This is a genomic window from Streptomyces sp. NPDC059785, from assembly GCF_042732375.1.
GTDB lineage: Bacteria > Actinomycetota > Actinomycetes > Streptomycetales > Streptomycetaceae > Streptomyces.
In genome coordinates, this window is the sequence record NZ_JBHWHV010000022.1 from 75,357 (window position 1) to 117,231 (window position 41,875).

The 41,875-nt window shown below is 72.8% G+C and carries 36 protein-coding genes (1 of these 36 running past the window's edge); 16 read left to right on the top strand and 20 right to left on the bottom strand.

Annotated elements, in window-relative coordinates; translation table 11 throughout:
* On the bottom strand, positions 1 to 748 hold the 5' portion of the coding sequence (locus ACFV6E_RS18595) for a radical SAM protein (protein ID WP_385160270.1). It extends 293 nt beyond the left edge of the window; the window shows 748 of its 1,041 coding nt (coding positions 1-748); it begins with the start codon at positions 746 to 748; its stop codon lies beyond the left edge, outside the window.
* 146 nt (positions 749 to 894) lie between these two features.
* Here ACFV6E_RS18595 and ACFV6E_RS18600 point away from each other — a divergent pair, with 146 nt between their 5' ends.
* On the top strand, positions 895 to 1,464 hold the full coding sequence (locus ACFV6E_RS18600; protein WP_385462836.1) for a BTAD domain-containing putative transcriptional regulator: 570 nt from the start codon (positions 895 to 897) through the stop codon (positions 1,462 to 1,464).
* A 111-nt stretch (positions 1,465 to 1,575) separates the two neighbouring features.
* Here ACFV6E_RS18600 and ACFV6E_RS18605 read toward each other — a convergent pair whose 3' ends face one another.
* The 7 genes from ACFV6E_RS18605 to ACFV6E_RS18635 form a co-directional block, all read right to left on the bottom strand.
* Complete coding sequence (locus ACFV6E_RS18605) at positions 1,576 to 2,790, bottom strand: endonuclease/exonuclease/phosphatase family protein (RefSeq protein ID WP_385462838.1); 1,215 nt, start codon at positions 2,788 to 2,790, stop codon at positions 1,576 to 1,578.
* Positions 2,787 to 3,791 carry a glycosyltransferase family 2 protein gene (locus ACFV6E_RS18610; protein WP_385160276.1) on the bottom strand — a complete coding sequence of 335 codons (1,005 nt, stop codon included), beginning with the start codon at positions 3,789 to 3,791 and terminating at the stop codon, positions 2,787 to 2,789. The genes ACFV6E_RS18605 and ACFV6E_RS18610 overlap by 4 nt, the downstream gene beginning before the upstream one ends.
* Before the next feature lie 61 nt (positions 3,792 to 3,852).
* Positions 3,853 to 4,767, bottom strand: a complete 915-nt coding sequence (locus ACFV6E_RS18615; protein ID WP_385160278.1) for a UbiA prenyltransferase family protein — start codon at positions 4,765 to 4,767, stop codon at positions 3,853 to 3,855.
* A gap of 10 nt (positions 4,768 to 4,777) precedes the next feature.
* Positions 4,778 to 5,800, bottom strand: coding sequence for an NAD-dependent epimerase/dehydratase family protein (locus ACFV6E_RS18620; protein ID WP_385160280.1), 1,023 nt, complete (start codon positions 5,798 to 5,800; stop codon positions 4,778 to 4,780).
* Positions 5,794 to 7,194, bottom strand: coding sequence for an aspartate aminotransferase family protein (locus ACFV6E_RS18625; RefSeq protein WP_385462841.1), 1,401 nt, complete (start codon positions 7,192 to 7,194; stop codon positions 5,794 to 5,796). The genes ACFV6E_RS18620 and ACFV6E_RS18625 overlap by 7 nt, the downstream gene beginning before the upstream one ends.
* A complete protein-coding gene (locus ACFV6E_RS18630; RefSeq protein WP_385160284.1) occupies positions 7,181 to 8,167 on the bottom strand; it encodes a lysylphosphatidylglycerol synthase domain-containing protein in 987 nt (328 codons plus the stop codon). Before ACFV6E_RS18630 ends, ACFV6E_RS18625 begins: the two co-directional genes overlap by 14 nt.
* Complete coding sequence (locus ACFV6E_RS18635) at positions 8,164 to 9,141, bottom strand: glycosyltransferase family 2 protein (RefSeq protein WP_385462844.1); 978 nt, start codon at positions 9,139 to 9,141, stop codon at positions 8,164 to 8,166. Before ACFV6E_RS18635 ends, ACFV6E_RS18630 begins: the two co-directional genes overlap by 4 nt.
* 144 nt (positions 9,142 to 9,285) lie before the next feature.
* Here ACFV6E_RS18635 and ACFV6E_RS18640 point away from each other — a divergent pair, with 144 nt between their 5' ends.
* Both ACFV6E_RS18640 and ACFV6E_RS18645 read left to right on the top strand, forming a co-directional pair.
* Positions 9,286 to 9,582 (top strand): hypothetical protein, encoded by a 297-nt coding sequence (locus ACFV6E_RS18640; protein WP_385462847.1) that lies wholly within the window; start codon positions 9,286 to 9,288, stop codon positions 9,580 to 9,582.
* Complete coding sequence (locus ACFV6E_RS18645) at positions 9,579 to 10,736, top strand: endonuclease/exonuclease/phosphatase family protein (protein ID WP_385462850.1); 1,158 nt, start codon at positions 9,579 to 9,581, stop codon at positions 10,734 to 10,736. The genes ACFV6E_RS18640 and ACFV6E_RS18645 overlap by 4 nt, the downstream gene beginning before the upstream one ends.
* A 111-nt stretch (positions 10,737 to 10,847) precedes the next feature.
* On the opposite strand, the gene ACFV6E_RS18650 is transcribed toward ACFV6E_RS18645, so the two are convergent.
* From ACFV6E_RS18650 to ACFV6E_RS18660, 3 genes are all read right to left on the bottom strand, one after another.
* Complete coding sequence (locus tag ACFV6E_RS18650; protein WP_385160292.1) at positions 10,848 to 11,786, bottom strand: aldo/keto reductase; 939 nt, start codon at positions 11,784 to 11,786, stop codon at positions 10,848 to 10,850.
* 73 nt (positions 11,787 to 11,859) lie between these two features.
* A complete protein-coding gene (locus ACFV6E_RS18655) occupies positions 11,860 to 13,422 on the bottom strand; it encodes an MFS transporter (protein WP_385462871.1) in 1,563 nt (520 codons plus the stop codon).
* Positions 13,423 to 13,435: 13 nt separating this feature from the next.
* A complete protein-coding gene (locus ACFV6E_RS18660) occupies positions 13,436 to 14,197 on the bottom strand; it encodes a GntR family transcriptional regulator (protein WP_385160294.1) in 762 nt (253 codons plus the stop codon).
* A 435-nt stretch (positions 14,198 to 14,632) separates the two neighbouring features.
* On the opposite strand from ACFV6E_RS18660, the gene ACFV6E_RS18665 reads away from it, so the two are divergent.
* The 4 genes from ACFV6E_RS18665 to ACFV6E_RS18680 all read left to right on the top strand — a co-directional run bounded on the left by ACFV6E_RS18665 (position 14,633) and on the right by ACFV6E_RS18680 (position 19,297).
* On the top strand, positions 14,633 to 15,895 hold the full coding sequence (locus tag ACFV6E_RS18665) for an extracellular solute-binding protein (protein ID WP_385160296.1): 1,263 nt from the start codon (positions 14,633 to 14,635) through the stop codon (positions 15,893 to 15,895).
* 83 nt (positions 15,896 to 15,978) lie between these two features.
* On the top strand, positions 15,979 to 16,977 hold the full coding sequence (locus tag ACFV6E_RS18670; RefSeq protein WP_385160298.1) for a carbohydrate ABC transporter permease: 999 nt from the start codon (positions 15,979 to 15,981) through the stop codon (positions 16,975 to 16,977).
* Positions 16,974 to 17,804 carry a carbohydrate ABC transporter permease gene (locus ACFV6E_RS18675; protein WP_385160300.1) on the top strand — a complete coding sequence of 277 codons (831 nt, stop codon included), beginning with the start codon at positions 16,974 to 16,976 and terminating at the stop codon, positions 17,802 to 17,804. Before ACFV6E_RS18670 ends, ACFV6E_RS18675 begins: the two co-directional genes overlap by 4 nt.
* Before the next feature lie 5 nt (positions 17,805 to 17,809).
* Positions 17,810 to 19,297: a glycoside hydrolase family 3 protein gene (locus tag ACFV6E_RS18680; RefSeq protein ID WP_385160302.1), complete on the top strand. Its 1,488-nt coding sequence runs from the start codon at positions 17,810 to 17,812 to the stop codon at positions 19,295 to 19,297.
* A 260-nt stretch (positions 19,298 to 19,557) separates the two neighbouring features.
* Here the strand turns inward: ACFV6E_RS18680 and ACFV6E_RS18685 are convergent, their stop codons facing one another.
* The 4 genes from ACFV6E_RS18685 to lnt all read right to left on the bottom strand — a co-directional run bounded on the left by ACFV6E_RS18685 (position 19,558) and on the right by lnt (position 24,707).
* Positions 19,558 to 21,567 carry a helix-turn-helix domain-containing protein gene (locus ACFV6E_RS18685; RefSeq protein ID WP_385160304.1) on the bottom strand — a complete coding sequence of 670 codons (2,010 nt, stop codon included), beginning with the start codon at positions 21,565 to 21,567 and terminating at the stop codon, positions 19,558 to 19,560.
* A 123-nt stretch (positions 21,568 to 21,690) separates the two neighbouring features.
* Entirely contained in the window at positions 21,691 to 22,491 is an 801-nt protein-coding gene (locus ACFV6E_RS18690) for a 3-hydroxybutyrate dehydrogenase (protein ID WP_385160306.1), read from the bottom strand.
* 60 nt (positions 22,492 to 22,551) lie between these two features.
* Positions 22,552 to 23,025, bottom strand: coding sequence for an NUDIX domain-containing protein (locus ACFV6E_RS18695; RefSeq protein ID WP_385160308.1), 474 nt, complete (start codon positions 23,023 to 23,025; stop codon positions 22,552 to 22,554).
* Between the two features lie 44 nt (positions 23,026 to 23,069).
* Positions 23,070 to 24,707 carry an apolipoprotein N-acyltransferase gene (lnt, locus tag ACFV6E_RS18700; protein WP_385160310.1) on the bottom strand — a complete coding sequence of 546 codons (1,638 nt, stop codon included), beginning with the start codon at positions 24,705 to 24,707 and terminating at the stop codon, positions 23,070 to 23,072.
* 289 nt (positions 24,708 to 24,996) lie between these two features.
* Here lnt and ACFV6E_RS18705 point away from each other — a divergent pair, with 289 nt between their 5' ends.
* Positions 24,997 to 25,995 carry an O-antigen ligase family protein gene (locus ACFV6E_RS18705; RefSeq protein ID WP_385160312.1) on the top strand — a complete coding sequence of 333 codons (999 nt, stop codon included), beginning with the start codon at positions 24,997 to 24,999 and terminating at the stop codon, positions 25,993 to 25,995.
* A gap of 198 nt (positions 25,996 to 26,193) precedes the next feature.
* Here the strand turns inward: ACFV6E_RS18705 and ACFV6E_RS18710 are convergent, their stop codons facing one another.
* Both ACFV6E_RS18710 and ACFV6E_RS18715 read right to left on the bottom strand, forming a co-directional pair.
* The gene (locus ACFV6E_RS18710; protein WP_385160314.1) at positions 26,194 to 26,751 is read right to left on the bottom strand and encodes a hypothetical protein; all 558 of its coding nucleotides are present in this window, start codon (positions 26,749 to 26,751) and stop codon (positions 26,194 to 26,196) included.
* Positions 26,752 to 26,843: 92 nt separating this feature from the next.
* Positions 26,844 to 27,629: a glutamate racemase gene (locus tag ACFV6E_RS18715; RefSeq protein ID WP_385160316.1), complete on the bottom strand. Its 786-nt coding sequence runs from the start codon at positions 27,627 to 27,629 to the stop codon at positions 26,844 to 26,846.
* Positions 27,630 to 27,687: 58 nt separating this feature from the next.
* Between ACFV6E_RS18715 and ACFV6E_RS18720 the strand changes: the two genes are divergently transcribed.
* Complete coding sequence (locus ACFV6E_RS18720) at positions 27,688 to 28,866, top strand: glycosyltransferase (protein WP_385462853.1); 1,179 nt, start codon at positions 27,688 to 27,690, stop codon at positions 28,864 to 28,866.
* Positions 28,867 to 28,885: 19 nt separating this feature from the next.
* On the opposite strand, the gene ACFV6E_RS18725 is transcribed toward ACFV6E_RS18720, so the two are convergent.
* Positions 28,886 to 30,214: a TerD family protein gene (locus tag ACFV6E_RS18725; RefSeq protein ID WP_385160320.1), complete on the bottom strand. Its 1,329-nt coding sequence runs from the start codon at positions 30,212 to 30,214 to the stop codon at positions 28,886 to 28,888.
* A 298-nt stretch (positions 30,215 to 30,512) separates the two neighbouring features.
* On the opposite strand from ACFV6E_RS18725, the gene ACFV6E_RS18730 reads away from it, so the two are divergent.
* From ACFV6E_RS18730 to ACFV6E_RS18745, 4 genes are all read left to right on the top strand, one after another.
* Complete coding sequence (locus ACFV6E_RS18730; RefSeq protein ID WP_385160322.1) at positions 30,513 to 30,956, top strand: DUF6643 family protein; 444 nt, start codon at positions 30,513 to 30,515, stop codon at positions 30,954 to 30,956.
* A gap of 57 nt (positions 30,957 to 31,013) precedes the next feature.
* Positions 31,014 to 31,841, top strand: coding sequence for an MOSC domain-containing protein (locus ACFV6E_RS18735; RefSeq protein ID WP_385160324.1), 828 nt, complete (start codon positions 31,014 to 31,016; stop codon positions 31,839 to 31,841).
* Positions 31,842 to 32,105: 264 nt separating this feature from the next.
* The gene (locus tag ACFV6E_RS18740; RefSeq protein ID WP_385160326.1) at positions 32,106 to 32,711 is read left to right on the top strand and encodes a hypothetical protein; all 606 of its coding nucleotides are present in this window, start codon (positions 32,106 to 32,108) and stop codon (positions 32,709 to 32,711) included.
* Between the two features lie 246 nt (positions 32,712 to 32,957).
* Complete coding sequence (locus ACFV6E_RS18745) at positions 32,958 to 35,393, top strand: right-handed parallel beta-helix repeat-containing protein (RefSeq protein ID WP_385160328.1); 2,436 nt, start codon at positions 32,958 to 32,960, stop codon at positions 35,391 to 35,393.
* On the opposite strand, the gene ACFV6E_RS18750 is transcribed toward ACFV6E_RS18745, so the two are convergent.
* Complete coding sequence (locus ACFV6E_RS18750; protein ID WP_385160330.1) at positions 35,363 to 37,792, bottom strand: hypothetical protein; 2,430 nt, start codon at positions 37,790 to 37,792, stop codon at positions 35,363 to 35,365. The genes ACFV6E_RS18745 and ACFV6E_RS18750 overlap by 31 nt on opposite strands.
* Before the next feature lie 318 nt (positions 37,793 to 38,110).
* Between ACFV6E_RS18750 and ACFV6E_RS18755 the strand changes: the two genes are divergently transcribed.
* The gene (locus tag ACFV6E_RS18755; RefSeq protein WP_385160332.1) at positions 38,111 to 38,941 is read left to right on the top strand and encodes a DeoR/GlpR family DNA-binding transcription regulator; all 831 of its coding nucleotides are present in this window, start codon (positions 38,111 to 38,113) and stop codon (positions 38,939 to 38,941) included.
* Positions 38,942 to 39,163: 222 nt separating this feature from the next.
* On the opposite strand, the gene ACFV6E_RS18760 is transcribed toward ACFV6E_RS18755, so the two are convergent.
* Entirely contained in the window at positions 39,164 to 40,288 is a 1,125-nt protein-coding gene (locus tag ACFV6E_RS18760; protein WP_385160334.1) for a PLP-dependent cysteine synthase family protein, read from the bottom strand.
* 327 nt (positions 40,289 to 40,615) lie between these two features.
* Here ACFV6E_RS18760 and ACFV6E_RS18765 point away from each other — a divergent pair, with 327 nt between their 5' ends.
* Positions 40,616 to 40,939 carry a hypothetical protein gene (locus tag ACFV6E_RS18765; protein WP_385160336.1) on the top strand — a complete coding sequence of 108 codons (324 nt, stop codon included), beginning with the start codon at positions 40,616 to 40,618 and terminating at the stop codon, positions 40,937 to 40,939.
* 185 nt (positions 40,940 to 41,124) lie between these two features.
* Entirely contained in the window at positions 41,125 to 41,643 is a 519-nt protein-coding gene (locus tag ACFV6E_RS18770) for an ATP-binding protein (protein ID WP_385160338.1), read from the top strand.
* Positions 41,644 to 41,875: the final 232 nt, after the last annotated feature.

A 41,875-nucleotide genomic window follows, 5' to 3' on the forward strand; every position in this document is an offset into this window, starting at 1 on the left:
CGAACCTGCTGTAGTGGCAGCGCTCGAAGTCCCCCTCCACGGCCTCCACCTGGTCCATGGGCCCCCGGTCGAGCTTGGGGACGGACACCTCGTAGTCCTCGGTGGAGAACTCCTTCGCCTGCTTCAGGGCGTCCGCGATCTCGGGCATGACCGTCTCGATGGTCCGGTGGCCGAGTGCGCTGTAGAACTCCGGCTCGAACCGGACGTAGTGCGCGCCGGATTCCAGGCCGATGCGGGCGGCGTCGAGGATCTCGTGGTGGTTCTGCTGGGTGATCACGAAGTTGAAGCCGATCCGGAAGTCCGGGGCGAGCGCCGCCTCGCGCAGCTTGCCCACCACCCCGACGAACGACGAGAAGGTGTGTTCCCGGTCCCGGGTGATGGCGTTGTACGTGGTCTCGGTGCCGGCGTTGAGGCCGACGCGGACCCAGGTGTGTGTCGCGGCGACGGCCTCGGCGACGGCGGGCCTGCCGAGCCGGGAGCCGTTGGTGATCAGGCCGAGGCGCAGTCCGGCCGCGTGCCCGGCGCGGGCGATGTCGGCGTAGCCGGGGTGGACGGTGCACTCGCCGCTGCCGCAGAACGTGACGGCCCGGCCGTCGTTCGCGGCGAACTCCTGGAGCAGCAGGACTGCCTTCGCGGTGGGGATGGAGTCCTTGAACGAGAACAGGTCGTAGAACTGGTCCTCGTTCGGGGAGTGGAAGTTGCAGAAGTGGCACCGCTGGTTGCACGCGCCCATGATCCCGATTCGCATATGAATCGGTTTGAAATCCTCCCCGGCCACGAACCGGCGCAATAGATCTCCGTGCGCCATCACTTTCTGCGGGGAGTGTGCCTGGTCCAGGCTGACCTTCCCCGCCCGCGAGTGCCCGTACCCAGATTCGTATCTGCATTTCCTCCATGCGCCGGTGCTTCGCGGCCGCCGGTGCCTCCGACCACCTCATCGAGACCCATCCCCAGGGTTATCGTCTCTGCCTGGACGACACCCAGCTGGACGCCGCGGTCTTCGACAGCGAGGTGCGCCGCGCGCGCCGGCTGACCGAAGCGGGTCTGCACGAGCACGCGGTGTCCGCGCTCCGCCAGGCGCTCGGGCTGTGGACGGGACCCGCCCTCGCCGGCCTGACGAGCAGCGGCCCCGTGGAGTCCGGTGCGCGCCGCCTCGAGGAGGACCGGCTGCGCGCCCTGGAGGAGCGCGTCCGGCTCGAACTCGAACTCGGCCGGCACCAGGACGTCATCGGCGAGCTGATGCAACTGGCCGCCGAGCATCCCTACCGTGAGCAACTGCACGGTCAGCTGATGCTCGCGCTCTACCGCTCGCACCGCACGGCCGAGGCCCTCGCGGTCTACCGCCGGATCCGGGCGACGCTCGTGGAGGAGCTCGGCATCGAGCCGAGCCCCGAACTCGGCTCGCTGGAGCAGTCGATCCTGGTGGGCATGGAGAAGGACCACGCCGTCCGCAAGGTCGCCTGAACCGGCCACCGCGTGCGCGCCCCGGCGCGGCGGAGAGGAGGCGGGCCACCGCGGTGGCGCGCCTCTCCCCCGCCCTCGCCCTCGTCCGCGTCCTCGCCGGCGTCCTCGGGCTCACAGCGACAGCCACAGGTCCTGCAACCGGTGTTCGGAGAGCCCGTCCGTGGGCCGGAACTCGTAGCGGTGCAGCTGCACGTCTCCCGCGGTGAAGCTCCAGTCGACCCGCCACAGCGGCAGCGCCCGGTTGAACACGCTGTCCCACTCGAACCCGGCCGGCGCGTCGAACTTCCAGCTCAGCGGCAGGAAGTCGGTATTCGCCCGCAGCGCGTCGTCGGCCCGCTCGCGCAGCCCGTCCAGGTCCCGCATCGAGTCGGTGGAATTGAAGTCCCCCGCGATCACCGCCGGATGCCTGTTGCCGTCCAGGTCCTTCTCCAGACCGTGCAGCTCCTCCTGCCGCCAGTCGAACTTCCGCCGGAAGTAGGAGTCGAAGTCGTAGCCGGAGAACAGGTTCAGGTTGTCGGGCGCCAGCGGCACGGTGATGTGCACGTTGTAGACGCTGAAGATCTTGCCCTTGACCTTCAGGTCGGTGCGCATCACCTTGTCGCGGGCGAAGACCCGGCTGAAGGGGGTGCCGGGGTCGGCGTCGAGGGCGGCGCCGGGTCCGACGGCCGGCTCGGCGACGATCGGGAAGCGAGAGAGCGTGAGCAGTTCGCCGCGGCGCGCGATGTGGTACCCGGGGAACTCGGCCCGCAGCCGCGCGTCGTCGTCGAGGCGGCTGTAGCCGTCCTCGCCGAGCCCCGGCTGCCAGGCGACGTGCTCCTGGAGGGTGTAGACGTCGGCCTTCTGCCGGTGCAGCAGCTCGTAGACCTTGTCGGGGCTCGACGCCTGGCCCCAGTACTGGGTGTTCAGGGAGACCACGTGCAGCGCGCCGGGCGGCACCTCGCCCGGATCGCGCCACAGCGCGGGCCAGTTGAAGCCGGAGCCGGTGATGAGCGCGAGGACCAGCGCGGCCCCGGTGAGCGACGCCGCCCACCGGCGGCGGCGCCCGCAGGCGGCGGCACTCGCCGCGAGCAGGACGGCCGGGACGGCGACCAGGAGCAGCGGCGGGGCCGCGTCCAGCAGGATCGCCCAGTGCCAGCGGCCGCTGGTCAGCCACCGCAGGACCGCGTACAGCAGCCAGATCGCGGCCACCGCGATCAGCGCGCGGCCGTACCAGAGGCGCAGGAGGCGGGCGGTGCGGCGGGCGCGGCTCGAGGCGGGTGCCGGCTCCGGTCGTGTCTTCGGTGCTGCCTCGTCCACCGGGTCCGTGACGGTCTGTTCCGGTGTCATGCGGTCGCCTCCTGCCGGTACATGCGGCGGAAGCGGCCGCTGAACGCCCACTGGAGCAGGCCCGTCGCGAGGCCCGCCACCACCGCCGTGTTCATCAGCAGATGGCAGCCGGTGAAGAAGAGCAGGAAGGCGGGGCCGCGCTCCCTGGCGACGAAGACGTACTGGCCGAGGTCGGCCAGGACGCAGCCGGCGAGGGCCGCCGCCGGGATCAGCGCCGCCACCGGCCACACCGCCGCCAGCGGCAGCGTCACGAGGGTGAGCGCGGCCAGGACGGAGGCCGCCGCGCGCCCGCCGGTCTCCATGCCCTGCATCGCCCGGCCCCGGTCGAGGTAGAACGGCACCCGCAGTCTGCTGCGCAGGAACGCCTTGCGCAGCAGCGAGCGCAGGTCCCGCTCGTCGGAGAGCCGGCCGCGGACCCGGGAGGTGAGCAGCATCGGGTAACGGGCCGCGAGCCGTTCGGCGTGGTCGATCTCCTCGGTCTGGCGCAGCGCCGGGTTGAACCAGCCGGCCTCCAGGAAGGCGGTCCTGCGCACCGCGCCCAGGGCGTAGAAACCGCCGCTGACCAGTCCCTCTGCGCTCTTGCGCCAGTAGTGGTACTGGAGGATGCGGTAGTCGCAGACCGGGCCCTCGGCGAACAGGGGCTCCTTGTCGGGGATGCCGAAGACGGCTCCGTACGCGGAATTCTCCTCGAAGAGCCGCACCGCCTCGGCGACCGCTTCGGGGTGCATGGTCAGATCGGCGTCCAGGAAGAAGACGATATCGCCGTTCGCATGCCGGACGCCGAGGTTGCGGGTGGCGCCGGGGCCACCGTTGCGCTCGGCGCGGACGAGGGTGACGGGGTGGCGGGCGGCCAGCTCGGCGGAGTCGTCGGTGCTGGCGTCGTCGACGACGATCACTTCGAGTTTCGGATGGGTCTGCGCCAGGACGGAGCGCAGGCACAGGTCGACGGTGCGGCGGTCGTTGTACAGCGGGACGACCACCGACACAAGGGGTTCGGCCATTCGGATCCTCGGTCGTTGCGAGTGACGGGACGGGGCGGGACGGGACGGGACGGGGTGACGGTCAGGCGAGCTGGAACGCGAGCAGCAGTGCGGCCCAGACCGAGGAGTTCGTGATCATCACGCGGTCCCGCAGCAGGGCGTGCACGGGGCTGCCGCCCTCGCTGTCCACGACCACGAGCTGGAGGTAGCGGAAGAGCGCGAACAGCGCGCAGGGCGCGGTGAGCAGGGCGCCCGCCTCATAGCCGGACTCGGTGCGCAGGAAGAGCAGGTAGCCGACCATGGTCAGCGCCGCGCACATCACCAGCACCATGTCGAGGAAGTGCGAGGAGTAGCCGACCAGCGCGGGGCGGTGGCCGGTGCCGGAGACGCCCAGTTCGTGCCGGCGCTTGCCCAGGATGAGCAGCAGGCACAGGGTCAGCACGGTCAGCACCAGCCAGCTCGACACCGCCCGGCCGCCGGCCTCGTAGCCGCCGAGCAGCCTGAGGACGAAGCCGGTGGCGACGATGAAGACGTCGAGCAGCGGCAGGTGCTTGAGCCGCCAGCTGTAGGCGGCGTTGACGGTGAGGTAGAGCAGCACCGCCCAGGCGCCCTCGGGGGCGAGCAGCACGAGCAGCGGGACGAGCAGCCCGACCAGGGCGCAGCCGAGCGCGGCGGCGGCCACCATGCCGACCTGTCCGGCAGCCAGCGGCCGGTGGCGCTTGACCGGGTGGCGCCGGTCGCGTTCGACGTCGGCCATGTCGTTGACGACGTACACCAGCGACGAGGCCAGGACGAAGGCGGCGGTGGCGACGGCGACGCGACCCGCGGACGCCGGGTTCCAGGGTGCGCCGAGCAGTGGCAGCGGGACGACGAGGAGGTTCTTGGGCCACTGGCCGGGGCGGATCAGCGCGAGCAGGCCGGCCGCCGGCGTGCCCGTGCGCAGGGGTCTCGGGACTTCGGCGGTGGCGGGTTGCGCCTGTTCGTCCAGGAAGGTCATGGCGCGCTCCTCAGAAGAAGATCTTCGCCGTGGACAGCAGTCCCTGGCGCCACGGGTCCCGGCTGGTGCGCCCGGTGGAGCCCTCGGCGGGGGTCCGGTGGCGGACGGTGGTCCACCACTCGTAGGTGCGCAGGACGGCGTCCTGGTTGGAGTACTTGGGCCGGAAGCCGAGCCGTTCGGCGGCCTTGTCGATGCTGACGTAGGAGTCGTCCATCAGCTTGTGCAGCAGCCGCCCGTACACCGGGGAGAGCCGGGCCCGCTGGAGGACGCTGAGCACGGCGAGCGCGGGCCGGGCGGGCAGGCCGACGACGCGCTTGCCGTGTCCGGCTGCGTCCAGGACGGCCTGGAAGTCCTCGCGGAGGGTGCCGAATTCGGCGGCGGCCAGGTTGTAGGTGTCGTTCGCGACGTCGTCGGGGGCGGTGAGCACGGTGACGACGGCGTCCACGAGGTCGTCGATGGCGAACATCTGGATGCGCACGTCGCCCTTGCCGAGGACGGGGAAGTTGCGGCCCTCCGCCGCCCACTCGAAGAGCATGGAGAACAACCCCATGCGGCCGGGTCCGACGAACGTCTTGGGCCGCAGGACGGGTACGCACATGCCGTCCGCGCGGTACCGCTCGGCGATCTCCTCGGCGGCGGCCTTGGCCCGGCTGTAGGTGTCCACCGGTTCGCGCGGGTACTCCTCGGTGGTCGGCACCACCGACGGCAGTCCGTAGACGGCGGTCGAGGAGATGTGCACGACGCGGGGGGTGCCCGAGGCGCGGGCGGCGGCGAACACGTTCTTGGTGCCGCCGACGATGATGGACCGTATCTGTTCGTCGGGGTAGCTGGGCAGCGCGGCGGCGGCGTGTACGAGGACGTCGGCGCCGTCCAGGGCGCGCCGCATGAGGTCGCGGTCGCGGATGTCGCCGACGAAGTCGACGCCGGGGTCCGGGCGCAGGTCGACGCCGCGTACGTCCAGGCCGTCGGCGCGCAGCCGTTCGGCGAGCCGGCCGCCGAGCATGCCGGCCGCGCCGGTGATGGTGATCACCACTGCGAGCTCACCTTCTGCTTGATGAAACGGGTGACCAGCCGGCCGAGGCCGCGCTCCAGGACGGTGCCGAGCGCGTCGACCACGCGCTCCGCCTCGCCGGGTTCGGTGACCAGGGAGGGCCCGAGGATCAGCGGGTTGCGGCCGTTGAGGGTGTAGTAGGCGAAGATGTCGTGGTCCTCGTAGAGGGCGCTGATCACCGCGCAGGTCACCAGCTTGGCCTTGAAGCGCGGGTCCCTGGCCATGCCGCCGGGCGCCAGCTTCGCGACCAGGTCGAGGATCCTGGGCCCGCCGTCGAGGAAGACGCCCCACAGGGCGCCCGCGCCCGCGACCCTGCCGATCGCGTCGGGATATTCCTTGGCCAGTCGATTGAGTCCTGGTTCGAGGACCGCCTCCAACGCCCGTGCCCGCGCCGGGTAGTCGTCCTCCACGGCGATGTTGATCGCCTCCAGGGCGGTGGCGCACTCCTCGCCGAAGCCGTAGTACGTGGTCGACGTCGAGTTGAGCAGGGAGTCGCCGAGGTTGTCGTACGCCTTGCGGAAGACCGGCTCGCGGGCGACGTACGCGGAGACGGAGGACTTGCCGCCGCCGAAGGACTTGGAGGTGGTGACGACATCGGGAACGAGCCCCGGGTAGCGCATGAAGTGGAACATGCTGCCGGTCTTGCCCCAGCCGGTGTAGATCTCGTCGAAGATCAGCACGATGCCGTGCCGGGTGCACAACTCCCGCAGCCCGCGCAGAAATTGCTCGGAGCACTCCTGGATGGTGGAGGCGCTGAACGGCTCGATGAGGATCGCGTAGACGTCCTTCGGGTGGCGGCCGACGGCCGCGCGCACCGAGTCCAGGTCGCCGTAGGCGAAGGTGTCGATGCCGGGGATCGTCGGGAACGAGAACCCGTTCTGCCCGGTCAGACCGCCCGAGCCGAGCAGCTTGCCGTGGAAGGCGCAGTCCGCGCGCAGCACGGTGCCCCGCTTGCCGGCGTGGTACTTGTACGCCAGCTTGACCGCGCCCTCGACCGCCTCCGCACCGGAGTTGGGCAGGAACGCCATGGACAGGTCGCCGGGCAGCACCTCTGCCAGGTTGTGCCCGAGGGCGGCGAGGTAGGGCGAGAAGTAGGTCTTGTGGACCTCCATCCGGCGCTCCCGGGCGAAGCGTTCGCGCACCGCGAGGATCCGGGGGTGGTTGTGGCCGTGGTTGAGGACGCCGACGCCGCCGGTGACGTCGAGGACGCGGCGGCCGTCCCTGAGCGTCAGATAGGCGCCCTCGGCGTGGTCCACCAGTTCCCGGCCGAAGCCGAAGGACGTCATCAGGGAGACCTGGCTCTTGTTCACGTACGTGCGGTACAGGTCGTGCACCTCTGCGACTTCGAGCCGTTCGGCGTCGTCAAGGGTGTACACGGGTTTCTCCTTTTCCACTGACGGGGTGCGGGGTCGCGGGGAGGCCGGGTGCGGCAGGTGGAGCGGTCACGGCCGGGCCCGGTGCGGCGGTGAACCGGGCACGGGCGAGGACGACGGCCGAGCTGCCCAGCTCGGCCAGGACACAGACGAGCCGGCTGGCGAGGGCGGCGGTGGCGGCCTCGGCGCTCGGCAGTACGGTGGCGAGCGCGGCGGTGATGGTCAGCTCCCGTACGCCCCAGCCGTCCGGGACGATCAGGGCGAGGCTGCTGACGACGGTGGCCAGCGCGAAGGCCCCGACGGCCGCGCCCATCCCGGCCCACGGCTCGGCGCCCAGCGCGAGCACGATGAACCACAGGTGCGCCCCCGAGACCAGCCACGCCGCCACGGCCAGCAGCATCGCCCGCCGGACCGCGCCGTCCGGTGGCGGCTCGACGGGCCTGCGCAGCAGCCGGGCGAGCGCCCCGACCGGCCGGGTCGCGAGCGCCGGGCGCACCACGCAGGCCAGGAAGAGCAGCGCGGGCAGGGTCAGCCAGGGCCACTGGCCGGGCAGCGCGGCGGGGGCGGCGAGCAGGGCGACGCCGGTGCCGGTGAGGATGGTCAGCGCGAGGCTGAGCACGTAGGCCGAGGTCATCTGGGCGCCGGGGACGCCGACAGCCCGGCCGTGCGCCACATGCGTGAGCACGCCCCAGACGCGGCCGGGGATGTACTTGCTGAGCTGCCCGAGGAAGTAAATCTTCGCGGCGTACAGACCCTTGACCGGATGGTCGCCGGGGATCAGCACCCGCCAGGCGTGCACGGCGAGCACGAGACCGGCGACATTGGCCACCACCGCCGCTACGAGCAGCGGCAGGTTCTCCGGCCGGGTGAACTCCCGCAGCGCGGACAGCCCTTCCCCGCGCACGGCGAGGAAGACACCGGCCAGCGCGGCGATCACGATCACCGGGGTGAGCAGCCCCCGCAGCCGGGCGGTCACCGGCCCGGCTCCGTACGGCCGGGCACGGCGCGCCCTGTCGGTGCACCGGCCGCCATGCACAGGGCGCCCAGCGCGGCACCGGACAGCAGGGCGCCGTGGGCGAGCAGATGGACGCCGGTGAAGAACGGTACGAAGGCGGCCGACCGGTGCCGGGCGGCGAACCGCAGCAGCCCGGCGTTGGCGGCGCAGAACGCGAGCAGCGCGAGGACGGGCAGGACCGGGGCGACGACGGCGAAGGGCAGCGCCGCGAAGAACGCGGCCGCGGTCGCGACGGACGCCGGGCTGTTGGCGGTCAGGTTGCCGCGTCCGCCCCGGTGTGCCGAGCGCAGCGCCGGGACCAGCAGCAGCGCCCGCCGGAAGGTCTCGGCGAGCAGGGCGCCGAGGCGGTGCTCCTCGTCGTGCCTGGCCACGATCCGGTCGGTGAGGACGATGGTGAAGTGCGGGGCGATCCGGTCGCTGAGTTCGAGGTCCTCCGAGTCGCGCAGTGTCTCGTCGAAGCCGCCGACCCGCTCGAACACCTCCCTGCGGACGGCCGCCTGGGCGAAGAACGCGGTCTCCACCTCGCCCACGCCGCGCGCCCGCCACCAGTACGCGTGCAGCGTCTTGTAGCGCTCGACCGGGCCGTCGTCGAACAGCGGGTCGGGGGCGATGATCCCGTGCACGCAGCCGCACCGGGGGTCGGCGTCCAGGATCTCCAGCGCGGCGGCCACCGAGTCCGGGCCGAGCGCCTCGTCGGAGTCGAGGAAGAAGAGGACGTCGCCGGTGGCGGCCGCGATACCGGCGTTGCGGGCCGCCGACACACCGCGGTTGGGCGCCAGCCGGATCACCGTGCACGGATAGCCGTGCGCGATCCGCGCCGTCCGGTCGGTGCTGCCGTCGTCCACCACGATCACCTCGTCGGCCGGACGGCTCTGGGCCAGGACGGAGTCGAGACAGGCGGCGAGGGTGCGGGAGGTGTTGTGGGCAGGGATCACTACCGAAACGGAATGCGGCATGCGGGCCAGTTCAGTCGCGCTGCGTATCGACCCGGTATTGATTCCGTATCGGTCCCGGGGACCGCCGCCGGCCCCCCTCGCGGGGTTGCGGACACCGCCGGGGGTGCGGCAAGGTTCAGCCGCGTGTCCACCGAAGATCCGTACGCGAAGCCGTCCGCAGGGCTGTTGGCAGGACTGTTGGAAGGACTGTCCGCGAGGCTGCCGGCAGGGCTGACGTCGGGGCCGCCCAGGGGACTGTCCGCAGGGCTGGCCGCGGGGCCGACCGTCGGGCTGACCGTCGGGCCGTCCGTCGGGCTGACCGTCGGGCCGTCCGTCGGGCTGACCGTCGGGCTGACCGCAGGTCAGTACGCGGAGCTGCCCGTGAAGCTGCCCGTGGAGCTGCCCGTGGAGCCGTACGTACGTGCCCGTGACGGCGTATGACGGCCCCGTCCGAAGCCCGCACCCCGCCCCCGCCCCCTTCCTCCCCCTCTCCCACCACCGTCTCCGAGCCGCCCGCGGCCCGGCGTCGGCGCACGACCGTCGTCTCCTGGCTGCTGCTCGCGCCCACCGTCCTGTGGGCGCTGTACTCGCTGCTCAACTTCCTGCTCAGCGGCCGCTGGTGGCTGTGGCTGCTGCCCGACCTGATCCCGCCGGTCTGCTTCCTCCTCGTGCCGTCGGCGCTGCTCGCGGCCTGCTGTCTGCCGGACGCCCGCCGGCCGCGGCGACGGCTCGCCCCCGTGCTCGTGCTGCTGCTGGTGACGGGCCTGACCCGGGCCGGGCTCAACTGGACCGCGCTGGTGCCCGGCGGCGGTCCCGGACCCGCTCCGGCGGGGGCGCTGAAGGTGTTCTCCTGGAACACGCAGTACTGGGACACCACCGACGACCCCGACGCGTTCTACCGGTACCTCAAGTCGCAGGACGCGGACGTCTACCTCCTCCAGGAGTACCTGTCCTGGGTGGCTGAGCGGCCAGAGCCGGTCGACGAACTGGCCCGTGTCGAGCGGGAGTTCCCCGGCTATCAGGTGGAGATACTCGGCGAGCAGCTCACGCTCTCCCGGTTCCCCGTCCTGGCTGCTCCCGGAGTGGGGCAGGGCAAGAACGTCCGTCCCGGCACCCCGTGGCAGGAGACCTTCGAGCGGGGCAAGGTGCTGCGCACGGACATCGACGTACGGGGCCGGGTGGTGTCGTTCTACAACGTGCACATCCCCGTCCAGCTCGACCTGGAGCGCACCGTGCTGAGCGGCGGTTTCTACCGCGAGACGCGGCGGCGCGACGCGCAGCGGGACAGCCACTACGCGGCGCTGCGGAAGGACGTGGCGGGCAACCCCAACCCGGTGTTCGTCGCGGGGGACTTCAACACCACCCCGGCCATGCGCGACCTGTACGGACTGCGGGACACCCTGCACGACGCGCTGCCCGCCTCGGACACGGTCTGGCCCCGCACGTGGAACAGCAAGGGCGTCGGCCTGTGGCGCCTGGACTGGGCCTTCACCAACGACCTGCTGCGCGTGCACCGTTACGACTTCGTGGACCCGGCGGGCCTGTCCGACCACCGGGCCCAGAGCCTGGTGGTGTCGCTCGGGAAACGGTCGTAGAAGTTCTCAGGACGACGGTGCCCCGGCACCAGGACGACGGTGCCCCGGCACCAGGACGGCGGTGCCCCGGCTCCCGGACACCGCCGCCGCACGGTCACGGTCCGGGTCGGCTCAGCGGCCGGCCTCGTCCAGCCTGCGCCGCTGTTCGTCGCTCAGGGACACCTGGAGCGCGCCCATCGCCTCCTCGACCTGGGCGACCCCGCTGACGCCGACGATCGGCAGGACCGCCGGGTCGTGGTCGAGGAGCCAGGCGAGCACGACCTGGTTCACGGTCGCGTCCAGTTCCCCGGCGATCGCGCGGAGCACCGCGAGCCGCGGCTGCGTGCCCGGGTGGTCGTACGCCGCGGGGATCTCCACGTCGTCGCGGGTGTAGCCGCCGGACAGCAGCGGGCTGTAGGCCCACAGGCGCAGGTCGCCCTCGGCGCGCACGTAGTCGAGGAGTTCGGGGGTGACGTGGACGTGGGCCGAGGACGGCAGCGCCAGGTCGAAGCGGGGCTGGAGGTAGGAGTAGCGGTACTGGAGGTGGGTGTAGCGCGGCCGGTCGCCGGCCAGCGCGCGGGCCCGCTCGGCGCGCCACACGGCGTGGTTGCTCACGCCCAGCTCGCCCGCCTTGCCGTCCCGGACGAGACCGGCGAGCGCGTGCACGGTCTCCTCCAGGGGCACCGACCGGTCCTCGATGTGCGACCAGTACAGCTCGACGTGGTCGGTGCCGAGGCGGCGCAGGCTGTCGTCGAGGGCCGCCCTGACGGTCTTCTCGGAGAGCCCCTCGGCGGCCTCAAGACCGGCGCCGGGAACGGACGGCCGCGCGCCGCACTTGGTGCCGATGATCATCTCGTCGCGCGCGCCGCGGTCCCGCAGCCACCTGCCGAGGACGAGTTCGCTCTCGTCGCCGGTGGCGCCGTCGGCCCAGAACGCGTAGTTGTTCGCCGTGTCCAGGACGGTTCCGCCGAGCTCCCTGAAACGGTCGAGGATCTTCAGCGACGTCTCCTCGGTGACGGTCGTGCCGAAGGGCAACGTGCCGAGGACGATGGTGCGTTGCTGGATGGACATGTGGTGCGGCTCCTCCGGGTGGGGAAGTCGGGCGGTCACGCGTGCCTGTATACCTCCGACCCCCCGCAATGGTCTAGGCCAACTCGTGCTCCCGTACGGGAGTCGTGAGGCGGGAGGCGGTCGGACAGGCGAGGAGGGTGGCCGCCAGGGCCGCCGCGAACGCCGCCGCGAAGGCGGCCGTGTCCGGGCCCGCGGCCCGGTGCAGCACGTTGAACAGCGCCCCGCACAACCCGATGAGCAGCACACTGCACAGGCTGTCGGCCATCTGGAGAGCGGCGGTGTTGGCGCCCTGCCGGCCGGGCGGCGACTGTTCCAGGGTGAGGACGCCGATGCCGGGCAGCAGCAGACCCATGCCGAAGGCCGCGATCGCGAAGCCGGCGGGGGCCGTGACCGCGGGGGCGGTGCGCAGCACCCCGGCGAGGGCGAGCGCGGCGCCCGCGGCGTGCAGCAGCGCGCCGAGCGCTATGACGCGTTCGCGCGGCATGCGCAGCGTCGGCCGGCCCTGGAGCCAGGCGGCCGCGGCCCACGCGAGCGACGCGCCGGTGAGCGAGTACCCGGCGGCGGTGGGCGTCCACGTACGCCCCTTGACCAGGAGCAGCGGCACGTACGACTCGAGCGCGAAGTACGCGCCCCCGGCCACGCCGCGCAGCAGGACCAGGGACGGCAGGCCGCGGCGGGCCCGCAGTGTGCCGGGCGGCAGCAGTCCGCGCACCCCCGCCGCCACGGCGGCCAGCCCGAGCGCGGCGAGCACGGCCGTGTGCGGCGAGGGCCGGGAACCGGCGTACTGGAGCAGCGCGGCGCCCACGGCGACACCGACGGCGGGCACGGTCCCGACCCGGGAGGCCTTGTCCGCCTCGCCATCGGCCCCGACCTGGGATGGCTCGTCCGCCCCACCATCGGCCCCGACCCGAGACAGCCCGTCCGGCGCGTCGCCGGTACCGCTCCGGGGCGCCTCGTCCGGCGCGTCCCCGGCCCCGACCCGGGACGGCCCGTCCCCGCTGCCGTCCCGGGACGGCCCCGCCGCCGCGTCCCCGGCACCCAGTCCCGCCAGCGGGCGGCGCAGCAGGGCCGTCGCGCCGAGGGTGAGCAGTGCGATGCCGTAGAAGACCCAGCGCCAGGAGAGCCGTTCGGTGACCGTGCCGGCGATCGCGGGGCCGATCATCGACGGCAGGATCCAGCAGGCGGTGATCAGGGAGAACATCCGCGGCCGCAGCCCGGCCGGATACCCCTGCCCCACCACGACGTACAGGGCGACGGTCATCGCCCCGCCGCCGAGGCCCTGCGCGAACCGCCCGGCGAGGAACGGCCAGACGGTGGGCGCCGCCCCGGCGAGCAGCGAGCCGACGACGAAGCACAGGCTCCCGGCGAAGAGCGGTGCGGCCGGTCCCCGGCGGTCGGCCCAATTCCCGCCGAGGACGGTGCCGACGAGACTCGCGCTCAAGTAGCCGCCGAACGCGATCGCGTACAGCGCGAGGGCGTCCAGGTCCTGCACCGCGACCGGCATCGCGGTGCCCAGGGCGAGCGCCGCGAAGGCGACGAGCAGGAAGGTCGCGGACACCGCGAGGGTGCGGGCGCGGTGGGCGCGGGAGAAGAGGCCGGGCGCGCCCTGACCGGTGACGGTGCCGTCCGGCGGCATGGACACGGGACGCTCAGTCCGCCGGACGCGTCAGGGTGGCGAGGAACTTGTAGCGCGAGCCGCGGTAGACGGAGCGGACCCACTCCACCGGCCGGCCGTCCGCGTCCCGGGAGTGCCGGGAGAGCAGCAGCATCGGCAGACCCACGTCGGTGCCGAGCAGTCCGGCCTCCCAGGGGTTGGCCAGCGAGGTCTCGATGGTCTCGTCGGCCTCCGCCGGGTGGACGCCGTACTCCTCGGCGAGCGCCGTGTAGAGCGAGGTGTACTTGTCCAGCTTCCGGCGCAGCGCGGGGAAGCGTTCGGCGGACAGGTGGGTCGTCTCGATCGCCATGGGCTCGCCGCTGGCCAGGCGCAGCCGTTCGATGCGCAGCACCCGCCGGCCCGTGTCCACCTCAAGGAGCCGGGAGAGCTGCTCGTCGGCGGGGATGTAGCCGACGCCCAGCATGCGCGAGGTGGGCATGAGTCCCTGGGCCTGCATGTCCTCGGTGTGCGAGGTCAGGTGGAGGGTCCGGTAGACCTTCGGCCGTGCGACGAACGTGCCCTTGCCCTGGATGCGGTCGAGCCGCCCCTCGCCCACGAGTTCCTGTACGGCCTTGCGCAGGGTGGTGCGCGAGGTGCTGAACTCGACGGCGAGCGAGCGCTCCGCCGGCATGGGCGCGCCGGGCGGGCGGTCCTCGGTCATCTCCAGCAACCGCTTCTTGATGCGGTAGTACTTCGGAACGCGCGCGGCACGGCCCGGCACCCCGTCCTCCTGGGCGCTGCTGACGTGGGTGGTCATGACCTGCCTTCCCGGCTCGGTGCCCGCTGCGACCGGCACTTTCCGGCCACGGCCGGCTGCGTCGCGAGCCGCCTTCGTCGCCGGCTCATGTCATCGCGCGGCCGAGGTGGGGGCGCCGCACGCTCGGCGGTCCCGTTATAGCCTCGGCTCCGCATTTTGGTCTAGTCCAACTCCTCAATCACGGCCGTCATCAGGGCAGTTGGCAGAACGGAGCGGCGCCGGCAGAGCCACGGGGCCGCCCGGTGACTATCTGGTAACGGAGGACATCGGGTCGCTGAACGACCCTTGACAGGCCCATAGGTCTAGGCCAAGCTCGCCGTGCTGGTCTACACCATTCGAGGCCGCCGGGTTCCAGCCCCCCGGGCAGTCGTGCGCCGTAATTATCAGGTCACCGCCGAGGGCGTGGGTTAGAGGGCATTCCTGAGGAGGGGTGGCGTGAAGCGCAAGCTGATGGCCGCGATCGGTATCGCGGGCTTGATGGTGTCGGTCGCGGCGTGTGGCGGCGACGGGGACAGCGGGGAAAGCTCTGGGGAGGGCCAGACCCTGGTGGTCTGGACCATGGACGGTTCGGCTCCGAAGGAGTGGACCAAGGACGTACAGGCCGCCTTCGAGAAGCAGACCGGCTCCAAGGTCAAGTTCGAGATCCAGAAGTGGGACGGCATCCAGCAGAAGATCACCACGGCCCTGTCGGAGTCGAACCCGCCGGACGTCATCGAGGTCGGCAACACCCAGACTCCCGCGTACGCGGCCACCGGCGGTCTCGCCGAGCTGGATGACGTGAAGAAGAAGGTCGGCGCCGACTGGACGCCTGCCGTCGCCGAGTCCTCCGTCTACGAGGGCAAGCAGTACGCGGCCCCCTGGTACTTCGCCAACCGCGTCGTCATCTACAACAAGAAGGTCTGGGCCGACGCCGGCATCAAGGACACCCCGAAGACCCGGGACGAGTTCTACAAGGACCTCGAGGCGATCGACAAGAAGACCGACGCCGAGCCGATCTACCTGCCCGGCCAGAACTGGTACTTCTTCGACGGCCTGATCATCGGCCAGGGCGCCGACCTGGTGAAGAAGGACGGCGACAAGTACGTCTCCAACCTCGGCGACCCCAAGGTCGCCGAGGCCATGAACATCTACAAGAAGTACGCCTCCTACTCCAAGGCCCCCAAGGACAAGGACGAGGCGACGCCGCAGCAGGCCGAGGTCTTCGCCAAGGGCAAGACCGGCGCCTTCATCGGCATGGGCTGGGAGGCCGCCACCGCGGTCGCCGCCAACAAGGACATCGAGAAGGACCTCGGCTACTTCACCATCCCCGGTGAGACGGCCGACAAGCCCGAGGGCGTCTTCCTCGGCGGTTCCAACCTCGCTGTCGCCGCGGGCAGCGAGAAGCAGGAGCTCGCCAAGGAGTTCCTGGAGCTCGTCCTCTCCGACAAGTTCGAGGGCGCCCTCGCCAAGGCGAACGGCGTCATCCCGAACAAGACGTCCCTGGAGTCGAACCTCGAGGGCAACGCCGTGGCCGAGGCCGCCGCGCCGGCCGCCGAACAGGGCGGCACCACCCCGCTGATCTCCCAGTGGGCCGCGGTGGAGAACACGCCCAACCCGATCAAGGCCTACATGACCGCGGTGCTGAACGGAAAGACCCCGTCGGCCGCCGCCAAGCAGGTCGAGGCCGACATCAACAAGCGCCTGGCGCAGCAGAACTGATGACGGCCCGGGCCGGGGGCACCGCGAAGGGCCCCCGGCATCGGGCACGCTGATTCGTACGGTCACGGAAGAGACGGCAAGCAATGCCAGTGCAGACCGAAGGCACGGACACGGCCGGGGAGCCCGATGTCCGCAAGGCTGAGGCGCCCTCGCCCCCGCGCACTCAGTCCCCCGGGCCCACGCCCGCACGCGGCCGGCGCGCCGCCGCCCCCTACCTGCTCCTGCTGCCCGCGCTGCTCGCCACGCTGATCCTGCTCGGCTGGCCCCTGGTGAAGAACGGCATGCTGTCGTTCCAGAACCTCAACCCGCGGCAGCTCATCCTCCACCTCACCGAGTGGAACGGCGTCGACAACTACACGGACGCGCTGACCGGCTCCGACTTCTGGCGGGTCGTCGAGCGCACCGTGTTCTTCACCGCGGCCAACGTCGTACTGATCATGGTCATCGGCACCCTGGTCGGGCTGCTGCTCGCCCGGCTCGGCGGCAAGATGCGGCTGCTGCTCCTGCTCGGCCTGGTGCTCGCGTGGGCCATGCCCGTCATCGCGGCGACCACCGTCTACCAGTGGCTGTTCGCCCAGCGCTTCGGCGTCGTCAACTGGGTCCTGGACAAGCTCGGCTGGCACTCCATGGCCGACTACAACTGGCTCGGCTCGCAGTTCTCCACCTTCTCCGTGGTGACCCTGCTGATCGTCTGGCAGTCGATCCCGTTCGTCGCGATCAACCTCTACGCCGCCACGACGACCATCCCCAAGGAGTTGTACGAGGCCGCCTCCCTCGACGGCGCCAGCACCTGGAAGAGCTTCAGTTCGGTGACGTTCCCGTTCCTGCGGCCCTTCCTGTACTCCACGACGTTCCTCGAAGTCATCTGGGTGTTCAAGGCGTTCCCGCAGATCTTCGCGCTCAACGAGGGCGGCCCCGACCGGCTCACCGAGACGCTGCCGATCTACGCGTTCGTCGAAGGCGTGGGCAACCAGCACTACGGCATGGGCGCGGCCATCTCCTTCCTGACGATCCTGGTACTGCTCGTCATCACCTCGTACTACCTGCGCATGGTGCTCAAGCAAGAGGAGGACGAGCTGTGAAGCGCTCACTCTTCGGCCGTATCTGGCCCAACGCGACCGCCGTCATCCTCTTCGCCGGCTTCGCGTTCCCCGTCTACTGGATGTTCGCCACGGCGCTCAAGCCGACCGGCGACATCATCGCCGAGGACCCGGTCTGGTTCCCGACGGACTTCACCTTCGAGCACTTCGACAAGGCGGTGCACGCCGACCACTTCTGGACCCTGGTCGGCAACTCGGTCACCGTCACCGTGTGCGCGGTGCTCATGTCGCTCGTCGTCGCGCTCTTCGCGTCGTTCGCGCTGGCCCGGATGCGGTTCGGCGGGCGCCGCGGCTTCCTCGTGGTCTTCATGCTGGCGCAGATGGCGCCCTGGGAAGTCATGATCATCGCGAACTACATGCTGGTGCGCGACAACGACATGCTTGACAGCCTGGTACCGCTCACCTTCTTCTACATGATGATGGTGCTGCCCTTCACCATCCTGACGCTGCGCGGCTACGTCGCCGCCGTGCCCAAGGAACTGGAGGAGTCGGCGATGGTCGACGGCTGCACCCGCACCCAGGCCTTCGTCAAGGTGATCTTCCCGCTGCTCGCGCCGGGTCTGATGGCCACCTCGCTGTTCGGCTTCATCACCGCCTGGAACGAGTATCCCCTCGTCCTCATCCTCAACAAGAGCATCGAGAAGCAGACGCTGCCGCTGTGGATCTCCCAGTTCCGCACCGCCTTCGGTGACGACTGGGGCGCCACGATGGCCGCCTCCTCGCTGTTCTCGCTCCCCATCCTGATCCTCTTCGTCTTCTTGCAGCGCAAGGCCGTCAGCGGCCTCACCGACGGCGCCGTGAAGGGATGACCCCGATGACAACACTCGCCCCCGGCACCGACACCCTCACGCGCGACGCGCTCGCCGTGCTCCAGCCCGGCTTCGGCGGTACCACCGCTCCCGACTGGGTGCGCCGCCGCCTCGGCGAGGGCCTCGCCTCCGTCGCGCTGTTCGGCCGCAACGTGGTCACCGCCGAGCAGGTCACCGCGCTCACCGCCCAGCTGCACGCGGAGCGCGACGACCTCCTGGTGGCCATCGACGAGGAGAGCGGCGACGTCACCCGGCTCGACGTGCGCACCGGCTCCGCCTTCCCGGGCAACTACGCCCTCGGCGCCGTCGACGACACCGCGCTGACCCGGGACGTCGCCGGCGCCCTGGGCCGCCGCCTCGCCGACTGCGGCGTCAACTTCAACTGGGCGCCGTCGGCCGACGTCAACGCCAACCCCGACAACCCGGTCATCGGCGTACGCTCCTTCGGCGCGGACACGGCTCTGGTGGCACGGCACACCGCCGCCTACGTCGAGGGCCTCCAGTCGCAGGGCGTCGCCGCCAGCACCAAGCACTTCCCCGGGCACGGCGACACCAGCGTCGACTCCCACCACGCGATCCCGCGCATCGACGTCGACCGCGACACGCTGTACGCACGTGAACTGGTCCCGTTCCGGGCGGCGATCGAGGCCGGCACCCGCGCGGTCATGAGCGCGCACATCCTGGTCCCCGCCCTGGACCCGGACCTGCCGGCGACGCTCTCGCCCCGCATCCTGACCGGCCTGCTGCGCGAAGAGCTCGGCTACCAGGGCCTGATCGTCACCGACGGCATGGAGATGCGCGCCATCTCCGGCACCTACGGCCTGGAGCACGGCGTCGTCCTGGCCATCGCGGCCGGTGCCGACGCGATCTGCGTCGGCGGCGGCCTGCACGACGAGGGCACGGTACTGAGCCTGCGCGACGCCCTCGTGGCCGCCGTGCGCTCCGGCGAACTGCCCGAGGAACGGCTCGCCGAGGCCGCCGCCCGGGTCCGTGACCTGGCGGCCTGGACCGCGGCGGCGAAGAGGGCGGGGACGGCGGACGCGGCCGACCCCGGCATCGGACTCGTCGCGGCCCGCCGCGCGGTCACCGTGACCCGTACCGGCCCCGCCGCGCCGGTGACCGGGCCGCTGTACGTGGCCACGTTCAGCCCGGAGGCCAACATCGCCGTCGGGGACGAGACGCCGTGGGGCGTCGGCGCGGAGCTCGAACGGCTGCTGCCCGGCACCGCCACCGGCTCCTTCAGCGGCCCGGCCGCGGGCGCCACCGCACTCGCGGCGGCGGCGGACCGGCGCGTCGTGGCGGTCGTCCGCGACGAACACCGCCACCCCTGGATGCGGTCCGCCCTGGACACCCTGCTCACCGCCCGCCCCGACACCGTCGTGGTGGAAATGGGCGTCCCGCAGTCCTCGCCCCGCGGCGCCCTCCACCTCGCCACCCACGGCGCGGCCCGCGTGTGCGCGGTGGCAGCGGCGGAACGGATCGTGAGCGGCTGAACCGGACGACTCCGACAGAGGCGTGAGTGGACGAGCTTGTCCGCTCACGCCCTTTGTCGTCCTGAGGCATGGCGGCAGCACGCATAACGGCTCCACGAACTATGGTGCTCCACCACATGTGCGCCTGACCTGCCCCTTCCTCGGCAACGGACCCCGCCGCCTCCCCCACGGCGGACGCCCGCACCGTCTGATCCGGTCCGCACCGACCCGTGGACCGGTCCCCGTACGCGCGCCCGTGCGGGGACCGGCGCCGTGCCCGGTCAGCGTCTGGGCGGTGACGCCAACCGGTGCAGTCTGAGGGCCAGTTGTATCTCCAGCGCGCGGGCCGGGGTCTGCCAGTCGTCGCCGAGCAGCCGGCCCACGCGCTCGAGGCGTTGCGCCACCGTGTTCACATGGACGTGCAACTCGTCCTTCGTACGCGCCGGGCTCATCCCGCACGCGAAGTACGCATCGACGGTCCGCAGCAGGTCGGTGCCGCGCCGCTCGTCGTACGCCACCACCGGGCCGATGGTGCGCCCGACGAAGCCGGGGACGTCCCGGTCACCGGCGAGCAGCAGCCCCAGGAAGCCGAAGTCCTCGGCGGCGGCGCCGTCCCCGGCCCGATCGAGGAGGCGCAGGGCGTCGAGACAGCGCTGCGCCTCCGCGTACCCGGCGGCCACGGCGTCCGGGTCCGCCGCCAGGTCCGCGACGGGCGCGGAGGCTCCGACGGTGACCGCCTCGTGGACGGCGGTCCCCAGGTGCCCGGCCGTCCGCCGGGCCAGACCGGTCGCGGTGTCCCCGGGGCCGAGCGGCAGCAGCAGTACGGTGCCGCCGTCGCGGGCTGCGGCCAGGCCCCGCCGGGTGCCCGCGAGGTGGGAGGCGGCGGACCACAGGCGTCTGCGGGCGGCGGCCTCCTGGTCGGCGTCGGCCGCGGCGCCGTCGAGGCGGGCGGCGAGCACCACATGGGTGGCGTCGAGGTCGGCGCCGAACCGGGCCGCCCGGTCGCGCAGCAGCCGCGGATCGCGGTCGCGGGCGTCGAGCAGGTCGTCGAGGAGCTCACCGCGCACCCGCTGTTCGGCCTCGGCGGCCGAGCGTCTGGCGAGCAGCAGCAGTGAGGTGACCATCGCGGCGCGCTCCAGGGTGCGCTGGTCGACGGGGTCGAGCCCGGGGTGGCCGCGCAGCACCAGCGCGCCGAGCAGCTCGCCGCCGGCCGCGACGGCGGCGATCCAGTCGTCGCCGTGCCGCATCGCGTGGCCCTCGGTACGAGACTGCTCCAGGGCGGTGCGCGGGGCGGCGTCGGCCTCGGTGAACTCGACCGTGCCGGCCAGGACCCGGGCGACGGCCGCGGCCACGTCGTGCACCCCGCCGCCGCGCAGCACCAGCTCGGCGAGACGGTCGTGGACGTCGGAGGCGCGCTCGATGACCGCGCTGCGGTCCCGGATGATCTCGTTGGCCCGGCCCAGGCGGTCGAGCGCCGAGCGGGTCTCGGTGAGCAGGTTCGCGGTGTCGATGGCCGCCGCGGCCAGGGCGGCGAAGGAGCCGAGCAGAGCGGTCTGTTCCCGCTCGAAGACCCGGGCGCGCCGGTCCGCTGCGTACAGCACCCCGATGACGTGGTGCCCGATCATGAGGGGCACGCCGAGGATCGCGACCAGTCCTTCGTCCCGCACCGCTTGGTCGATGGGTCCGGTGTGCTGGAAGCGGTCGTCCGCGAAGTAGTCGTCGGTGACGTAGGGGCGGGCGGTCTGCGCGACGAGTCCGCCGAGCCCCTCCCCCATGCCGAGCCGCAGTTGCTGGAAGCGGGCGGCGACCGAGCCCTCGGTGACCCGCATGTACGTATCGCCGTGGTCCGGGTCGTTCAGGCTGAGGTAGGCGATGTCCGTGCCCAGCAGCGATCGGGCCCGCTGGACGATCGCCCGGAGCACGGCGTCCAGGTCGCGCAGGCCCGCCAGGTCGTGCGCGGTCTCGAAGAGCGCGGACAGCTCCGCCTCGCGGCGGCGCCTCCCCTCCATCTCGGAGCGGACCTCCAGCGCGAGCAGCTTCGCCCGCTCCAGCGCGGCGATGCTCCCGGACGGGCGGCCCTCGGCGCGGGCCAGCAGCACGGGCTGCTCGTACGCCTCGGCGGACGCGCCTCTGGCCAGCAGCGCGAGGAACGGCGCCTCGGCACTGAACGGCACCTCGGCACCGTTCGCGGCACCGTCCATGACGGACGCGGGCGCGGACGCGGCACCGCCTGCGGCGGGCACGGCACTGTCTGCGGCGGGCTCGGCCGGCCGCATGTGATCGCGGGACATGGTCACAGGATTACCGGTCGGCGGGCCGGCCCCGCCAGCCCTGTGGATAACTCCGGCGGCCCCGGTTCACCGGTGCGCGACGCAGGTCCGTCACCATCGGTGGGCGGTCCGGATCCGTCGGCATCAGTGCGCGGTCCAGCCGCCGTCCAGGGTCAGGGAGGCGCCGGTGACGAACGACGCCCGCGGGCCGCACAGGTACGCCACCGCCTCGGCGACCTCCTCCGGCTCGATGAGCCGCTTGACCGCGCTGTCGCGCAGCAGGACGTCGGTCAGCACCCGCTCCGCGGGGATGCCGTGGGCGGCCGCCTGGTCGGCGAGCTGTTTCTCGACCAGTGGGGTGCGCACATAGGCGGGGTTCACACAGTTCGAGGTGACTCCGTGGGGTGCGCCCTCCAGGGCCGTGGTCTTGGAGAACCCTTCGAGCCCGTGCTTCGCGGCCACGTACGCCGATTTGAACGGTGAGGCGCGCAGTCCGTGCACCGACGAGATGTTGACGACGCGGCCCCAGCCCTGCCCGTACATGTGGGGCAGGGCTCCGCGGACGAGGCGGAACGGCGCCTCCAGCATGACGGTCAGCACCGTGTGGAAGACGTCGGGCGGGAACTCCTCGATGGGGCGCACGAGTTGGAGTCCGGCGTTGTTGACGAGAATGTCGGTGCCCGCCGCGGCCCGTTCCGCCGCGTCCAGGTCGGTGAGGTCGAGGAGGTGCGGCCGGACCGTCCCCGGCAGCCCTTCCGCCCGCTCGGCGAGCGCGTCCAGGCCCCCGGCGTCCCGGTCGACCGCTCTCACCTCGGCCCCGGCGGCGGCCAGCCGCAGCGCACAGGCGCGGCCGATGCCGCCCGCCGCACCGGTGACGAGGGCGGTGCGGCCGCCGAGGTCTAGGGAGTAGTCGTGGAGTTCCGCGAGGGCGCTGGGGACGGTCATGTCTCGACCCTAGGCAGCGCCCTCACCGCTCCCGATATGGCCGCCACCCATACTTCCGGCTCAGGTCATAGGGTCGAACCACGTGGGCCCGTCGACCAGTGCCTGCTTGATCCGGAACCGTCCGAACTCGTTGAGCTCCGGCAGGGCGTCCACGTCGAACCAGCCGACCTCGAGCGACTCGTCGTCGTTGACCTTCGCCTCGCCGCCGACCGCCCGGCAGCGGAAGGTGATGTCCATGTACTGGCAGGTGTCGTCGTTCGGATAGGTCACCGGCGGCAGCGCCTGGACAAGGACGACGCGCTCGACGACGCAGCTGACCGCCGTCTCCTCGTACACCTCGCGCACGGCGCAGGCCGCGGGCTGCTCACCCGGCTCCGGTACGCCGCCGATCACGGACCACTTGCGGGTGTCGGTGCGCCGGCCCAGCAGCACCCGGCCCTCGTCGTCGAAGACGAGGGCGGTGACTCCGGGGAGCCAGAGCAACTGATGGCCCGCGGAAGCCCGGATGGTGCGGATGAAGTCAGGAATAGCCATGGACCGACCTTAACGGCCAGATCTTGTCACCCGGTGCTGATCACTCACTCGGCGGCGGACTCCGTGCGGCCGTCGCCGGCCCCGCGCCGGGCGCGGACCGCGCCCGCCGTCGCCCAGCCGAGCCCGCCGAGCGCGACCAGGACGAGCGCCGCCTCCGGGAGCGTGCCGAGGCGGGTGGCGGGCGTCTGCGAGGAGCGCAGCGGCACCTTCTGCACCAGCGAGTCCGCCACGAACATCCCGGTCTTCTGCGTGATCGTCCCGTCCGGCATGATCACGGCGCTGACCCCGCTGGTCACGGGCACCGTGACGGTGCGGCTGTGCTCGACCGCGCGGACGCGGGACATGGCGAGCTGCTGGTAGGTCATCTCGCTGCGGTCGAAGGTCGCGTTGTTGCTCGGCACGGAGATCAGCTGCGCGCCGTCGGTGACCGTGTCGCGCACCGCCCAGTCGAACGCGGCCTCGTAGCAGGTGGCGAGTCCGACCTTGACACCCGCCATGGTGAACACGCCCGCCTTGGTGCCCCGGCTGAAGTCCTGGGCCACCATGGTCGTCCAGTCGTCGTTGATCGCGCCGAGGAGCGAGCGCAGCGGCAGGTACTCGCCGAAGGGCTGGACCTGGCGCTTGTCGTAGGTGTCGACGGCGCCCTTCTCCGGGTCCCACAGGATCTGCTCGTTGTAGAGCTTGCCGTCGCGCTCGACGACTCCGCCCACCGAGATCGGTACGCCGATCGCCTTGGCCGCCCTGTCGATGACCGCGCGCGCGTCGGGGTTGGCGAAGGGGTCGATGTCGGAGGAGTTCTCGGGCCACAGCACGAAGTCCGGGCGGGCCACCTTCCCGGCCTTCACCTCGGCGGCCAGCCGCTCGGTCTCGCGCGCGTGGTAGTCGAGGACGGCCCGGCGCTGGGCGTTGAAGCCGAGGCCCGCGCGCGGCACGTTGCCCTGGATCACCGCCACGGTCGCCGTACCGGTCTCGGCCTCGTCGCTGACCAGAAAGCGGGCCGCGAACGCCCCGCCCAGGGGGACGCCGACGCTCAGCAGCGCGGCGATGGCGGCGCCCCGCCGTACGACCCGGGTGCGGCGGCCCTCGGCGGCCTGCCGGACGACCTCGTACAGGCCGAAGCCGCACAGCACGACGGCGAAGCCGAGCACCGGGGTGCCGCCCACCGCGGCCAGCGGCAGGAAGACCCCGTCGGCCTGCCCGAAGGCGACCTTGCCCCAGGGGAAGCCGCCGAACGGCACGCGCGCGCGTACCGCCTCGCCGAGCGTCCACACGGCCGCGGCCCACACCGGCCAGGCGGGCAGCCGGGACACGGCCGCGACGCCCGCGCCGACCAGCGCGACGAACACGGCCTCGACGGCGACGAGCGCGAGCCAGGGCCCCGAGCCGACCTCCACGCCCGTCCACACCAGGAGCGGCAGCAGGAAGCCGAGGCCGAACAGGTAGCCGAGGCCGAGCGCCGCTTTGAAGGTGCGTCCGCGCAGCGACCAGGCGAAGACCGCGAAGGCCGGGAGCGCCAGCCACCACAGGGTGCGCGGCGGGAAGCTGACGTACAGCAGCGCTCCGGAGAGCGCCGCGGCGACGGCCGGGAGCAGCTGCCGCGCCCGCGCGGTGCCGCGCGATACGCGCGGCGCCGGGCGGTCGGACTGTTCCTGGTCGTCCACGGAGGTTGCGGTCGCGGTCACCCGGCGAGTCTACGGCGCCCGGGCCGGACGTCCGAGGTGCGGGCCCGGCGGTCCCGACCGGCGGGACCCCGGCGACCGCCGCATCGTTTCTTCATAACTCGGCACAACACATCCACAGATCGGCACATCAGCCGTTACGGTGTGCCCAAGCCTCTGACGTGCGGCCGGACACGGCGCCGACGGGGCCCGTCACAGGTCGGGGGGCGACGGGGTGGGGTCCACGGGGACGGAGTCCGCGGCAGGTGCTGCCGCTGAGGGCGACAGACGCGGCGTTTCCGATGCCACGGGCATGGTCGTGCTCGGGGCGTGCGCCGCCTGGGCGCTGATCACGGCCGCCGCGCACGGCGGCCGGCCCGAGGGTGTGCTGCTGGCCGTGCTCGCCGTGTCCGCCGGCTACGCCGCGGGGCGCATCGGCGGCGCGCTGCTGCCGGTCGCGGCACCGGCGGCGGGGGCGCTGGCCGGACTCGTGCTCGCGCTGACCGCCCCGCACACCACGTCGGCCGCGCAGTTCTTCTCCCCGCTCGGGCACAACGGCGGTACCGCCGCGCTGCTCGCCCTGTCGACGGGCGCGGCGTGCTGTGCGGCCTGGGCCGCCAGGGCCGCGGCGCTGCGGCTCGCGCTGCGGCTGCTGGCCGTGGGGACGACGGCCGCCGCGGCGGCCGTGGGCTCGACGGTCGGCTGCGCGGCGAGCGCCGGGGTCCTGCTGTGCTCGCTCGCCGCCGCCCGGGTGCGGCGGCGTGCCCTGGGTCTGGCCGGTCTCGCGCTGGCCGCGGCGCTGGTGACGGGCGCGACCTGGGCGGTCGCCGAGGACGTACTGCCGGACGGGCTGAGCACCGCCCTGACGGGCCGGCTCACCGAGCACCGGATACTGCTGTGGCGCGACGCGCTCGGCATGGCCGGGCACGATCCCGCGCTCGGTGTCGGACCGGGCCGGTTCGGCGAGCTGAGCACGGCCGCGGCGCAGTCGCCGATACCCGACGGCAAGCCCCACTCGGCACCGCTGCAACTCGCGGCCGAGCAGGGCGTGGCCGGCGTCGCGCTGCTCGCCGCCGGTTACGGCTGGGTCCTGTACGCGCTGTGGCGCGGCCCCCGCTCCACCCCGGTCGCCCTCACGGCGGCCGCGGCCCTCACGGCTCTCTCATCCGTCGCCGCGATCGGCAACGCCCTGAGCTTCACGACGGTCACCGCGGGCGCGGGCGTCCTCGCGGGCATCGCCACGGCACGGCCGCTGCCCGGCGAGGAGGGCATCCCGTACGAGCCGGCCACCGGGGAACCGGCCGTACCGTGACGCGCCACCCGGGTCGCCGCCCGCAAACGCGGCACCCAGGGACACCGCACGCGAACAGGCTCCTGGGGCACCTCGTAAGAACGCAACGCCCCGGGACACCGCGCACAATCACGCTCCCCGGGACACCGCCCAAAAAAGCAACGCCCCGGGCAGTCGCTGCCCGGGGCGAGTCCCCGAAGGTGTTCTCCGCGCGTCCCGTCAGGGCGCGGCGGGCCCCGGCCGCAGCCGGCCCCGGATGATCCGTACGGCCGCCTCCGCGTTGTCGACGGTGATCGTGAAGGTATGACCGTCGCCGAGCCGCAGCACCACGCCCTCACCGCGCCGGACGATCACGGCCGTGCCCTTCTCGGGCCGCCAGCGGTAGCCCCAGCCGCCCCACTGGCGCGGGGTGACCCAGGGGGCGAAGTCCGCGTCCACCACGTGGGAGAGCGGGATGCGGCGACGCGGCAGCCCGATGTGCCCGCAGCGCACTTCGAGGCAGTCCTTGTCGACCTTCACACCGACGTGCACGAAGGCCAGCGTGCCGAACAGCACGAGGAGGCCCGCCGCGATGCAGCCGACGACGGACATGACGAGCGGCGCGCTGCCCGAGGTCCAGGCGGAGTCGACGGCCAGCTCGATACCGAGTGCCACGCAGGCGGCGCCGGCGAGGGCCGGCAGCCACTGGACACGGTTGGTGGCGCGCCCCGTCCAGACCTCTGAGTGGGGAGCGTCTTCGGCGGCATCGGCGGCACGGTCGTGGGGAAGGTCCCTCATGCCTTCGAGACTACTCAGGTTTTCCGGCGTGGGTACCGCGTAGCGGAACGTGACTGCTCCGGTTGGCGTCCGGACCGGCAGAAGGGGCGCGGTCAGCGGGCGGAGGCGACCGCCGCGAGACGGCGGCCCTCCGCGTACGCCAGCGCGGTGTCGGGAAGGGCGGCCTCCCGGCCGCTGAGCAGCACGGTGAGGGTGCCGGTGGCGGGTGCCCCGGGGGCGGCCTCGGCGCCGGTCCTGCGCAGCGCCTGCGCCGCCACCGCGCCGGCCGAGCCGTGCAGGACCAGCGGCGGGAAGCCGGGCCGCTGGACGGCGGCGCGGATGCGCTCGGCGACCAGCTCGTAATGGGTGCAGCCCAGGACGACGGTCGTCACCTCGGCGGGGGTGCGGCTCGCGGCGGCGGCGATCGCGGCGTCGATGGCGGCCTCGTCCGCGTGCTCCACGGCGTCGGCGAGACCGGGGCAGGCCACTTCGGTGACGGCGACGCCGTCCGCGAAGTCCCGGATGAGACCGCGCTGGTAGGGGCTGCCGGTGGTGGCGGGGGTGGCCCAGATGGCGACGGGTCCGCCGCCGGCGGCGGCCGGCTTGATCGCCGGGACGGTGCCGATGACGGGCAGCTCCGGCTCGAGCCGGGCGCGCAGCGCGGGCAGGGCCCGTACGGTGGCGGTGTTGCAGGCGACGATCAGCGCGTCGGGCGCGAGCCGTGCGGCGGCCTCGGCGACGGCGAGCGCGCGGGCGGTCACGTCCTCGGGCGTACGCGGTCCCCAGGGCATGCTGCCGGGGTCGGAGGAGAGCACGAGATCGGCGTCGGGGCGCAGTCGGCGTACCGCCTCGGCCGCGGCGAGCAGTCCGATTCCGGAGTCCATGAGCGCGATCTTCACCCGGTCACCATAGACGATGAGGCTCAACGGGCGACCTGGGTGGGGCAGACTGCGGCGGATGAGCGCCCTTGTGTGGATCGCCGCGGGATCGCTGACCGCCTGGCTGTGGCTGCTGCTCGGCCAGGGCTTCTTCTGGCGCACCAACGTGCGGCTGCCGCCGCGCGGGGAACCGGACGACTGGCCGTCCGTCTGCGTGGTGGTGCCCGCCCGGGACGAGGCCGCCGTGCTTCCGCACAGCCTGCCGTCGCTGCTGGCCCAGGACTACCCGGGGCGGGCCGGGGTCTTCCTGGTCGACGACGGCAGCACGGACGGCACCGGGGCGCTCGCCCGCGAACTCGCGCGGCGGCACGGCGGGCTGCCGCTCACCGTCTCCTCGCCCGGGGAACCGCCGCCCGGCTGGACGGGCAAGCTCTGGGCGGTGCGGCACGGTATCGGCCTGGCACGCGCGCGTACCCCCGAATATCTGCTGCTGACGGACGCCGACATCGCGCACACCCCCGACAGCCTGCGGGAGCTGGTGGCGGCGGCGCGCACCGGCGGTTTCGACCTGGTGTCGCAGATGGCCCGGCTGCGGGCCGAGAGCCTGTGGGAGCGGCTCGTCGTGCCCGCGTTCGTCTACTTCTTCGCCCAGCTCTACCCGTTCCGCCGGGTCGCGGTGCCCGGGTCGCGGACGGCGGCCGCGGCGGGAGGCTGCGTGCTGCTGCGCGCGGACGCCGCGGAGCGGGCGCGGATCCCGGAGGCGGTCCGGCACGCCGTCATCGACGACGTGGCGCTGGCGAGGGCGGTCAAGGCGAGCGGCGGGCGCATCTGGCTGGGGCTCGCCGAGCGGGTGGACAGCGTGCGCCCGTATCCGCGTCTCGGCGACCTGTGGCGCATGGTGTCCCGCAGCGCCTACGCGCAACTGCGGCACAACCCGCTGCTCCTGGCCGGCACCGTCCTCGGCCTGCTCCTGGTGTACGTGGTGCCGCCGGCCGCCCTGGTGGCCGGACTCGCCGCGGGCACTCCGGCGGCGGCGGTCTGCGGCGGGGCGGCGTGGCTGGTGATGACCGGGACGTACCTGCCGATGCTGCGTCACTACGGGCAGCCGCCGTGGCTCGCCGTGTCGCTGCCGTTCACCGCGGTGCTGTACCTGCTCATGACGGTCGACTCCGCGGTGCGGCACTACCGGGGGCGCGGTGCGGCCTGGAAGGGCCGCACCTACGCGCGTCCGGACACCGCCGCCCTGGACGAGACCTGACCGCCCGCGGCGAGCGGGTTCACTTCCTGCCGGGGGTCCAGTTCATGCCCCAGCCGTAGGCGTAGTCGACGGTGCGCTGGGGGCTGACCCCGCGCTCGGGGATGAGGTAGCGGGCCTCGCGCTGGACGACGAGGTCGCCGCCGGTGTTGGTGATCAGCGCGAGGGCGCAGACCGTCGAGGGCACGGTGCACTCGTCGAGCGAGAAGTCGACGGGGGCGCCGTGCTGCGGCTGAAGCGTGACCGTGGCGTGCAGGTCGGCGAAGGACCGCGCGCCCTCGTAGATGGTCACGAAGATGAGGATGCGCCGGAAGTCCTGCTTGTGGTCCAGGTTGACGGTGAGGTTCTCGCCGCTCGCGTTGGCGCCGGTGCGGTCGTCGCCGTCGAGGTGGATGAACGGCGGCTGGTGCAGCGCCCCGAAGGCGTTGCCGAGCGCCTGGACGACGCCCTTGCGGCCGTCGGACAGCTCGTACAGGGCGCACAGGTCGAGGTCGAGGTCCGCGTGGTTGGCGACCGCGCGGCCGAGCTTGCTCGCCCATCCGGAGAACTGCTTGCGCACCTGCCAGTTGAGGTTCACGCGCATGGCGCCGGAGGTGCCGCCCTGCTTGGTCAGCGAGACGGCCGGGGCCTCCTTGGTGAGCGTGACCTTGGAGAGCCGGACGGGAGCGGCGGGCGGCGCCGCGGGCATGGGCGGCGGTGCCATCGCGGGCGGCGGCGTGGTGACGGGAGGGGCGGCCTGCGCAAGCGTGGGAGTGGGCGGGGCCGGCGGGAAGACCGGCGCGGGTGCGGGCGGGGCGGCCTGCGGTGCAGCGTGCTGCGGCTCGTCCACCGTGATCCCGTAGTCCGTGGCCAGTCCTTCGAGGCCGCTGCCGTAGCCCTGGCCGACCGCGCGGAACTTCCAGGCGCCCTGACGCCGGTAGAACTCGCCGAGGACGAAGGCCGTCTCGACGGTGGCCGTCGCGTCGAAGCGGGCGACCTCGGTGCCCTGCTGCGCGTCCAGGACGCGGATGCAGAGTCCGGGGACCTGTCCGAAGCTGCCGCCGTCCGAGGACGCCGCCAGGACGACGCTCTCGATCGCGGGCTCCACGCGCGCGAGGTCGACGAGAAGGGTGTCGGTCACCTGGCCCGCCGCCGAGCGCTTGCCCTCGTGCCGCACCGCCCCGGACGTGTGCGCCGGCTGGTTGTAGAAGACGAAGTCGCCGTCCGAACGCACCTTTCCGGAGACCAGGAGCAACGCCGACGCGTCGGCGTCGGGCACCCCGGGGCCGGAGCGCCACCCCACTTCGACCCGCAGTGCCGCCGTCGGCACCTGGACATTGGCTCCCTTTGACATTGACATGTACGCCCCCATCAGTCAGCTCCGCACCGGACCGCGCCCCGGGAGGCGCGAAGGACCCGGACGGCTTTCGGCTCCGTTCCCGGCAAACCTATTCTCCCTGGCCGCGCACGCCCATGATCCCGGCCCGGAGACCGGCGGCCAACCGCCGGTAACCCACTGGAAACCCGGCCTTTTACCCGATCAGAACACTGTTCGCTGCCCTATTTTGCCGAGTTCGCTCGCATTGCAGGCTCCGCGTCACTGCCGACACGGAAAACAACCCTCTTATCGGTCTCCCCAACCAGCACATCGTGGGCTTAACTTATGTGCCATGACCTCCCCCCGCTCCACTTATGGCGGCGGTTACTACTCCGCGCCGTCCTTCCCGGACACCCCGATCTACGACTCCCTCGTCGCCGAGCGGGGCACCCCTCAGATCGCCCCGATCCGGGTCCCCTCCGCGTACGACACCGGCAGCAACCTGCCCGCCCTGCCGTCGGCCCTTCCCGCGCTGCCGGCCGGACCGTCCCAGCAGCCGCCCGTCTACGGCTACCCGCAGGCCCAGCAGCCCGCTCCGTTGCAGCAGGCGGCCCCCGCCGGCTACATCCCGCAGCAGGCCTCCGGCCCCCGCGGCTACCCGGGCGCCCAGCCCCAGCAGCCCCGCCCGATGGCGGCCGGCACCGGTTACGAGGCGATGCGCCCCGCGGCTCCCCGCCCCGCCCCGGCGCCGTACCAGGACCCGTACAACAGCGGTCAGCAGTACCGGGGTTACTGACCGGCACCGTCCCGAAAAGGGAGCGGGGCCGTCGGTGTCTGCTGGCACCATGGCCCCATGCCGAACCCAGCGCTGCACTCCATCCACGTCCACCCGGTCAAGGCGTTGCGGGCCCGAGCAGCCCGAGAGGCCGTGGTGGAGCCATGGGGACTGGCCGGTGACCGGCGCTGGGCGGTGCTGGACCGGGAGGGTGCGCTCCTCACCCAGCGCCAGGACCCGCGCCTCGCCCTTGCCGCCGCCGAGCCGCTGCCCGGCGGCGGCATTCGGCTGTCCGGGCCCGGTGCCGAGCCGCTGACCGTCGCGGTGCCCGGGCCGGCGGCCACGGTTCCCGCGAAATGGTCGGGCCAGAAGATCGAGACGGTGGCCGCGGATCCGGCCGCGCACGCCTGGTTCAGCGCCTATCTGGGCACGGACGTGCGCCTGGTCCACCTCGACGACCCCGCCACGCGCCGGCCCATCGACGACCCGCCGCACTCGAACCTCGGCGAGACGGTCAGTCTCGCCGACGGCTATCCGCTGCTGTTGACGACGCTCTCCTCACTGGATGCCCTCAACTCGCTCGTCGCGCAGGGCGACTTCCCCGACGAGGGCCCCCTGCCCATGAACCGTTTCCGGCCGAATGTGGTGGTGGCGGGCTCCGCGCCGTGGGCCGAGGACGACTGGACGCGCATCGCCGTCGGCGAGGTCGTGTTCCGGGTCGCGAAGCTCTGCGGCCGCTGCGTGGTGACCACCACCGACCAGCACACCGCCGAGCGCGGCAAGGAGCCGCTGCGCACCCTCGGCCGGCACCGCCGCGTGGACGGCCGGCTCGCCTTCGGGCAGAACCTGGTGCCGGAGGGCACCGGCACGATCCGGGTCGGCGACCCCGTGACGGTCATCGAGTAGCCCGGCCCCGGGCGGCGGGAGGCAGCCCGGCCGCAGGCGGGGAGCGGCCGTCCGGAAGCCTCGGGTCCGGCCGGAAATCTTCCGCGGCCGACCGACCGGAGGGGGAACCTCCGGACCGGGCTCGCGCGTTGGACCTGTATGAGAATTCGATGAGAGCCGTGGCGGGACGGAGCGGGTGATTTCGCTCTCTCTTCGCCGGGATCGGGCATGGACGGCTTCGCGGGGGGTTATCACGGAGGCGGAAGCGTAAGGGGGTGCTGGACGGTGCGAGCGATCGGCGGTCTGTGGCGGTGGCGGCACAACCCACTGCGCCGGGGGACCGATCTGGCCGAGGCCTGGGTGGCGCTGGTCACCCTGCTGCTGATGTGCCTCGCGGCCCCGCTCATCGGCATCGTGGTGGGCACCGCCGCACAGGGCGCCCTCCAGCGGTCCGTGCTCGACCAGCGCAACTCCCGTCACCACGTCGTGGCCACGGTGGTCAGGAAGCTGGACCGCTCCCCGCTCGACCCCGACCCGGAGACGTCCTCGGCGCGGGACGCGCACAGCAGGGTCCTCGCCGAGTGGACCGCGCCGGACGGCTCGAGCCGGCACGGCACGGTCATGGCCGACCTCGCCACCCCGCACCGCGGCGACCAGTTCCGGGTGTGGACCGACCGCCGGGGCGGCATAGTCGGCCGGCCGCTCGACTCCGCCACCGCGACGACGCACGCCGTGCTGGCCGGTCTCGGAGCGGCCGGACTCTCCGCGACGGTCTTCGAGGGCGCCCGCCGCCTCGCCGTGTGGCGCATGGTCCGTCGCCGGTACGCGCGTTGGGACCAGGCCTGGGACCGGGCGGGCCCGGACTGGGGCAGGACCGGCACCGGCAGCTGAGCGCACACGCCCCGGCCGCGGCCGGAGTTGGCGCGCCGGCCCCGGGCGCCTTCCGGCTCCGGTCAACCGTCCGCGCCCGCGCACGCTACGGTGGACCGGCCGAACCCGTTCGGCACCTTCGTGAGAGGTTGTCCTCGGTCTTCGGCAAGATCGAATCCCGCTGCCACCGGGCCGCGGTCTTCGGCACGACGCGACCGACCGACCACTCAGAACCCGCGGACGACGAGGTGGGGGCACAGCAGCGCCATGGCACAGGGCACGGTCCAGGTGACGCACACCGGCACGTCGAGGTGGCGGCGCCGCACGGGTGAGTACGCATCGCTCGCCGCCGCCCTGGAGGCCGCGGCGGACGGTGACGTGCTCACCGTCGCTCCCGGCACCTACCGGGAGAATCTCGTCGTCCAGCGGGCGGTGACCCTGCGCGGCCCAGAGGGCTCGCCCGGCTCGGTGCGCATCGCACCGGCCGACGGGGTGCCGCTCACCGTGCGCGCCTCCGCGGTGGTCCAGGACCTGCACGTGGAGGGCCAGGACGCGGCCGCGCCCGCGGTCCTCGTCGAGGAGGGCACACCGGAACTGACGGACCTGCGGGTCGTCACCAGATCCGCGACCGGCTTCGAGGTCCGCGGCGGCGCCCGCCCGACGGTCAGGCGCTGCACGGTCGACAACCCGGCGGGCATCGGCATCGCCGTACTCGACGGCGGCGGCGGGGTCTTCGAGGAGTGCGAGGTCGTCGCGGCCGGGCAGTCGGGCGTCGCGGTGCGCGGCGGCGCCCGTCCCCGGCTCGAGCGCTGCCGGGTGCACCACGCCTCGGGCCCCGGCCTGTCGGCGACCGGCGAGAACTCCTCGCTGGAGGCGGTCGGTTGCGAGGTCTACGAGGTCAAGGGCTCGGGCGTGCAGATCACCGGGCGGGCCACCGCCCACCTGACCGACTGCGACGTGCACCGCACGACCGCGGACGGTGTCACGCTCGACACGGACGCGGTCCTCACCCTGGCCGACTGCCGCATCCACGACATCCCGGAGAACGCCGTCGACCTGCGCTCGCGCGCGGTGCTCACGCTGACGCGCACGACGGTGCGGCAGTTCGGGCGCAACGGCCTGTCCGTCTGGGACCCCGGCACCCGCGTGGACGCCAACCAGTGCGAGATCTTCGACAGCACCGGCGACTACCCCGCGGTCTGGGTCAGCGACGGCGCGACCGTGGTCCTCGACTCCTGCCGGGTGCACGACGTGCCGGACGCCCTCTTCGTCCTCGACCGCGGCTCCCGCGCGGACGTCGTCGACAGCGACCTCTCCCAGGTCCGCAACACGGCCGTGTCGGTCAGCGACGGCGCCACCGCGCAGCTCGACGACTGCCGGATCCGGGACGCGGCGACCGGCGCCTGGTTCCGTGACCACGGCAGCGGCGGCACCCTGTCCGGCTGCACGGTGGACGGCACCCAGACCGGCGTGATCGTCACCAAGGGCGCCGACCCCACCATCGAGCGCTGCACCGTGGACTCGCCCGCGGAAGCCGGGTTCTACGTATCGGCGGGCGGCCGCGGCAGCTTCCAGAACTGCCGGGTGACCGGCAGCGGCGGCTACGGCTTCCACGTGATCGACGGCTGCCGCACGACGCTGCGCAAGTGCCGCACCGAGCGGTGCGCGAGAGGCGGGTACGAGTTCGCCGACGGCGTCCCGGGCACCTCCGACGGCGGCCCGGTCGTCGAGGACTGCACCAGTGACGAGAGCGCCGGTGTGCGGCCCCCGGCCCAGCAGACGGCCGTGCAGACCGCGACCCTCTCCCCCGGTCTCCTCGGCGCCATCCCCGGCCAGCGCACCACCGAGCAGGAGCCGCTCGCCGTACCGGACCCGCAGCCCGCGGAGCCTGCCCGCACCTCCGAGGCCGTGCTCGGCGAACTCGACACGCTCGTCGGCCTCGACAGCGTCAAGCGCGAGGTGCGCGCCCTCACCGACATGATCGAGGTGGGCCGCCGCCGTCAGCAGGCCGGCCTCAAGGCGGCCTCGGTCCGCCGCCACCTGGTCTTCACCGGCTCCCCCGGCACCGGCAAGACGACGGTCGCCCGGCTGTACGGCGAGATCCTGGCCTCCCTAGGTGTCCTGGAGAAGGGCCACCTCGTCGAGGTGTCCCGGGTCGACCTGGTCGGCGAGCACATCGGCTCCACGGCGATCCGCACCCAGGAGGCGTTCGACCGGGCGCGCGGCGGCGTGCTGTTCATCGACGAGGCGTACGCGCTGTCGCCGGAGGACTCCGGGCGGGACTTCGGCCGCGAAGCCATCGACACGCTCGTGAAGCTGATGGAGGACCACCGCGAGGCCGTGGTGGTGATCGTCGCGGGCTACACGGCCGAGATGGAGCGCTTCCTCACCATCAACCCCGGAGTGGCGTCCCGCTTCTCACGCACCATCACCTTCGGCGACTACGCGCCGGAGGAGCTGCTGCGGATCGTGGAGCAGCAGGCCGAGGAGCAGGAGTACCGGCTCGCGCCGGGCGCGGGCGACGCGCTCCTGAAGTACTTCACGGCGATCCCCAAGGGCCCCGCGTTCGGCAACGGCCGCACCGCCCGCCAGACCTTCGAGGCCATGGTCGAGCGGCACGCGGGGCGGGTCGCCCAGCTCGCCGAGCCGAGCACGGACGATCTGACGCTGCTCTACGCGGAGGACCTGCCCGAGCTGCCCTGAGGCTCGCCGTCGCCGGACCCGGGCGGCCCGGCGGCGCCCTCCCGCCCGGTGCCGGCCGGTACGCCGTCCCGGGTCCGCGGCGTCGGCAGGCCGGACCGCAGCCGGGCCAGCAGCCGCGCCCGTTCCTGGGCGAACGCCGGGTCCGCCTGGTAGTCGCCGTGCCCCAGGATCGGCGCGGGCAGCGGGTGCCGCTCGGTGCGGCCGTAGGCGAGCGGATCCTTCAACGGCGCGCGGTCCACCTGCGGATCACCGTCCCCGGGCAGCCGTACGGGGCCGCCGATGGGGTCCGTGAGGCGGTACAGGTTGCGCCAGCGGGCGACCTCGCGATGCAGCGAGGCCAGCGCGGCGGGACCGAAGTACGCGGGGAACCAGCGGCCGTACAGGCGCTCCAGCGGGCAGCCGTACGTGAGCAGGGCGACGCGTTTGCGGACCGACGGCTTCAGCTGCCAGGCCGCCGCGGCGGCGAGGACGCTGCCCTGGGAGTGCCCCGACAGCACGAGCCGGCCGCCGGTGGCGCGGGTCCAGGTGGCCATCCGCCAGGTCAGGTCGGGCACGGCGCGCTCGGCGTAGCAGGGCGGTGCGAAGGGGTGCGCGGCGCGCGGCCAGAACGTGCCGACGTCCCAGAGGATGCCGATGGTGCGCCTGGCGGCGGCGTCCTTGTAGGCGCGGCGGCCCCAGGTGACGAACAGGATGAAGCCGAAGCCGATCAGCCAGGACCCCAGGGCCTGCGCGGTCTGGGCCGCGCCCTGGACGAACGCGTACGAGCCCCGTGCGGCGTCTCCCGGGGCCTTCTCGGTGGCCAGGGCGCCCACGAGCGCCGCCGCGCCGAGGAACAGCGTGGAGGCGGAGATGATGCCGATGATCCGGGGGCCGCGGTCGGTGAGCGAGGCCCACGCGCGCGTGCCCGCGATCCGGCGCGAGCGCGAGGTGTCCTTGGGCTCGCCCTCGTAGTCGAGCTCCACCTCGGCGAGCCCCGCCCGGCGCAGCCGCCAGACGCGTGCGGCGGCCCACACCAGGAGGGCCAGCACGACCAGCAGGACGGCCGGGATCACGGACGCCTGCCAGGTCAGCAGTACCGGCGGGCTGACCATCGCGTCCTTGGTGCCGTCCAGCCAGTCGGCCACCCGCTGGGCCACGCCGCCGGACATGACACCGCCCAGCGCGCACGCCAGCATCGCGACGGCGGGACCGGCGTACCCGCGCATCGCCGTGCGCGGCTCGGGGTGCGTGCGGTACAGCACGCGTGCGGCCACGGCCAGGACGATGACGAGCAGCCCCTGTACGAAGGCGATGGCGCCGAAGGTCATGTCGCCCGGCAGCCGTCCCGCCGAGTGCCAGCCGGGGCGGTCCCAGCCGGCGTAGAGCGTGGTCAGGACGAGCAGGGCGATCGAGCCCGTGGGGAGCCGGCGGATCAGGGTCTCGTCGAGCCGCCGGTCGAGGCGGTACTCGCTGCGGCCCCTGCGGCACACCACCCACACCACGACGACGGCGCCCGCGATCAGGGCGGCCTCCAGGAGCCGGCCCAGGGCGTCCAGGAGTGCCGGACCGCCGTCCTCGTGGTCGTGGCGGGCGGCGGAGGTGCCGACCGCGGCGGCGACGGTCAGGAAGCCCGCGGCGGTGTGCGCGGCCCGCAGCCGGGCCACCAGCCGGCGTCCGTACCAGAAGCCGGGGCGGCCGAGCGCGGTGTGCCCGGTGTCGTCGTCGGGTTCGGGGCCGCCGGCCGGCGGCGGCTGGGACTCGTACGCGCTCCAGGTGCGGTGGGAGAGGTACCAGAGCAGGCCGGTGACGGCGGCGGGGACCAGGCCGGCCAGGGCCAGCCGTCGGCCGGGCAGGCTCCACCAGCCGTCGCCGGAGACGGCCGGCGAGAGGAAGCCGAGCCAGGTGTGGTGCGCGGCGCAGGCAGGTGTCCCGGCGCACTGCCAGGCGGCCAGGTCGAGCGCGACCTCGCAGGCGGCGGCGACCAGGAGCACCGTCAGGCTGAGGCCCGCCAGGCGCACCAGCAGTCCGTAGAGCCGGACGGTCCGGCGGCGGCCGTGGGTGTCGGGGCGCATCCAGTGGGCGAGGTTGACCACCATGAACGGCAACAGCAGCAGCCACAGGGCGCGGGAGCCGTTGCCCGAGGTGAGGTTGCACCAGACGTACGCCTCCGGCACCGGGTCGGTGCGGGAGGCGTCGGGCCGCCGCTCGGCGTCGACGTCGTCGGCGCGCCGGAAGACGGCCGCCGTGTTGTCGCCCGAGATCCGGACCGTGCGCGGGTCGTCGAGCATTTCCTGCGGTGTGGTGCCGCCGACTCCGTGGACCAGGAGTTCCAGTGCGGCCCCGGCCGGTGCGGGTCGTGGGCGGGCGTCCGTGCTCGCCCCGGCCGGTGAGTGTTCCTGTTGTTCCCGTGCACGCTCCATGGTGAGCACTTCCCCCGTGATGTGCGTCAGCGTGTGTCATGGACAGGCAGACATGCCCAGGATCGCGCTCGGCGGACCCCACGCACACCCGTAGTCACCGAATCTCCCCGTTACGGGTGACGGTGCCGCGTACGTTCGCGTGACGGTGCCGGGTACGGCGGGTGCCCGGGCGGTGGCGCGTGTGTCGGTGCTCCGTGCGAGGATGGGACGTCCTGCGGGCCGGTGGGTGACGAGAAGGTGCTCGTCACAGCGGTCGCGGACGGTTCTGTCGGTGTGTCGGTGTGTCTGTGCGGTCGAGGCGAAGGGATCCGAGCGGGCGTGAGTGAGAATCAGAACCTCCTCGCGGAGCAGCGCCGCGCCCTGATCCTCGACGAGGTGCGCCGCCGCGGCGGCGTCCGGGTCAACGAGCTGACCCGCAGGCTCGGGGTCTCCGACATGACGGTCCGCCGGGACCTGGACGCGCTGGCCCGCCAGGGCGTGGTGGAGAAGGTGCACGGCGGTGCGGTCCCGGTGGTCGAGGCGAGCACCCACGAACCGGGGTTCGAGGCCAAGTCGGGCCTGGAGCTGACCGCGAAGGAAGACATCGCCCGAGCCGCCGCCCAGCTCGTCGCCCCCGGTACCGCGATCGCCCTCTCCGGCGGTACGACGACGTACGCGCTCGCCCATCAGCTCGTCGACGTGCCGGACCTGACCGTGGTCACCAACTCGGTGCGGGTGGCCGACGTCTTCCACGCGGCGCAGCGCGGCTCCGGGCAGCGGCAGGGCGCGGGCACGGTGGTCCTGACGGGCGGGGTGCGCACGCCGTCCGACTCCCTGGTGGGTCCGGTGGCCGACCAGGCGATCGCGGCGCTCCACTTCGACGTGCTGTTCCTCGGGGTGCACGGGATATCGGTCGAGGCGGGCCTGTCGACGCCGAACCTGGCCGAGGCCGAGACCAACCGCCGTCTGGTGCAGTCGGCCCGGCGGGTGGTGGTGGTCGCCGACCACACCAAGTGGGGCACGGTGGGCCTGAGTTCCTTCGCCGCGCTGGAGCAGGTCGACACCCTGGTCACGGACGCCGGCCTGCCCGCGACGGCACGCACGGAGATCTCGGAGCACCTGACCCGCCTGGTGGTGGCGGGCGACCCCGGCGACGACGGGGACGTCTGACGGTCCGCGGGCCCGGGTGACGGGGCTCGCGCGGGCCTCTCGGCGCGGTGCGAGCGGGTCGGCCCGTCGCCGCCCGGACCGCGCCCCAGCGCGTCCACGGTCCACGGCACTCCGGCCGCGGCCGGTGGGGCCCGGCTTCGCCGGGAGCGGCCCGCCGTGTCCGCACGGGGCGGCGTGTACCGGGGCACCGGGTGCGTGAAGTGCCGTGCGGTGGCCGCGTGTTCAGTCCTGCCACACGCCCGTTGCCAGCAGGGCGTCGAGCGCCGCTGTGTACGGGGCGACGTCGAGGCCCTGTTCCGTGAGCCATGCGTCCGAGTAGTACTTGTCGAGGTAGCGGTCCCCGGGGTCGCACAACAGCGTGACCACGCTTCCCGTGCTGCCCCGGGCCACCATCTCGGCGACGATCTTCAGCGCGCTCCACAGGCCGGTGCCGGTCGAGCCGCCGGCCTTGCGTCCGAGGTGCCGCTCCAGCATCCGTACGGCCGCCACACTCGCCGCGTCGGGGACCTTCATCATGCGGTCGACGGCGCCGGGCAGGAAGCTGGGCTCCATGCGCGGCCTGCCGATCCCCTCGATGCGCGAGCCGCAGTCGGTCGTGACGGCCGAATCACCGGTCGTCCATCCCTGGAAGAAACACGAATTCTCCGGATCCGCCACACACATACGCGTGTCGTACTGCATGTAGTGCACGTAGCGCGCGATGGTCGCCGATGTGCCGCCCGTGCCGGCCGTCGCCACCACCCAGGCCGGCTCGGGGAACCGCTCGAGGCGGAGCTGGCGGAAGATGGATTCGGCGATGTTGTTGTTCCCGCGCCAGTCCGTGGCCCGCTCCGCGTAGGTGAACTGGTCCATGTAGTGCCCGCCGGTCTCCTCGGCGAGGACGGCCGACTCCTCGTACATCCGCCGGGGGTCGTCCACGAAATGGCAGCGGCCTCCCTGGAATTCGATCAGTCGGCACTTCTCGGCGCTCGTCGTACGCGGCATCACCGCGATGAAGGGGACGCCGATCAGCTTCGCGAAGTACGCCTCGGACACCGCCGTCGACCCGCTGGACGCCTCGATGACGGGGCGACCGGGGCGGATCCAGCCATTGCACAGACCGTAGAGGAACAGCGAGCGGGCCAACCGGTGCTTGAGGCTTCCGGTCGGGTGGGTGGACTCGTCCTTGAGGTAAAGGTCGACGCCCCAGACCTCGGGCAACGGGAAACGCAGCAGGTGGGTGTCGGCCGAGCGGTTGGCGTCGGCCTGCACCTTGCGCACGGCCTCTTTGAGCCAGCCGCGGTACTCGTCGTCGCTGCGGTCGATGTCTAGGGTGTGGCCGGTCCGGGCCGGTCTGGGGGCGCTCACGGCGGGTCTCCTTACAGCAATGTGCCGACGCCGGTTCACCTGGTCGGACACCTCGATGATAGACACCCTCATCACGCTTCTCACCTGCATAAACACCCCTTTGGGCCGCTCAAAGGCGGCCCTGGGGACACGGCGGCGCGGCAGCGGGGGGCGCATCCCGCCGAGTGCTCCCGCCATCCCTGCGTCCCCGCCTTGCGCACTGGTGCTCGACGCCTGGTGCGTGCAGACTGCACCGCGACGAAGGTCCCCCACAGGAGACCTCTGCTTGCGTGACCGACCGACACCACGACTGAGCGACTGCCGAGACGCACGAGGGGGCGCAGAACCATGGCGGAGCCGGAGTTCACGGCCACGGGTGTGCGGATCGACAAGCGGCTCCGCTCGCTCACCCGGGCCGGACAGATCCGGATCAGCGACGGCAGGCTCGAGTTGCTCACCAGTTACGGCAGCGAAATCGACAGCGCTCCCGTCCAGGCGGTGCGCGCGTCGAAGCCCTGGTTCGCGCATGACGACCGGGCGCTGGCCGATGTCAACGGCACGCGCTATCTCCTCACCCTCGGAGACCATGACCCCGCCCCGGGCAAGCCCGGGCCGCCTTCGGCGCGCCGGTTCATAGAGGCCGTGCGCAAGGCCGCCGGGCGAAGCGACTGAGAGGGCCGCGAGTTGCAGTACGTCACCCATTGGGTCACGCTGGTCTCACATCATCACTCTGGGTTTACCGGCGATAACGCTGCGAACCAGCCCGCCGACAAAGACAGCTTGCGGGTTGGTCACGCAGCCCGCTGCTGGATCCGATCTCCGTCTTCTTCCGGACCTCAATTCGGGGAGTCGCAGCCGTGATCAGCCAGCCGAGCAGGCATTGCACGGTGGAGCTCCAAGCCCTGCCGTCGCGGATCGGCCAGGTCCGCAGAATCGTATCTGCGCAGTTGCGCTACTGGCATCTTGATCCCTTGATAGACCGGGCAGCACTCGGTGTGACCGAACTTCTCACCAACGTTCACCGGCACGCCGAGCCCGACAAGATGTGCACCGTGGAGATCGAGCTGCTGCTCGACCGTCTCACCGTCTCGGTGCGCGACAACGACCCCCGCCTGCCCGTCGTGGAGGAGGCGGACCCCTTCGACACGTGCGGGCGCGGCCTTGCCATGGTCGCCGCGATGAGCGACGCGTGGGGCGCGCGGCCGGACGGGGGCACCGGGAAGGTCGTGTGGTTCACGCTTCCCGCGGTCGCCGTCCCGGTGGCCGCCGCGGTCCGGCCGCCGTACGAGACCTCGATCGAGGTGCCCGTGCACGGATACACGGCCGACGGACGGCGGCCCGAACGCACTCCCGCCCGGTCAGCCGTTGCCGGCTGACCGGGCGGTGACCTCCTGCGGGGTCGCTCGGTGGCGGTCGCGCGGCGTCGCTCGGTCGCGGTGGCGCGCAGCACGTTCAGGCGTGTTGCGCGCCGTGCCGGGCCAGGCCGGCCGGAGAGCCTGCGCTCGCGCCGGCGAGGGCTCATGCTGTCGTGGGGGCGGGGGGCGCGGGGGATTAGGCTGCGGCGGCGGCCGGGGGGGTGGGGGGAGCCGCGGGGGGGGGGCGGCGGGG

What these genes read in the sequence shown, in the direction of transcription:
- ACFV6E_RS18600 (WP_385462836.1), top strand. Translation starts at nt 895, where the DNA reads ATGCGCCGGTGCTTCGCGGCCGCCGGTGCCTCCGACCACCTCATCGAG.
- ACFV6E_RS18605 (WP_385462838.1), bottom strand. Translation starts at nt 2,790, where the DNA reads ATGACACCGGAACAGACCGTCACGGACCCGGTGGACGAGGCAGCACCG.
- ACFV6E_RS18610 (WP_385160276.1), bottom strand. Translation starts at nt 3,791, where the DNA reads ATGGCCGAACCCCTTGTGTCGGTGGTCGTCCCGCTGTACAACGACCGC.
- ACFV6E_RS18615 (WP_385160278.1), bottom strand. Translation starts at nt 4,767, where the DNA reads ATGACCTTCCTGGACGAACAGGCGCAACCCGCCACCGCCGAAGTCCCG.
- ACFV6E_RS18645 (WP_385462850.1), top strand. Translation starts at nt 9,579, where the DNA reads ATGACGGCCCCGTCCGAAGCCCGCACCCCGCCCCCGCCCCCTTCCTCC.
- ACFV6E_RS18650 (WP_385160292.1), bottom strand. Translation starts at nt 11,786, where the DNA reads ATGTCCATCCAGCAACGCACCATCGTCCTCGGCACGTTGCCCTTCGGC.
- ACFV6E_RS18655 (WP_385462871.1), bottom strand. Translation starts at nt 13,422, where the DNA reads ATGCCGCCGGACGGCACCGTCACCGGTCAGGGCGCGCCCGGCCTCTTC.
- ACFV6E_RS18660 (WP_385160294.1), bottom strand. Translation starts at nt 14,197, where the DNA reads ATGACCACCCACGTCAGCAGCGCCCAGGAGGACGGGGTGCCGGGCCGT.
- ACFV6E_RS18670 (WP_385160298.1), top strand. Translation starts at nt 15,979, where the DNA reads ATGCCAGTGCAGACCGAAGGCACGGACACGGCCGGGGAGCCCGATGTC.
- ACFV6E_RS18680 (WP_385160302.1), top strand. Translation starts at nt 17,810, where the DNA reads ATGACAACACTCGCCCCCGGCACCGACACCCTCACGCGCGACGCGCTC.
- ACFV6E_RS18685 (WP_385160304.1), bottom strand. Translation starts at nt 21,567, where the DNA reads ATGTCCCGCGATCACATGCGGCCGGCCGAGCCCGCCGCAGACAGTGCC.
- ACFV6E_RS18690 (WP_385160306.1), bottom strand. Translation starts at nt 22,491, where the DNA reads ATGACCGTCCCCAGCGCCCTCGCGGAACTCCACGACTACTCCCTAGAC.
- ACFV6E_RS18695 (WP_385160308.1), bottom strand. Translation starts at nt 23,025, where the DNA reads ATGGCTATTCCTGACTTCATCCGCACCATCCGGGCTTCCGCGGGCCAT.
- ACFV6E_RS18705 (WP_385160312.1), top strand. Translation starts at nt 24,997, where the DNA reads ATGGTCGTGCTCGGGGCGTGCGCCGCCTGGGCGCTGATCACGGCCGCC.
- ACFV6E_RS18710 (WP_385160314.1), bottom strand. Translation starts at nt 26,751, where the DNA reads ATGAGGGACCTTCCCCACGACCGTGCCGCCGATGCCGCCGAAGACGCT.
- ACFV6E_RS18720 (WP_385462853.1), top strand. Translation starts at nt 27,688, where the DNA reads ATGAGCGCCCTTGTGTGGATCGCCGCGGGATCGCTGACCGCCTGGCTG.
- ACFV6E_RS18725 (WP_385160320.1), bottom strand. Translation starts at nt 30,214, where the DNA reads ATGGGGGCGTACATGTCAATGTCAAAGGGAGCCAATGTCCAGGTGCCG.
- ACFV6E_RS18730 (WP_385160322.1), top strand. Translation starts at nt 30,513, where the DNA reads ATGACCTCCCCCCGCTCCACTTATGGCGGCGGTTACTACTCCGCGCCG.
- ACFV6E_RS18735 (WP_385160324.1), top strand. Translation starts at nt 31,014, where the DNA reads ATGCCGAACCCAGCGCTGCACTCCATCCACGTCCACCCGGTCAAGGCG.
- ACFV6E_RS18745 (WP_385160328.1), top strand. Translation starts at nt 32,958, where the DNA reads ATGGCACAGGGCACGGTCCAGGTGACGCACACCGGCACGTCGAGGTGG.
- ACFV6E_RS18750 (WP_385160330.1), bottom strand. Translation starts at nt 37,792, where the DNA reads ATGGAGCGTGCACGGGAACAACAGGAACACTCACCGGCCGGGGCGAGC.
- ACFV6E_RS18765 (WP_385160336.1), top strand. Translation starts at nt 40,616, where the DNA reads ATGGCGGAGCCGGAGTTCACGGCCACGGGTGTGCGGATCGACAAGCGG.